The following is a 57,671-nucleotide window of genomic DNA, read 5'->3' as shown; positions in this document are numbered from 1 at the left end:
TGCTGCCGAAGGTGGTTTAGATAAGGCAAAAGCAAAAGCAGACTCAATCGCTAACCTTATCCGTAAAGGAGCCAGTTTCTCCGAGCTTGCAGCTAAATTCGGAACAGATGCGTCTAAAGATAAAGGCGGTGATTTAGGAACTTTTGGAAGAGGTGCTATGATTCCGGCATTTGAAAATGCAGTATTTAACGGAAATACAGGCGATTTAAAAGTTATTACTACACAATATGGAGTACACGTAATTCATATTGACGCTCAGAAAGGATCTTCAAAAGTTGCACGTGTTGCCGTAGTCGATAAAGCGTTAACAAGCAGTAATAAAACGCAGCAGGAAGCTTATTCAAAAGCCACAGCTTTCCTTGGCTCTATAGGATCGGCTTCAGAATTTGATGCAAAAGCACAAAAAGCCGGTGTTCAAAAACAAACTGCTGAAAATGTAACAGCTTCTCAGGCTTTTGTAAACGGATTGGAAAATCCACGTGAAATTATCAGATGGGCGTTTAAGGCGGACGAAGGCGATGTTGCAGAGCAGGTATTTGAATTGGAAAATAAATATGTGGTTGCTAAGCTAACAGATATAAGAGAAAAAGGAATTCTTCCGCTTGAAAAGGTGAAGAAAGAGATAATGCCACTTGTTTTAAATAAGGTTAAAGGACAAAAGCTGGCAGAGAAGTTTGATAAAGCGTTATCTGGTTCATCTTCTATCAACCAGGTTGCCCAGAAATTAAATAAAGCAGCAACTCCTGTTCAGAATGTTGTATTTGCAAATCCGGTAATTCCGGGAGTAGGCCAGGAAAATAAAGTAGTAGGTACTGTATTTGGCCTGCAACCCAATAAGATTTCAAAACCAATTGTAGGCGAACAGGGAGTATATGTAGTTTCAGTAAGTAAATTCAGTAATCCAGCTCCTTTAACAAATGTTTATCAGCAAAAAGAGCAGATGATGCAAACACTCGACCAGAGAAGTCAGGGTGATGCACTGAAGGTTTTACGTGATAATGCCGATATAAAAGATTACCGTATCAGGTTCTTTTAAAGAATTTGACCTAATTTTGTATCCGGAAAGATCATCTTTCCGGATTTTTTTGTTTTAAAGACTTGTTATTCTGCCTGGCTTTAATCTTTTAAGAGTAAAGCGCGTCCAAGGTTCAGAAATAATTTTACTTTAACCTTATAATGAAAAGGGAGAAGCCTGGTTTTTAATTTTTTAATTTTGAATTTGATATGGACATCCAGGAAAATATAGTCAATAGGGTTTCTCAAAGCAGTTTGATAAGCGTTGATCTTGCTGATCTTTATCCTGCGGGAGAACGGATAGTATACGACATAAAAGATAATTTATTTCACGGTTTAATCCTTAAGGAAAAAGATTTCAGAGAATTTGTAAAGGAACATAACTGGAGTACCTACCAGGATAAACATGTAGCCGTCATCTGTTCTGCCGATGCAATTGTTCCTACCTGGGCTTATATGCTGCTCGCCAATAAAATGGCTCCATTTGCAAAAACAATTGTATTTGGCGATCTGGCAGTTCTTGAAACTGTTCTTTTTGACAGGGCAATATGCGAGGTAGATATAGAAAAGTACCGCGATCAGCGGATAGTAATAAAAGGATGCGGAGATATTCCGGTTCCGGTATCGGCTTTTGTTGACTTCACCAACAGACTAAGTAAAGTGGCAAAAAGCATAATGTACGGTGAACCTTGTTCAACAGTTCCTATCTTTAAAAGAAAGGATTAAGAATGTATTGGTTTGCTTTTTGCGATGACTGAGATATGAAGAGATTATTTTTTTTAGTATTCTTCCTTTTTGTTCAATCCGGCTTTACACAAGAGCTTGAAACCAAAAAAGAACCGGTATTTCAACCGGGCGAAGAGCTTAAGTATCGCTTGCGTTATGGTTTTATTACTGCGGCCGAAGGGACTTTGAAGGTGGAAGATTCAGATATAAAGTTCAATGAAAGGCCCGTATATCATTTAATTGCTCATGGGCGTACTTCAGGCTCGTTTGATTTTTTTTATAAAGTAAGAAACCGCTACGATTCGTATATTGATAAGGAAGAATTGATACCTTATTTCTATACTGAGAATATAAAAGAGTCTAATTACAGGCGGAATGATAAAGTCCGGTTTTATCCAAACCAGCAAAAGGTAGTATCAAAAAAGGGGACTTTTAAAAGTAAAGAACAAACGTTTGATCTGGTTTCTGCCTATTACTTTGCACGCAGTCTTGATCTTTCTGATACGCACCCGGGCAAAATATTTACACTCACCTATTACCTGAACGGAGATGTTTCTGACCTGCGGTTTAAGTACCTTGGAAAAGAAAAAGTTAAAACCCCAATGGGATATATTAACTGTTTGAAATTTAGTCCGGAAGTACAGGAAGGAAGGATTTTCAGGAAAGACAGTAAGTTTTATTTGTGGGTAACCGATGATGGAAACCGGATCCCTGTTAAAGCCCAATCTGAAATTTTGGTAGGTTCAGTAATAATGGAGCTGACAGATTACAAGGGATTGAAATATCCGTTAAATATATCTAAAAAATAAAGAATGATTGAGGTAAAGCATACGCTGGTGCACGAAGAGCTTGTGGAAGAACATTTTGTATGTAATCTTACCCATTGTAAAGGAGCTTGTTGTGTTGAGGGAGATTCCGGTGCTCCTCTTGAAAAAACAGAACTGGCTGTACTGGAGGAAATTTATCCTTCTGTAAAGCCGTATATGACAGAAAAAGGAATTCAGACTGTTGAAGAATACGGTACATGGGTAAAAGATTTTGAAGGAGACTATACTACACCCTGTGTTGACGGGAATAAAGAATGTGCTTACGTAATGTGGGAAAACGGAGTAAGTAAATGCGCTATTGAGAAAGCCTGGAGTGAAGGAAAGATCTCCTGGAAAAAGCCAATCTCCTGCCATCTTTATCCTATTCGCGTTACATCTTATCCTGAATTTGATATTCTCAACTACGACCGATGGAATATTTGCAGTTCTGCATGCTCTTTTGGAAGAGAGTTGAAAGTACCTGTCTATAAGTTCCTGAAAGACCCCTTAATTAGAAAGTATGGTGAAGAATGGTATTCCGAACTTGAAGAAACGCTGCAAAGCTTAAATCAGGGATAGAGAATATTTAAAAACTCTCAGTAACTCCTTAATCCTTTCTCCTTTAACCCTAAAAAACTATCTTTGAAATTTACTCTCTAGAAATTTGAAAGGAATTATACTTGCCGGCGGTTCAGGCACCAGGTTGCATCCGCTTACGCTTGCTACAAGTAAACAGTTAATGCCTGTTTATGACAAGCCAATGATCTATTATCCCTTGTCGATTCTGATGCTTTCGGGAATAAGGGAAGTTCTTATTATCTCTACACCTCACGATCTTCCGAGTTTCGAAAAATTACTGGGGGACGGGTCCAGGCTGGGATGCAAGTTTTCTTATGCTGTTCAGAAAGAGCCTAACGGACTTGCCCAGGCATTTTTAATAGGAGAGGAATTTATTGGAAAGGACAGCGTAGCGCTAATTTTAGGAGATAATATTTTTTATGGAGATGGGCTGTCTAACTTATTACAGGATATGAAAGAACCTGATGGAGGCGTTGTATTTGCTTACCAGGTTGCAGACCCGGAACGGTACGGAGTAGTTGAGTTCGATTCTGAAAATAAAGTTCTTTCAATTGTAGAGAAACCTGCAAACCCTAAATCAAATTTTGCAGTGCCCGGATTGTACTTTTACGATAACTCGGTAGTGGGAATTGCTAAAAGTATTCAGCCTTCTCCCCGCGGTGAATATGAGATAACGGATGTAAATCAGGAATATTTGAGGCGTGGAAAACTGAAAGTTGGCGTATTAAGCCGTGGCACCGCCTGGTTAGATACGGGAACGTTTGCTTCGCTGATGCAGGCGGGCCAGTTTGTACAGGTTATAGAAGAACGCCAGGGTTTAAAAATAGGATGTATAGAAGAAGTAGCCTACAGGATGGGGTATATTTCTGACGAACAATTACGGGAAGTTGCAGAACCTTTAGTTAAAAGCGGCTACGGACAGTATTTGTTAAGGCTACTGACACACAGATAAAAATAGGTGTTTTTCCATTTTTTCTAAGAATCAGATTCAGTAATTTTTTTATCTTTGGCGTTTATTCAAAAGGGGATTTTTAGCTAATAACTTGAACAGAGTATAGTTTTTATAATTAATGAAAGTTGCTTTAATTACAGGGATTACCGGGCAGGATGGTGCATATCTGGCAGAATTATTAATAAAAAAAGGGTATAAAGTTCATGGAATAAAAAGACGCAGTTCTCTTTTTAATACCGATCGAATCGATCATTTATACCAAGATCCACACGAAAAGGATTTAAAGCTCCAACTTCATTATGGCGATTTAACAGATTCGACGAACCTTATAAGGATCATCCAGGAAATTCAACCTGATGAAATATACAACCTGGCTGCTCAAAGTCATGTAAAAGTTAGTTTTGACACACCTGAATATACTGCAAATGCAGATGGAATTGGTACGCTAAGAATTCTGGAGGCCGTACGGTTGTTGGGACTTACTCAGAAAACACGTGTTTACCAGGCTTCAACTTCCGAGCTATACGGCTTGGTGCAGGCAGTTCCTCAAACTGAAACCACTCCGTTTTACCCACGGTCTCCCTATGCTGTGGCTAAACTTTACGGATATTGGATTACGGTAAATTATCGCGAAGCATATGGTATGTATGCCTGTAACGGGATCTTATTTAATCATGAGAGCCCTGTGCGAGGGGAAACCTTTGTAACTCGTAAAATAACCCGAGCAGTAGCTAAGATTGCTTTAGGTTTGCAAAGTTGTGTATATCTGGGAAATCTTTCGGCCCAACGCGATTGGGGGCATGCAAAGGATTACGTAGAAGCTATGTGGCTGATGCTTCAGCAGGAAAAGCCAGAAGATTTTGTTATAGCGACAGGAGTAACCACCTCCGTACGTGATTTTGTGAAGATGAGTTTTCTTGAGTTAGGTATCGACGTTGAATTCAGTGGTAAAGATGAGCAGGAAAAAGGAGTAATAGTTGATGTAGATGATGCCCGCTTACAAGAGTTGGGATTATGTAAGGAAGCACTTAAGCCTGGGCAGACAGTAATTAAAGTAGATCCTAAGTATTTTCGTCCTACAGAGGTGGATTTGCTTTTGGGCGACCCGTCTAAAGCAAAAACAAAATTAGGGTGGCAGCCTAAATATGATTTGCATGCCCTTGTTAAGGATATGGCAATAGCCGATCTGGAACTAATGAAGAAAGACGAGCATCTTAAAGCAGGCGGCTTTAAGATATTGAACTATTTTGAATAAAAGTTAAGAGTAACTTATTCAAGGGTAGAGGCTGCCAAAGCGTAAAAATTCTAGTAATGACAGAACTTTTAAACAAGAAAAACCGGACAGGTAAAGAAATTTTATGATTTCAAATTTAAGGATCTTCAGACTAAGAACTTTATTCAGCGTATTTGCACTGGTAATGTTGGCCAGTATCGCTTTCCCTGCTTTTTCACAAAGCATCAATCAGCAAAACTTCAGTAATATACGTGTCGATGAATTAACTGATGATCAGATCCGGCAATTCTTAGCCCAGGTAGAAGCAAGCGGATTAAGCCAGGCTCAATTGGAACAAGTTGCACTGGCCCGTGGTATGAGCGCCACTGAGATACAGAAGCTAAAAATTCGGGTAGACCAGCTTAAGAAATCGAATCAGACCAAGCCCGGAAAACAAAATGCTAATGGTATTAATGGGAATTCAAATGCTAAAAACCGTGTCGGAAGGACCTATACGGGCGAACCCAACAACCCAGATTCACTTCGACTAAGGCAAGATACCTTGTCTTTAGCAGAACAAACACTACGTCTGTTAAAATCTAAAATATTTGGGGCAGAGTTATTTAAAAACAGTAGCACAACGTTTGAGCCCAATCTTCGATTGGCTACGCCGAAAAATTATCAGATTGGTCCTGACGATGAGTTATTAGTCGATATTTACGGCTATTCAGAAGCGAGTTATCAACTTACCGTGTCGCCGGAAGGATCTATCAATATTCCCTATGTAGGAATTGTTCAGGTAGGCGGTATGACTATTGAACAGGCTACCGCCAGAATTAAATCCCGGTTATCTCAGATTTATTCAGGTTTAAAAACGGGAAATACTTCAGTAAACATAGCTATCGGTAATATCCGAAGTATTAAAGTAATATTAACCGGCGAAATTGTGAAACCGGGAACATATACGCTTCCTTCTGTGGCCACGGTTTTTAATGCCTTGTATGCATCAGGCGGCCCTACTGAAAACGGATCTTTCCGCCAGATTGAAATTATCCGGGCAGGAAGAAAGATAGCAACGCTTGATGTTTATGATTTTCTTCTTCATGGAGATTTAAAAAACAATGTGCGGTTGCAGGATCAGGACGTTATCAGGGTGCCTACTTATAGGACCAGGGTCGAAGTTGTTGGAGAGGTTAAAAGGCCTGGTATTTATGAGATGCTGTCTGATGAAAAATTAGCTGATCTGATTCGCTTTACAGGAGGTTTTACAGAAAGAGCATACCGTGCAAGAATTAAGGTTTTGAAAAATACAGAAACTGAACGACGCATCGCAGATATCTCTTCTTCTGAATTCAATACATATATACCAACTCCCGGAGACAAATTTTTTGTTAATGAAATTTTGGATCGTTTTGAAAATCGGGTTACTATTGAGGGGGCTGTTTTTCGACCGGGAGAATTTGAACTGGAGCCAGGACTGACGGTATCTCAACTAATTCGGAAAGCAGAAGGCTTACGTGAAGATGCATTTCAAAACCGAGCATATATTACGCGTTTAGGCGAAGATTTGCAGACTAAACTGATTTCTTTTGATGTCGCAAAAGTGTTATCAGGAAAAGCACCAGATATTACCCTTCAAAGGGAAGATGTAATTACCATTTCTTCCATTTTTGATCTAAAAGAAGAGTATACAGTTCGTGTTGAAGGGGAAGTATTGCAGCCGGGAATTTTGGATTTTGCAGCAGGTATGAATCTGGAAGATGCTATTATCCAGGTCGGTGGATTAAAAGAAAGTGCTACCCCCAAACGTGTTGAAGTGTCAAGGAGAGTTAAAAATAGTGATGCCTTATCACTATCTGCTCAAACTGCACAGGTTTTCCAAATAGATATTACCAACAATTTGAAAGATGCTTCCGGCTTTATCTTGCAACCATTTGATATTGTAATTGTACGGCCATCATCAGGATATGAAGTACAAAGGCAGGTTCGTGTAGAAGGAGAAGTTTTATTTCCTGGCCTTTATACTATTTCAAAAAAGGATGAGCGGATTTCTGATTTGGTTAAACGTGCTGGCGGTTTTACCGCCCTTGCGTATCCGGAAGGTGCATCTTTAAAACGAGGTGCTGATTTTGATAGTTCGTCGAAAGATACTAATGGGATAAATTATTTAAAGATTAAGCAGCTGCAGGTCGAGAATGAGCGATTGAGATTATCTCAACTAAATGGATCTGGGACACAACAAATTAAAGGCAAGATCATTTCTGGCATTGACTCCCTTGATCTGAATCGTTTTAATGCAATACAAAATGATTTTGTAGGAATTAATTTACCGAAGATATTAAAAAGTCCGAGTGGAAAAGATGACATCTTCTTGGAAGAAGGAGATGTTTTAAATATCCCAAAACAACTGCAAACAGTTAAAGTTAGCGGAGAAGTTTTATCCCCAAGCACTGTTGTGTTTTTGAAGAATAAAGGATTTAAGGAATATATCTCCAATGCCGGAGGATTTTCACAAAAATCTCTAAAACGCAGATCTTATATTATTTATGCAAATGGGTCTGTAAGGAGTACACGAAAGTTTTTATTTTTTAATAACTATCCATTGGTAAAGCCGGGATCAGAAATACTTGTTCCTAGGAAAGATGAAAAATCTAATCTTACAGTACAACAATTAGTGGGTATTACCACCGGACTTGCGTCGTTGACCGCCATTATAGTTAGTTTATTGAGATAATATAATAAGTAATTCGAATGACTGAATTTAAAATAGCTGTCCTAGGTTTAGGTTATGTAGGGTTACCATTAAGTATAGAGTTCTCGAAAAAATATAAAGTTCTTGGTTTCGATATTGATGAATCAAGGGTGAATGAACTTATAAGAGGCGAAGATAGAACTAAAGAAGCTAATTTGGAAGATCTTGTTTGTGTTACCGGGCAAGGTTTAAGCTTTTCTAATAAGATTTCTGATCTCAAAAATTATAATATTTATATTGTTACAGTTCCTACTCCTATCGATCAGTTTAAAACACCTGATCTTAAACCTCTCTTAAAAGCATCAGAAATGCTAGGAACTGTTTTAAAAGAGGGGGATATTGTTATCTATGAGTCTACAGTTTATCCTGGATGCACGGAAGAGGATTGTGTGCCCGTATTGGAAAAAGCTTCAGGCTTGCAATTTAATAAAGATTTTTTCTGCGGATATTCACCAGAAAGAATTAATCCCGGAGATAAGATTAATACTTTAACGAAGATTAAAAAGGTAACTTCTGGTTCTACACCTGAAATTGCTAATTTAGTTGATGCTTTATACAGTAGTATCATAACTGCGGGCACCCATAAAGCTCCAAATATAAAAGTAGCGGAGGCTTCAAAAGCCATAGAAAATGCACAACGTGATGTTAATATTTCCTTTGTGAATGAGCTTGCCCTAATTTTTGATCGGATTGGGATCGATACTTCAGATGTAATAGATGCTGCAGGTACTAAGTGGAATTTCTTAAAGTATAAGCCGGGCTTGGTCGGAGGACATTGTATTGGTGTTGACCCTTATTATCTCGCCCATAAAGCAGAAGCATTAGGATATCATCCTCAGGTTATTCTTTCAGGAAGGAGAGTAAACGATAACATGGGAATGTTTGTAGCTAGCAAGGTTATTAAACTGATGATTAAAAAGGGCCATAAAATCAATGGTTCCAAAGCGTTAATTTTAGGAATAACTTTCAAAGAAGACTGTCCGGATGTTAGGAATTCAAGAGTGATCGATATTTACAGAGAACTTATCCAATTCGGGTTAATGGTAGACGTGTATGATCCATATGCTAACAGGGAAGAGGTTCTGAAAAAGTATGATATATCATTAATTAATTCTGTATATTCCCAATATGACGCTATAGTCCTGGCCGTGGCACATAAAGAGTTCTTGAAAATAGATTATAATGCTTTAAAAAATGGTAATGATGCGGTTATTTTTGATACTAAATCTTGTTTGGACCGAGAAATAATAAACGCTCGTTTATAATATTAATTCAAAATGGTAACAGGAAAGATCAGTATTTAGAAATCAAGGAAGAAGCAGATCAGGAGATTCGAAAGGGAAGGGTCGCTTCTCCTATATTAAGTATTTTATATTTTAGAATATAATTAAGATTTTCGAAATTGAGTTTAACTAATAATCATATTAAAGAACAAAATTATAAGGATGATGAAATTTCACTGAAGGAAGTAATTCTTAAATTGAGAGAGTGGAATCGGTATCTGTTAAGTAAGTGGAACCTCATTCTATTTGCGGGAATCTTAGGTGGGTTGATCGGTTTTATCTATGCTTATTCTAAAAAACCTGTTTATACGGCAGAATGTACTTTTGTTTTACAGGAAGGAGGAGCAGGAGGAGGTTTAGGGCAATATGCAGGCATCGCTTCGATGGTAGGGATAGATATTGGAGGTGGAGGTACTAATGGAATATTTGAAGGAGATAATATTATTGAATTGTATAAATCAAGATCAATGATCCAAAAAACCCTTCTTAGTCCTGCTGATTTTGATGGACAAAAAGAACTTTTAGTAGATCGTTTTATACAGGCAAATAAATTATATGAAAAATGGAAAGATGATTTAAAGCTAAGGGAACTCAGCTTTACTATTCCTGAAGAGAATTTCACCCGCCAACACGATAGTATCCTGGGAAGTATTGTAAAAGAGATCAATAAAAATTATTTAACAGTTGAAAAACCTGATAAAAAGTTAAGTATTATCAGTGTAAGAGTTCGTGCCAAAGATGAACTATTTGCAAAAGCCTTTACGGATAAAATAGTTGAAAATGTAAACGACTTTTATATACAAACCAAAACTAAAAAATCAACTCAAAATTTGTCTATCCTTCAAAAGCAGGCCGACAGTGTCAAAGCCGTTTTAAATGCTTCAATTACTGGAGCAGCATCCACCATTGATGCCAATCCCAATGCTAATGCAGCTCTTCAGATATTACGGGTTCCTTCTCAGCGTAAGCAAATAGATGTGCAAGCTAATTCGGCCATGTATGCAGAGATTGTGAAGAACTTAGAAATTGCCAAAATTTCTTTGAGGAAAGAAATGCCGTTAATACAGGTGGTAGATAAGCCGGTTTTACCGTTGGACAAAGAAAGATTCGGAAAACTAAAGGGATTGATACTAGGGGGATTTATTGCCGCTTTTTTTACCGTTTGTTTATTACTATCTCAAAAGGTTTTGAAAGATATTTTAAAATCATAAGTATTCGCGGTTTTGATTCGAGTAAAATTTCACCTATAACCTATAATTAATATGTTAGATTTAAATAATAAGCAAATTCTAATAACTGGAGGTACAGGTTCCTTAGGTAAGGCACTTACGAAAACTATTTTAAAGCGATGGCCAAATGTTAGACGTCTGATTATTTTTTCAAGAGATGAACAGAAACAGTTCGAAATGGCTCAGGAATACCCATCGATTAAATACCCTGCTATTCGTTTTTTTATTGGAGATGTAAGAGATGCAGACCGATTAAAACGGGCTTTTCATGGAGTAGATTTTGTAATTCATGCAGCAGCAATGAAGCATGTTCCGATTGCCGAATACAATCCAATGGAATGTGTTAAAACGAATATAAATGGTGCCGAAAATATAATCAATGCAGCATTAGATTCTAACGTGAAACATGTAGTAGCCCTTTCTACAGATAAGGCAGCAGCACCCATTAATTTATATGGTGCAACTAAGCTAGCTTCTGATAAATTATTTATTGCAGCTAATAACATTCGCGGAAATAATCCAATAAAATTTTCTGTTGTTCGTTATGGAAACGTAATGGGATCAAACGGATCGGTAATTCCATTCTTCATAAAAAAGCGAAAAGAAGGAGTATTGCCTATTACCGTTGAAAACATGACTCGTTTCAATATTTCACTTCAAGGAGGAGTTGATATGGTTCTGCATGCTTTGGAAACAGCTTGGGGCGGTGAAATTTTTGTGCCGAAAATACCTTCCTATAAAATTACTGATATTGCAAAAGCTATTGGACCCGAGTGTGAACATAAAGTAGTGGGAATACGACCTGGAGAAAAGATACATGAAGAAATGATTACTACTTCAGACTCGTTTTTTACATACGATTTGGGAAAATATTATGTTATAGTTCCTCAATCTCCTAAGTGGGAACTAAATGAATTTATCAATCATTTTGGGGCTGTAAGAGTAGCTGAAGGATTTCAGTACAGTTCAGGTGATAACTCGGAGTGGGTTACAGTAAACGAACTTCGAGAATTAATTAAATTACACGTTGATCCTGATTTTTCTTGAATGGAATATGAATATACCTTATGGAAAACAATATATAACAGATGAAGACCTTCAAGCTGTTATCTCTACATTAAAATCTGATTATTTAACTCAGGGCCCTAAAATTGCTGAATTTGAAAATGCCTTTGCCAATTATGTTAACTGCAATTATGCTGTTGCTGTTGCTAATGGTACTGCCGCCCTTCATCTATGCACACTTACTTTAAATGTTAAACCGGGCGATAAGGTAATTACCACACCTATAACTTTTGCTGCATCAGCAAATTGTATTCGTTATTGTGGCGGAGAAGTGGAATTTGCTGATATTAATCCAGAATCTTATTTATTGGATATTAATAAAGTCAGAGTTTTACTTGAGGCTTCACCAATAGGCACATATAAAGGTATTATTCCTGTAGATTTTGCAGGGCGAGCTATTAATCTCGAGGAGTATCGTAAACTGGCAGATGAGTTCGGACTATGGATAATCGAAGATGCATGCCATGCCCCGGGCGGATTTTTTGAAGATAGTAAAGGCAATAGGCAGTTGTGTGGAAGTGGTAAATTTGCAGACTTAGCTATTTTTTCTTTCCATCCTGTTAAACATATTGCCGCGGGCGAGGGAGGAATGGTCACTACTAATGATGAAGAGTTATATAAAAAATTACTTCAATTAAGAACTCATGGAATCGTTAAAGACGAAGCACTATATACAAATAGTTTAGAGTTTGCATCGAGCGAAAATAATCCTAGTTCTTATCCTAATTGGTACATGGAGATGCAGGAATTGGGGTATAATTACCGGCTAACTGATTTTCAGGCAGCGCTGGGGTTAAGCCAACTAGCGCGTGCAAATGAAGGTTTAGAAACAAGGAGACTTATTGCGGATAGATATAACAAAGCTTTTAGGGGAAAGTCTTTTATAAAAGGACAATCGGGGGTTGTATTAGGGCATGCTTATCATCTTTATGTTGTTGAAGTTGAAAACAGACTTGGTCTTTATAATTTCTTAAGGGAGCAGCAAATATTTCCTCAGATTCATTACATCCCATGTCATTTAATGCCATATTACAGACAATTTGGATGGAAAGAAGGTGATTTGCCAAATGCAGAGAACTATTATAAACATTGTATTAGTTTGCCAATGTTCCCTACTCTTTCTGTGGAAGAACAGCAATTTGTAATAAATAAAGTTTACGAGTTTTATAATGGGTAATTTAGCTATTATACCTGCTCGTGGTGGAAGTAAACGTATACCGAGGAAGAATATCAAAGATTTTTTGGGTAAACCTATAATTGCTTATTCAATCGAGACTGCTTTAAAGACTAAGCTTTTTGATGAAGTGATGGTTTCTACAGATGATGAAGAAATAGCAACAATTGCAGTTAAATACGGTGCAATAGTCCCCTTTACAAGAAGCAGAGCCAATTCTGATGATTATGCTACTACAATGGATGTTTTAAATGAGGTTATTAATGATTACAGAAGCAAGCAGAACAAAGTTTTTGAATATGTTTGCTGCATTTATCCAACAGCTCCTTTAATTAATCCTGATGATATAAAAGATGGGCTAGTTAAATTAAAGGAAGGTAATTTTGATTCAGTATTTCCCATAGTTCCTTTTAGCTATCCTATTTGGCGTGCTCTCCAAGTTGAAAATGATAAAGTAGATATGATTTGGCCTGAAAATTTAAATAGCAGGTCGCAGGACCTTAAAAGTGCATATCACGATGCGGGGCAATGGTACTGGCTAAAATATGAAGATGATAGTACGATTTTAACAAACAACTCTTCTTATATTATATTAAATGAGGAGCATGTTCAGGATATTGATAGTTCTTCTGATTGGAGTATTGCCGAATTAAAGTATAAGCTTTTGAAGAAGTTATAGGTCGTTTAAAATAATAAGCTACAAGGTGTATACGTATTGCTAGGTGTGGTGATGGAAGGGCATTTTTTCTTTGAGTTCAAAAATTATATTTATTTAACAAGTGAACAGCATGAAGAGATACTTGAAGCAAGAAATCATTTGGAAGTAAGATGTTGGATGGATAATACATGTTTAATTGAGCATAAGGAGCATTATGAATTTGTTAACAGTTTAAAAACATCTTCACAAACTGTTTATTTTGCTGCTTATAAGGATAACACTTATTGTGGATCAATTTCTTTGGTTGGATTAGGTACTTCTAAAGTTTATTACGGCTATTTTAGCTCTCCAAATTTTTTTGGCACAAGGAATGGAATAAGATTATACTATTATGGATTGAGCTTTCTAGTTTCTAATTTTAATTTTCCTTATATTTTTGGCAAAATATATAAGACAAATAAAAGATCTATAAAACTTGGATTGAAATTTGGATTTACTTCGATTATTGAAACCGAAGATTTTATAGAAATTTCTAGGCCTACTTCTTCGTGGCCACTAAATTTGACGGAAAAACAAATGTATAAGCTTTTGTTAGAGAATAAAATGATTGAGGGCTCTTGGTAGTTTCATCTATGAAAAGGAAAATTTGGATTAGAGCTGATGGAAATGCCCAAATAGGCCTTGGACATATAATTCGTTGTATAGCGCTTGCTCAGATGCTTAAAGATGAATTTGATATTTATTTTGCATCTAAAGAAGCTCCCCAAGCTTTACATCGAGAAATAGAGGATGCGAGATTTTCATTTAGAAAATTTGATCACGAAAAAGAGTTTTTTGCAGAGCTAAGTGGAAAAGAAATTGTTGTACTGGATCATTACGGACTAGGCACTGCATATCAAAAAAGGGTAAAAGACACTGGCTGTAAGCTTGTTTGTATTGATGATCTACACGATAAAGAATTTTATGCTGATTTGATTATTAATCATGCACCAGGAGTTAAAAAAATTAATTATCAAACTCAACTTTATACACAATTTGCGTTAGGGGTGGAATATGCTTTATTGCGTCCGGCTTTTTTGAAAGCAGCAAAAAAAAAACGGGTAATTGCTAATATTGGAACTGTTTTGATTTGTTTTGGCGGATCTGACCATAAAAACCTGACTACACTTACACTTCAAATCGCACTCTGCTATGCTTCTATAAAGAAAATCATTGTAGTAACAGGAGCAGCATACCCATATGAAAAGGAATTAAAAATAATTTCAGAAAAAAGTGCTAAGGTCAAATGTTATCACTCAATTGATGATAATAAAATGGCTGCTTTAATGTTGAGATCTGATTTAGCAGTGGTGCCTGCGAGCGGAATATTATTAGAAGCTTTGGCTGTAGGTTGTAAAGTAATTTCAGGAATGAATGTGGATAATCAAAAGGTCTTTTTTGAGGAATATAAAACTTTGGGCCTTTTTATTAGTGCGGAAAATTTTTCAGCTGGAAATTTGAAAGTAGCATTCAATAAATGTTTTGAAACGCAAAAAAGCACACTTTCAATAATTGATGGGGAATCAGATGTAAGGGTATTGAAAATTTTCCGTCAACTAAATATAGAACTAGAGGTAAGTTTACGCAAAGTAGAAAAAGCAGATGTGGGTATTACATATAATTGGGCTTCAAGTAATGCTATCAGGGCTTTTTCATTTAATCAGCACAAAATTAATTATGAAGAACATTGTAATTGGTTTTTAAAAACTCTCGAGGATGGAAAATGCTTCTATTATATAGCAGAATTTGGTCAAAAGCTTGTTGGGTCTATCAGATTTAACATTAAAGAGCAGGATGCACTAATAAGTTATTTAGTTGATAGTGACTTTCAAAATATAGGGTTGGGTATAATACTGCTTAAAAAAGGAGTTGCAGCGTTATCTAATGAAGAAAAAAGTTCTTTTAAACGAATTGTAGGAATTGTACAACCTCAGAATATCGCATCCTGTAAAGCTTTCGAAAAATTAGGCTTTAAGAGAGAGATAAAAGAGAATAATTATCAATATTCAATTTTAATAAATAAGGATGCAAATAGGAAATTATAAAATAAGTAGCAATAGCTCAGTATTTATTATCGCCGAGCTTTCTGCCAATCATAATGGAAGTTTAGAAAATGCTTTAGCAACAATTAAAGCAGCTAAGCGTGCGGGAGCTGATGCAATAAAGCTACAAACATATACCGCTGATACTATAACTATCGATGCTAAAACTGACGATTTTAAATTAAAACAAGGGACTATTTGGGATGGAAAGTATTTGCATGATTTATACAAGGAGGCCTATACCCCCTGGGAATGGCATGAAAAATTGTTTAAAACAGCAACAGATGAAGGATTAATCTGTTTTTCCTCCCCCTTTGATCCTACTGCTGTAGAGCTATTAGAAAACCTTAATGCGCCGGCCTATAAAATAGCCTCTTTTGAAATTACGGATATCCCTTTAATTGAACTAGTTGCTTCTAAAGGAAAACCGATTATTATTTCTACTGGGATTGCTACGGAAGAAGATATTGCTCTCGCATTAGATTCCTGCCATAGAATGCAAAATTATGACATTGCTTTATTGAAATGTACCTCAAGTTACCCTGCGCCGATAGATGAAGCAAATATGATGATGGTTAAAGATATGGCAGACCGTTATGGTGTAATCACTGGTTTGTCTGATCATACTATAGGGAGTACTGTTCCCGTTGTCGCTACATGTTTTGGCGCAAAGATCATTGAAAAGCATTTTATCTTAGATCGCTCCATTGGCGGGCCTGATGCTTCTTTTTCTATGAATGAACAGGAATTTACAGAGATGGTCAAGGCGGTAAGGGAGGCAGAAAGAGCAATTGGTGTAGTAGATTATACCTTAACCGAAAAGCAAAGAAAAGGCCGGGAGTTTTGCCGCTCTCTATATGTTGTGGAAAATATTAAGGCCGGTGAGATGATTACTGAAAGAAATGTACGTTCAATAAGGCCGGGATACGGGCTTCACCCTAGATATTATAAAGAATTATTGGGAAAAACAGTGAAAGTAGCCCTAGAGAGAGGTACAGCCTTAACATCTAATGTTATTGAAGACCTGTAGATTGAATATAAAGGCAGTATTAAATGAATAATAAGCAAAAAAATAATTACTACTATAATTCTATAACCTCTAATTATGATTCGGACCTTTACGACTCCTTATTATATTTAAGCAATGACACTTTATATAATTATGGTGATCATCAAAATGCGAACGTTAATACTTTAAAGAAATTTGTTAAAAAAAAAATCAAAAGCTTTTTTGAAGTCTTTTTTATTATTAAACTGTTATTAATATCCAAAAGACACAAAAAAAAAATAATATTGAGTAACGCCTACGTGAATTTACAGATAAAGGATTGTATAACACTTTTACCTCCTTGGTCTGTTTCTTTAAGTCAATCTAATCTTTCTTCCTTTCAGCTAAGTGTGCTTATTAAAAGAATTAATACAGTCCTTCGTAAAAGGGAACTAAAAGATTTTTTTTCTTCTAAGTTTCAGAAACTTATTTTTGATTATCAAGTGGAACTCGCAAGGCTTTTTAAAAGTCATAAAGTGCGTTGCTTAATTGTTCCTAACGATTTATCTTTCTACGAAAATATATCAATTAAAATTGCTAGAGAAAATAGGATTCCTACTTTTGTTTATTTGCATGGATTGCCTGCTAGATGTAATGGGATTGACGATAACAGAGCAGATTATCTTATAGTATGGGGTAATGGAATTAAAGACTTATATAAAAAAAGCGGAGTACCGGCAGAAAAGATCCTATGTTTAAAACATCCAATTTATTCTGATTTTATAGAATCAACATTAAGGTCTGACTTTTCAAATGTCTTAGTACTCTCTAAAGCCCTTCCCGGAACCCCTAGTTCTAGTAATGAACTTATTCTCAGTGATAGGACAACTTCTCTTTATTATTTGGAGCTTGTAAAGGAGAATCTAAAAAAATTTGGTGTTAAAAGTGCTAAACTACGTTTACATCCGGCAGAAAGTACTTTATTTTATCAGAAAAACCTTATTGATAATTTTTATTCAATTGAACTCATAAATAAGTCCCAGGCTTTATCCAAAGCATCTTTGGTTGTTGGACCTTCTTCTACTATGATTCTAGATTCTTTGATTGCTGGAGTTAACTATATCTTGTATGATCCAATTATTAAAGATGAAATCATAGCAGGGGCAGAACTTGTATCACCATTTGATGGTTCATCATTTATTAAATTAACTAAGACCTTCGAGGATTTCCAAAGACACGTAACACTTCCTAAAACAAATATCGATTTCCACTTATTGAAGGATTATTTTGAGGTTAATAATGATGATTTTCAAAAGTTCTTGAAGCTTATAGCTTAAAATGAAACAATTTCTAAAAATCTATCTCTGGCAAGTTATTTCATTGTTAAGCGGTTTTGCAACCATGTTCGTGGTGACTCCTTTTCTAGCTTCAAATCAGAATTATTTTGGTATTTATTCTTTTGTGGTTTCATTAAATTTGTTTCTTTCATATGCTGATTTCGGCTTTTTAACTGCAGGAGTAAAGTTTGCAAGTGAAGCCTACGCGAGGAATGATCGCGAGGAGGAGGAAAAGGTTCTCGGATTTGTATTCTTTATCATGTTTTTAGTTTTTTGTCTTTTTGGATTGTTAATACTTTTCCTCGCGTTTAACCCTCAACATATTCTTAAAGGATTATCTACTACAACAGATTTAAATTTAGCAAAAAATCTATTTTTAGTATTTGTGTTTTCTTTGCCAGTTTTAATTGCTCACAGAAGTTTGCAGCTTATCTTTAATATAAGACTTCATGACTATCTATATCAGAGGGTATTTTCCTTGTTGAACCTATTAAAAATATTGATGGCATTTTACTTCTTTCGCAATGGAGGGTACCATATTGTTGAATATTATCTTTTTACTCAAGTTATAACTCTTGTCTCCGTCCTTATTGGCGGTATCTTAGCTATAAAATATTTTGGCTACAATTTTATAGCTTTAATAAAAGCTGTAAAGTTTAGCCCAGAAATTTACAGTAAATCAAAAAAACTTGCTTTTAATAGTTTGTTTGTTACAATATCCTGGATTCTATATTATGAAATGGATTCTCTTGTGATTGGGAAGTTTGTGGGATTGAAAGAAGTTGCCATTTTTAATATTTGTATTTCAGTAATGATGTTGTCGAGGTCATTATACAGTATAATTTACAACCCATTTACGGCTAAATTTAATCATTTTATTGGAAGAGATGAAATGAATAAGTTTACTCTCGCCTATAATAAAATATTAATGATAGGTTTGCCTTTCTCAGTTATTCCGACTACAGTTCTGATACTTACGATGAAAAGCTTTATTTATACTTGGGTTGGGGTAAGTTACAGAAGTTCTATTCCTATTATTACTATAATGTTTGCCAGTTACTACTATACTTTTTTGTCAAATCCTACTTCAATAGCAATGGTTGCTATGCAAAGGATAAGAGGACTTTACTTAAGTAGTGCTTTGTTGCCATTAATATACTGGATAGGAATAGCATCAACTTTTAATTATTTAAATTTAATGGCTTTTGGGCTTTTTAAGTTTTTGGCGATTACAGTTTCCGCAACTTTATATTTCTATTACAGTCAAAAGATGTTTTTTATTAATTGGAAAAGGTTTTTTAGTAGAAGCATTCTGCCGTCTTTAGCTACTATTGTCATTTTAATTTTTTTTAATTTCATATTTAAAGAGAATTTACCAACAACAAAAGGAAGATTAGAATTACTTCAATATTTAGGATTTGTATTGTTATATTTTATTATTGGGATTATGTCCTATTACTTATTATCTAAGGATTTTAGAAAATTAGTAAAAGAAATATATATAGAATTGTTTTATTCTTTGATGCCAAGTAGGAATCATAAGAAAGAAAAATTTATTGATTAAAGTAATATTAGTTATTTAATGAATTCGAGTAAGTGTTGATATATCTAGTTTTAGAACATTTGGAGGACATGTGAAATAATAAAGAATCCTATCGTATTTGGAAGATAAATCGAGATTTATATCTAGTCATTTTAAATGGTTGTATTCTGCGGTTCTTTTAGAGTTTTACAATTTTATTCTAAAATAGGAAGGATAGACTTTTCCATGTGTGGAAAGATACAAGGTAGATTTTTTTAAGAAATTATTATTAATTATCAGAGTAATCTAACCATGTATGAAAATCATTTTCATATTTATTTTCGCTCAACTCATTAAAGATTCACCTTGAATTATACAACAGAAACTGTGAATAGAAAAAAGATACTTGTTTTTTCAGACTGCTATATTTATGGGGGAAGTGAAAGGCTTATTTCATTTTTGATAAAAAATGAAATAATTAAGGCACACTTTGAAGTATACTTTTCATATCGTGCTCATTCGAGTTATAATATCGGCATGAAGGACGATTATAGAAATGTTTCAAAACAACTCATTTTTCCATTAATGTTACTTTCAAACGAGACCTTATTTTTTAAAATAAACTGTTTACAGTTACCTTTTTTGGTTAAGGCAGTAATGAAACTTCCATTTTATATTTTGCAGAAATTTCAGATTTATACCCTCTGGAATGCAGTAATACTTTTTCTTCTATTAAAGAAGGTAAAACCTGATATAGTTCATGTTAATAATGGAGGGTATCCTGCTGCAAAAAATTGTAATCTATTAGTTTGGATTAATAAGATATTTCATGAAGCTACTGTAATTTACCAGGTAAACAATCAGGCACAGAAGCGAAAGGCCGTTTGGGACGTTTTTTTTGATAGAAAAATCGTTTCTTATGTGGATAAATTTATTACCGCTTCTTTTCTTGCTAAGAATAGCTTAATAACAAATAGAAAATTCGATAGTGAAAAAATTGTGGTATTCAATAACTGTGTTGAACCTTCAACAGTAAAGAGAAGTCGTGCAGAAGTATTAAAGGATTTGCAATTATCTAAAAGTAAATTTTTAATAGTTCAGGTGGCATTCTTGACAAAACGAAAGGGACAAGCTTATTTAATAGAGGCAATTGATCAGTTGGTTAAGGAACGAAAGGATATTGAAGATACTATTCAAGTTTTGTTAATAGGAGACGGTGAAGACGAAAAAAAGCTTAAAGATATTGTGACAACCAAAGGACTTGAGAAAATTTTCTCCTTCTTGGGCTATAGGACCGATAGTCCAGATTATATATCTGCTTGCAATATATTTGTACTACCTTCTATTAGTCATGAAGATATGCCATTAGTAATTCTAACGGCTCTTCAACTAGGAAAACCTATTATTGCAAGCGATTTCGCTGGGATAGCTCAGGCGATTCAATCAGGAGAAAATGGGATATTAGTCAATTGTGAGACGAAAAATTTATCTCGGAATTTAGCAGAAAGTATTAAAAGATTATATGACGACCCTGATTTTTGCACAAAGTTATCCAATGCCGCCAAGGACTCATTTCAAAATTATACACCAGAAAAATATGGTAGGAGCCTTGTTAAATTGTATCAGGAGGTTGAGAATGATTAAATTATGATGAAAGAGCGAATATTAGTTATAGGTGGGAGTGGTTTCATAGGATTAAATTTAATTAATTATGTTAATTCGTTGACTGACTCCTGTGAAATTACAGTGCTTTCCCGCTCTGATAGCAGAATTGTTATACAGAACTCTTCTATTAAATATGTCAAAGGTAGTTATGGCGACCTTGATCTTTTGTCATGTCTTTTTAAAAGGGAAAGATTTACAAAAGTTTTTCATTTTGCATGTACTACAATTCCTTTATCTTCAAATCTTGATATTAAATCTGATATTAATGATAACTTAATTTGTACAATTAACTTATTAGAAATCATGCGCTCATACAGTTGTCATTCCATTGTATATCTTTCATCTGGTGGAGCCGTATATGGCGAGTATGATAATGATAAGCTCAAAGAAGAATATCCTTGTCAACCAATAAGTTCTTATGGAATACTGAAATGGACAGTAGAACAGTATATCAAATTATATCATAAGCAGTATGGCTTTGATTATCTAATTTTACGATTATCTAATCCTTATGGACCGTTTCACCATTCAAATCGCCAAGGGGTAATTAATATTGCCGTTAGAAAAGCATTGAAAAGAGAGCCTTTTGTAGTATGGGGAAATGGAAATCAATCCAAAGACTATATATTTGTTGAAAATATTATCGAAGTTCTATTTGAATTGGTTACTCGTAGAATTCAAAATGAAACTATCAATATTGGCTCGGGGGAGAGCTTCTCTCTCAATTTTATATTAGGTAAAATTAAAGAGTTAATACCAACTTTCATAGTTGAGTATCAAAGTGCTCGACCTTCTGATATTATGAGCCTTAGCCTTAATGTTAATAAATTACGTGAGATGATTTCTTTTAAACTTACACCTTTTGATCAGGGATTACAGCGTACAATAGAATGGGAAAGGAAAAATTATGGCCAATAAGTTTAAATTTTCTGTAATAATACCAACATATAATAGGGCGATCGTATTGGATAGGAGTTTGGATTCTTTAGTAAAACAAACCTTTAAGGATTTTGAGGTAATAGTTTGTGACGATGGATCTACTGATCATACTCGTGAAGTGGTAACGAAATATTATGGTATTCTTGATATAAAATATTTAGTTTCTGATAATTGGGGCGGTCCTGCTAAGCCAAGGAATATAGGTATAAAAATGGCTAGGGGTGAATGGATATGTTTTTTAGATTCTGATGATTGGTGGGAGAGAAATAAGTTGGAAGTTTGTCTGAAGTACATAAATGATTATGATTTTCTATGTCACTCTGTTAAAATAGAAGGAACCAAGAGATCGAAAATTATTCGAGCAAGCTTTCAAGTTGGAAAAGTTTTTGAAGATCTTTTAGTAAAGGGGAACTCTATTGTTACATCTAGTGTCTGCATTAAGAAAGCAATTCTATTTGAAATTGGAGGCTTTGTGGAAGATAAGGCATTTATAGCAGTAGAAGACTTTGACTTATGGCTTAAAGTAGCAGAAAAGGGATACAGATTTAAAATAATTGAGGATGTTTTAGGGTTTTACTCTGTTGGAAACGGAAATATTTCCATGACAGAAAAGCAAATAGAAAAAATAAACACAATTTATGATTACCATATAAACAATTATAAATTAAATAGTTTACTCCTTAAAAAGGTAATAGGCATAAAAAAGTATCATACTGGAAGGCTTCACCATGAAGCATTTCAGTATTCAAAGGCGGTATTAGACTATAAAAAAGCTGTTCAATTGGGTAGTGCGTCAATCAAATTGAAGTCATTATTACATATGGTATTTGCTGTCTTTGGGATAAAAGTTAAGGTTTATTAAGATAATTCATACAAGTTATAATATTTGTAAATGCTTGAAGCAGTTATTCTTTTTCTTGTCAGCATTTTAATCTTTGGATTTCAACCTTTTACCTGGTCCATGCTAGTTCCGCTTGAGGTTCGGGTCTTTGTTCTGTTCCTACTTATTGCGTTATTTATATCTTTCTCTTTTAAGAAAAGAAAAGTTTTTTATTTTTTACTTACATTCCTTCCTTTGTCAATTTTATTAACAATAATTTGGGTACTTAATAGTCCAAGGTCTATACCTTTTATTTTGTATTTTTTTGCTTTTACTATTTTTACTATCACTCTTTTATCTGCTGCTCAAAAAGTTCGGAGGCTTAAATTTGTACTCACGAAGTTTTTGTTGTTTTTAGTGCTTATCCAGTCTATATTAGCAATCTTTTCGTTTTTAACCTTCAATTTTAATTTGCTTCCTTTTTCTTCTATAAAGCTGGGTGATTTTGATTATTATAACTTCTATTATAATCCTTTTTTAGGGTACATTGATCCTAAACCGATGAGCTTTGGAACATTAGGTCGTGTAGCGGGATTTATGTTTGAACCTAGTTACCTCGCCTGGTTTCTTACAACAAATTTTTTTTTCGTACATAAATGCACATCAGTTAAAGGAGTCCAAGTTGTACTGATAAGAGTAATTGTATTCTTGGGTGCCATGGCTACCTGCTCTACTATGTGTTGGCTTGTGTTTCTTATCATATTTTTTGTAAAGCTTGCTTTTGGGTTTTTAAATATGATAGGTGTTCGAAAAGCCATGGCTAATATTGCTGTAGGTCTCTTGGTTTTCTCTGCTCCTATAGTTTTCTTTGCAGAAGGTGGTCAAGAACGGGTAGGAAGCTTATTAGGAAAATCCTCCCTTGATGATCGACAAGCTAGGATTCAAGAAAGTATATTTGTACTACTAACCTCTAGTTCTCAAAAGTTAGTATTAGGCCATGCTCCTGGATTTGTAGAGGTTACTATGGATAAAGGAGAATCTAACCAGTATATTAAATTATTTGTGGAAGAAGGAATATTAGTTACGGTATTGATTATTGGGTTTGTAGTTCACTGTACAAATGGCAGTAAATATTTTATGATCGCCAACTTGTTGTTTTTAAATAGTGCAGTAGTATTATTAACGCCCCTTTTTATAATAAATATTGTAGTTTGTAAGTGGCAAAACGATAAATTGCATAAGAGTACTTAGCTTTTTAAAATGAAAATCGCCTATCTTGTACCTTCATTGATAAATAAGGCACCAATTATAGTTGTAAAAGAACTTGTTGAAGGTCTTGTTAATAAATTAGATAAAGTTGTTGTTTTTTATTTTGATGATATAGTTGAGTTAGATTTTCCCTGTGCAACAATAAAGATTAATCAATACTCTCCATATATTGAATTGTTCACTGAGTTTGATGTTATTCACGCTCATATGTTACGTCCTAATTTATATGTTGCCTATTTTAAAAATAAAATTCATGGAGCCGTAGTTGCAACTCTACATAATTATATTTATGAAGATATAAGTAGCTCTCATGGAAAGCTTATTGGAATATTCACAAGATATATCTGGATTAGGGCTTTAAAACGCTTTGATATAGTGGTTTGTCTTTCAAATACTATGTTGGAATATTATTCCAAGCATATATCAAAATCAAAGTTAATATATATTTATAACGGGAGATCACTGACTTTAAATTCTTGTGAAAATAAAGACGCGGACATTGTAAAAATTGAAAAGCTACGATTATCATATAAAGTTATAGGAGGGGTGGGGAATATGCGTAAGATAAAGGGATTTCACCAGTTGATTAATTTACTAGTGTTAAATGGCGAGTTAGCGTTGGTTTTAATTGGTAATGGTAAAGCAATGGAGGAATTAGTCAAGATGGCCAAAAGTATGGGAGTAACTGAAAGATGTATATTTTTAGGATATAAAAGGTTTTCATTACCATATTTTAAATATTTTGATATATATGGTATGGTCTCCTATTCGGAAGGCTTTCCTTTGGTTGCTTTAGAGGCCGCAGGCGCAGGGATACCTTTAGTTTGTTCAGATTTGCCAATTTTTCGAGAATTATTTAATGAAGAGGAGGCATGCTTTTTTCAACTAAATGATATTTCATCTCTAAACGAAGCAGTTTCTAAGGCATTAGGTAATCCAGTTTTTTATTCGGCCAATGTTAAATCAAAATTTCTAAATTGCTATCGAGTGAAATTAATGTGTAATAACTATCTAGAGTTATATAATTCAGTGAAAAAAAGGTGAACGATATTATAATGAATGAGAAAATTACTGGAAGTATAGTTTTATATAAGAATAATACAGAAAAGCTAACCAACTCAATAAATAGCTATTTAAACTATTCAGTAGGGGGACAACTATACTTAGTAGATAATTCACCGACTGACTATTTAAAAAATATTTGTACTGATTCAAGGATAACCTATCATCATAATCCTTCGAATCCGGGATTTGGAGCAAGCCATAATATGGCAATGGAGCTAGCAAAAATTGAAGGTTCGAAATTTCATTTTATTATAAACCCCGACGTTTATTTCAATCAGGATGTTATTACTCCAATGGTAACTTTTATGGCAAAAAATCCTGATGTTGGGATGATGATGCCAGAGATTTTGTATCCAGATGGGCGAGTGCAGTATTTACCCAAGTTATTGCCACACCCTTCATGGCTTGTAAAGCGAAAATTTACTCATTTCCTACGACAGGATAATAAATTAGTACAAAAATATGAACTGAGGAGTTTTCCCCAAGGGGAACAGTACAATTCCCCTATTCTTTCTGGCTGTTTTACTTTACTCAGTTTAAAAGCAATTGAAGAAGTTGGAGGGTATGATGACAGCTTTTTTATGTATTTTGAGGATTTTGATCTTTCAAGGCGTATGCACATGAAGTATAAGACCCTTTATTTCCCTCAAGTATCTGTTTATCATGAGTATGAAAGTGGAGCTAATAAAAGCCCAAGATTATTTAAGGTATTTTTAAAATCTGCAGTTATATATTTTAACAAATGGGGATGGCTGGTCGACAGAGAAAGAGATATTATAAACAAAAAGACTTTATCACAATTTAAATGCAAATTGTAATAACAGGTTCCTCAGGTTTTGTCGGTACGAATTTAACCGCATACCTTTCTAGCAAATTCCAGATAACGACTTTAAAACTTAGGGTTGAGAACAGTAATAATATTCCTGTTGACTCCTCGGCAGTTATTCACCTTGCGGGCAAAGCCCATGATCTAAAAAATGTGTCTGATTCCGAAGAATATTACCAGGTAAACTTCGAACTAAGCCAGAAACTTTATGATGCCTTCTTGCAATCCAATGCTCAAAAATTCATCATCGTGAGCTCTGTAAAAGCTGCCGCGGATCATGTAAACGAACCTTTAACTGAGAGCTATATCCCCAATCCTCAAACGCATTACGGTAAATCCAAATTAATGGCAGAGGAATATATTCAAAGTCAGCCTTTACCTGAGGGAAAATCTTATTATATCCTTCGCCCGTGCATGATACACGGGCCGGGAAACAAGGGAAACTTAAACCTCCTTTACAAGTTCGTTTCTAAAGGGTTTCCTTATCCTTTGGCGGCGTTTGAAAATAGACGATCTTTTTTAAGTGTAGAAAACTTTTGTTTCATTATTAAAGAACTCTTAGAAAGGGCTGATATTCCTTCAGGAGTATATAATGTAGCTGATGACGAAGCTCTATCTACAACTGAATTAGTATCTATTCTTTCAAAATCTCTCAATAAACCAGCTAAGTTCTGGCATATATATGAAAGTTGGATACGAAGTCTTGCTAAGTTAGGAGACAGATTACATCTACCATTAAATACAGATCGTTTAGGGAAGCTGACCGAAAATTACATCGTGAGTAACAAAAAAATTAAAGAAGTTTTAAAAAAGGAGTTACCTTTGTCGGCCAAAGAAGGAATTTTGAAAACTGCCTTCTCTTTCAAGAATGCCTGAAGTAATAAAGTATATATCTTTTCTATTCCTTTTTTTTATTCTTGAAATTTTATATTTCCGCATTGCAGGAAAATATAAAATTATTGATATTCCTAACGACCGGAGTTCTCACAAGAAATTTACGATTCGGGGGGGAGGAATCATTTTTTCTATTGCAGCTATTTGCTGGTTTTTACTTTCCGGCTTTCAGGCTCCGTTTTTTATTGCAGGTTTAACTATTATTTCGGTGGTTAGTTTTATTGATGACCTGGAACATATCCATACTAAAATCAGGTTTGTATTTCAACTGCTTGCCGTAGCATTAATGCTTTTTCAACTCCCCATGGAATTTGAATGGTTTTGGTTCCCGGTTATATTTCTGTTATTGGTTGGAACTATTAATGCCTATAACTTTATGGACGGGATCAATGGAATAACGGGGTTGTATAGTATAGCGACATTGCTTTCTTTGCTTTGGATTAATACGAGTGTTGGGTTTACAGATTCTTTTTTAATCATATTAACGCTGCTATCTGTCTGCGTGTTTGGCTTTTTTAATTTCCGAAGAAAAGCGATTTGTTTTGCCGGAGATATTGGAAGTGTTTCCATTGCTTTTATTCTGTGTTTCCTGATCATTAATCTGGTGATAAAAACAGGAAATATAGCCTATATCCTGATCTTACTGGTATATGGCCTGGATGCGGGGACAACCATACTGTTTCGGTTAGTTAGAGGAGAGAATATATTTGAAGCGCACCGGTCTCATTTTTATCAATATCTGGCAAATGAACGAAAATGGTCCCATCTGTCTGTGTCCTTGTTATTCGCAGGAGTGCAAGTCCTGTTCAATATTTTATTAATAACAGGGGTGTCTAAAAGTAGCAGCGTTTTAAACATAGTATCTGTAGTAGGTATTATCCTTGTTTTTACCGGAGTATTTATTTACCTCCGAATAAAAATTCAGGGAAAAGAGCAGTTATTTCATAGCACGTATTAACCTGTGCAAATTGAAATTAACTGTATATTCGTTTCTTTATTGTTTTTAGAATGTTCACTAAAATAAATATTGTTCCCCGCTGGATTATTTTCTGCCTTGATTTAATAATCTGTCTCCTCTCTTTAGCTTTCGCTTATTTTGTTCGTTATAATTTTGATATCAATAAGATCGATCTGATTGAGTTGAATAGGAATTTTTTGATATTTACATTTATTAATTTTGCTGTTTTTTATAATATCAAAACATATGCAGGAATTATCCGCTATACAAGTGCCCAAGATTCTTTCAGGATTCTTTTTTCTATCCTGTTAAGTAATTCTCTGTTTTTTATTACTAATCTTTTTTTAATATCTTTTAAACAGCATCCTGTAATATCAAATGCTGTGCTGGTAATTAATGGTTTAACCAGCTTTCTGTTACTCATTACATACCGTGTTCTTGTTAAATATTTCTTCATATACATCAAAAACCTGAAAATTGATAAGCGCCGTGTAATTATATACGGAGCAGGGGAAACAGGAATTGCCCTGAAGCGAACGCTCGACCATGATCCGAAAGTAAATATGAGTGTAGTCGCTTTTTTGGATGATGATGACCGTAAGTCGAAAAAGGGAATAGACGGTGTACGTATCTTTCATGCCAGCGACTTTAAGACACACCTTACGCAATACGAAATAAATGATCTCCTTATTGCTGCTAATATATCTCCGCAGAAAAAGAATGAGATCGTTGATTTTTGCCTAGAGAACAATATAAAAGTGCTGACACTGCCTTCTGTTCCTAACTGGATTAATGGACATATTAATACAAGCCAGATACAGAACATTAAAATTGAGGACCTTCTGGAGCGTGACACTATCGAAATTCATAACGAAATTATTAGCGATCAGCTAAAAGGTAAAAGAGTATTGGTTACCGGTGCTGCAGGGTCAATAGGAAGTGAGATTGTACGGCAGGTCGCCAAGTTTTCGCCACAATTAATTATTTTGAATGATCAGTCCGAAACCCCTTTACACGAATTACAATTAGAACTGCAGGATAAAAAACTGGATGATGTTTTTCATTCCTTCATCGGCGATGTAAGAGATCAGTGCAGAATGGAGGCTCTTTTCCGGATTTATAAACCGCATTATGTTTATCACGCCGCTGCATATAAGCACGTTCCCATGATGGAACATAACCCCTCTGAAGCAGTGCGCACCAACGTTATGGGAACCCGTATACTTGCGGACCTGGCGGTAAAGTACCAGGTTCGGAAATTTGTCATGATCTCTACAGACAAAGCTGTAAATCCGACAAATGTAATGGGGGCCTCGAAAAGGATCGCGGAAATTTATGTTCAAAGCCTATTTAATTCCAGACAAAAGTCCGAACCGACTTCTGAAGAAACAAATCCTCATTTAAATGGCCATTCGTCAGTAGGTACAAAATTTATTACCACCCGTTTCGGAAACGTGTTAGGGTCTAACGGCTCAGTGATTCCGAGGTTTAAAGAGCAAATTCAAAAGGGAGGGCCAATTACGGTTACTCATCCTGAAATAACACGTTATTTTATGACTATACCCGAAGCTTGCAGATTGGTGCTGGAAGCGGGATCAATGGGTAACGGCGGGGAGATATTTATTTTTGATATGGGTAAATCGGTTAAGATAGTTGAGCTGGCTAAAAAGATGATACGCCTGTCGGGTTTAATTCCTAACCAGGATATTGCAATTGAATTTAGCGGTTTAAGGCCCGGTGAAAAACTGTATGAGGAACTGTTAAATGATCTGGAGAATACCGTTCCTACCCATCATGAAAAAATAATGATTGCCAAAACACGGGAATATTCTTTTGAGGAGATAAGAAAAAACATAGAAGGGCTTATCCGTTTAAGCTGCGAATATAAAGACCGTAATGTAGTTGTAAAGATGAAGGAAATCGTTCCGGAATTTAAGAGCAACAATTCTATTTATGAGGAGCTGGATATGCAATCAATAGATAATTAAGTACTTTTAGCAGAGTTATGCGATTATTATACTTTTTGATAATTATATCTGCTTTTTTATCATTGCTTAATCCTGTAAATGCTCAGCCATTACCAGCAGGAATGCCAGTGCTTGAGGACGTTTATCGCAGAGCACAACTTAATGGAGATATTGATTCTACACTGTCCTTTACTATTCGCCCCATTTTTCCAGTATCTTCTTTAAAATCAAATAATACTTTTGATCCGGATAGTACGTTACAACGAGAAAGATGGATAGAGTTTTCAGGTCTCTTGCAATCTTCTAAAAATACCTTTCGTTTCCAAATATTACCCCTGATATGGCAGCAAGAATATAATTCAAGTCATCCGTATGGTTGGAACGATGGAATGATGGTACCTTCAAAAGGCTACCAAACTATGATCAGCGGCGGAGTATTTGTAAAAGCAGGGCCATTAAGCATTCAGTTAAGGCCTGAATTTGTTTATGCGCAAAATTTGGCTTTTAAAGGCTTTTCTGCTACAGGAAGCTATCCGTATAATACTAATATTGATCTTCCCGAACGTTTTGGAAATAAACCGTATTCTGAAGGTTCTCTGGGACAAAGCAGTATTCGTTTAACCTTTGATCCTGTATCGGTTGGAATATCTAACGAGAATTTATGGTGGGGACCCGGGTTACGAAATTCACTGCTTATGAGCAATAACGCTCAGGGATTTAAACATTTCACTTTAAATACAATACGTCCTGTAAAAACACCGCTCGGATTTATAGAAGGACAAATAGTAGGGGGACGTTTAGAAGGATCTGGATATACTCGGAAAAAAGAAGACTGGAGATATCTGTCCGGATTTGCTTTTAGTTATCATCCCAAATGGATACCAGGCTTATTTTTAGGCTTAACACGGACTTTTCAAATGTATCACGAAGATATGGACGGACGATTGGACGACTATTTTCCTTTCTTTCAACCATTTGAAAAAGTTAAAACTAATGAAGGAGAAAAAATACGAGATCAGTTAACTTCTGTATTTGTGCGGTGGTTATGGCAGAAGGCAAAAGCGGAGTTGTATCTTGAGTATGGCAGAAATGATCACTCTTATAACCTGAGAGATTTTACAATGACACCGGAGCATTCCCGGGCGTATATTTTTGGCATGAGAAAACTTATTCCATTAAATCATAAACAGGAGCAAATACTTGTAGCACTGGAGCTAACCCAGCTTCAGCAAACAATTAATTATATTGTAAGGAATGCTGGAGCGTGGTATTTGCATGGGCAGGTTTTGCATGGTTATACCCACAAAGGAGAAGTTTTAGGAGCAGGAATTGGGCCAGGCAGTAATTTACAATCATTTGAAGTAAGCTGGGTAAAGAATTTAAAAAAAATAGGGTTGCAATTTGAACGTTATACCCATAACAATGATTATTACAATGCAAATTATTCTGGTAGCGCTTTAGAGGGTAATTGGGCAGACTTTGCAATTTCCGGAAAGTTGGAGTGGAATTATAGAAACTTAATTTTAAACGCAGATTTAACCTATATTAAATCTTTGGATTACCAATGGCGTGTATTTAGAACCAATGCCTTTGAAGAAAGTCTGAACAGAAACCCATCCAATTTACACGCCCTTCTTGGTATTACATACCGGTTTTAATAAAAGGAATTTATATTGATGTCGATAATAAATTTTAGATACAAGTTAAAGTACTTCTCAACTATCGTATTTGTGTTACTGGCTTTGTCTATTCAAAGCTGTAAAAAAACGACAGCTAAGAGAACGGTAATATACCAGAATAATTTCGAATCAGGTGATAGTGTAAACCTAACTAATGCGAAAATTACAACATATCTGAATTCAAAAGTTTTAGGCAGGTTCAATACTGGCTTTTTTACGCTACAATTAGACAACATTCCAGAACATGATCTGATAGAAGTTTCTTTTGACCTTTATATTCATGATAGTTGGGATGGAAATTCAATAGGAAATGAGATTGCTTTTGGGGGGCCGGATATTTGGGAAATGACTGTAGATGGGAAGAAATATATAAGTACTACCTTCTCTAATTCTGTTTGTAATGGGAGTTACTGTATACAACAATCTTATCCTTATAATTATCCCTATTTAACAAATCCGGGTACAGGTGCTGCAGATACTAATCTGCCTCCTTTTTGTACTACTAACCCAGGCACCAAAACATCTTTATATAAGATTAAGAAAGTAATAAAGCATAAAAAAGGTAATCTTGTCCTTACTTGTATGGATAAACTTGTACAAACTAATACTGAAGATCCATTATGTGATGAGAGCTGGTCTTTAGATAATATAATTATAACAGCACTCTGATAATAAATGAAAAAATCTGATTTATGAATGACAAGCGCTTCTATACTTATATAATAATACTTTTTTGTTATTTTTTAGGGAGTAATGCTTATTCTCAATCTTTACCAGTCGGTATTACTACTTTAGAGGATTATTATCGTAAAGAGCAACTGGAGGGTAACATAGATTCTACTGTTTCCTTTACTATAAGACCACTAAGTAGCAAGATTTTTTCTGATCCTGAAAATGTCTTTTTCCCTGATACTTTTAGAAATGGTTTCAAATTTCTGGATATTTCTCCTGCTGACAAATCAAAAACTGGCGAAGTAATAAAAATACTGCCTTTAACCTGGTATCAGCAATATAATTCATCTTATCCATACGGAAGAAATGATGGATTAATTATTCCGGCTAAGGGATACCAGACTTTACTTACCGGTGGATTTTATCTTCAGACTGGAAAACTGAGCATTCAGTTTATGCCGGAGATCGTCATGGCACAAAATGCCAGCTTTAATAGCTTCCCTTCAAGACATTATCCTGTAATATGGCAACGATATTATAACTATTATAACTTTATTGATTTACCAGAGCGCTTTGGAAATAAAACATATGCTAATTTAGATTTAGGCCAAAGTTACATCCAATACAATTTTAGAAATTTTTCCGCAGGGCTATCAAATGAAAATTTATGGTGGGGACCTGGTCAAAAAAACTCTTTATTACTAAGTAACAATGCACCTGGGTTTAAACATCTTAGTTTAAATACAAATAATCCGTATAAAACAGTAATTGGAAGCTTTGAAGCTCAATATGTTTTTGGTAAGCTTGATGAGTCCGGGTTTACTCCACCTGAATCAGACCGATTATACTTGGGTACCACATTATATCATCCTAAACCCATAGAATCTCGATATATTTCAGGACTGGTTGTCACATACCAGCCAAAATGGGTACCGGGTTTGTTTGTTGGCCTCGCACGTACCAAGCAGCTATATGGAAGTGATATTGATGGAGTAATTGACTTATTTCCAATTTTTAACTCCTTCAGACATGATAATGCGGATACAAAAATTGCTATTGCCGATAAATATGCTTCTTTGTTTATGCGCTGGTTTTTTAAGGAAGAACAGGCAGAGGTATATTTTGAATATGGAAGAAATGATCAATCTCAAAAATTTATGGATTATGTTAAAAATCCAGGTTTTGGCAGAGCATATATAGTTGGTGTAAATAAGCTTTTTGATTTAAATAAAGGAAACGGTACAAAAATACAGGTAGCATTGGAGGTTACTCAACTTCAACAATCTTCTAAAGAAATTATAAAGGATGCAGGGGCATGGTATGTGGATAAATATGTGCGACATGGTTATACAAATCAGGGACAGGTTCTAGGCGCAGGTATAGGTCCTGGTTCAAACCTTCAGTCATTAGATGTTTGCTGGTGGAAAGGAATGAAAAAAATTGGGATTAGGATGGAGCGGCTAGTTCATAACAATGATTTTTACTATTATGCTTTTGAAGATTCAAAAGACTTTAGAAGGCACTGGATAGATTTGAATGTGGGCGTGTTGGGAGAATGGAACTATAAAAATCTATTATTAAGCGCTAAGCTTATCTATACAAACTCTCTGAATTATCAATGGGATTTAAAACAATCCGATCCGAATACTTACTTTGTTAATGGTAAAGATGTAACTAATTTTCATGCATCTTTGGGAGTAACTTATCGGTTTTAGAAAGGATAATTAGACTATTGTTTTTTTATTGATAATAAATACAGAGAATATAAAAAGACTGCTACTACAATTCCAAGTCCAATTGCAGCCCAATACTTCAATTCATTTTTCTTTAATGGATATTCTGGTTCATCTACAACCTGAAAAGTTGGTGTTTCCTGTGCCAGCATTGTTTTACTTACCTCAAGATTTTTGATTACCTCAGAATATATAGTAGACAGTACCAACTTATCTCGTTCCTGAAGTTCCTGGTTTACATTAGCAGTAGGGTATGCGGGATTAATATCTAAAAGTATTTGATTAGCGGCTGAAGCCGAATAGGTTTTTTTATTAAGTATTTTGGAGATACTGTCTGCCCTCCCTTGTAATTTTTCTACATTTATTCGTAGTCGCTTTGTTTTTGTACTTGTATAAAAATCTGCTGCTTTGTCCAAGAGTCTCCTGCAAAATAAAGCAGCCACTTTTTCATCCCGCATGGTGGATGTTAATTCAAAAAAACTCAGTTTTTTATCGGGTTTACTAATCCCGAGTTCTTTCTCATTTATCCTTTTAATAATCACCGAAAGTAAGCTGTCCTGCAGTCTCGTATAAGCGGAATCGTTTGCAGGGAAACGTATATTATTGCTGTACTTGGCCCATTTTTTCTTAAGGTTATACACTTCAGCATAACGGTCGGCAAGGGTTTTTCCGGTACTGTCGGAGTAGTTTGTAAGAAGGGTGTTTTTAATAAGTTTATGGCTGTGAAGTAACTCCTGCACATTATCTCCTGCTAAAACACCGCCTGTTCCCGATAAACTTCCCAGGTCAAAACCAAACTGGCCTGCAAGCGCCGACATGATGGAACCTCCTCCTGGCTTAGATTCTTCAACTACAAAGGTTAAACGGGCGGTATAGGTAACAGGCCATTTCCAGGCTAAAAGTGCTCCCAGAACTGCTCCGATTATTAGCGCTATAAATAGTTTCGGCCTTTTACTCCAGAGATAAAGAAAATCGTCTTTTCTGTTTGTTATCAATTCTTTAAACGAGAAGTTTTCCTCGACAGGGTACTGCGCCGTTGGTTTTTGATCTTGCATAAACGCTATTTATTTAAAATGGCTATCAAACCTATTAAAGCAGTTAATGCCGATGTTATACCGGTAATCTCTCCAAGCCCGAGTTTAAATTTGAATTCAGGAGACTTTTCAGGAACAATTATCTTACTTCCACGCTCAACACTCGGATAGTTCTTAAAGAATAAAAAGCGTTTTACGGGTTTATTGATCCCGTTGGGATACTGAACGTAAGCGCCGCTTAACCTTGCATTTTCCGTGGTTCCTCCGGCAGAATTGATATAATATTTAAAATTACGGCCATTGAATGAAATGAACTGCGGATTATTTACCGCTCCTGTAACTTCTACTAAAGGTACATCCCGCGGAACTACTAAACTGTCTCCCGGCATTAAGATAGATGCTTTTGTATTGTAACGGGTTTTTCTGCCCGTTAAATCCATGTTTACTCTTATCCCGTTTCTGAAAATCTGAATATTGTCCAATGATCCTTCAGGTGTTAATCCGCCGGCTCTTTGCAGTAGTTCTGTTGCCGTCTCGTCTCTTCTTTGTAAAGCATAATCTCCAGGAAATAATACCTGCCCGGCAATTGTTACATTTCCAATGGCATGATAATTTACCAAACGCGGAATATGTACATAATCTAAGGGCTCCAGAAGAATAGTATTGTTTGTTAAACTTGAATCAACATCGACGGTAAAAACCTGTAAAAGCTGATTAGCAACGGTATCTGCATCGTTTTTTACCAAACGGGATATTTCAACCCTGTGCGTTGCAGCATCGTTTGTAAAGCCTCCCGCCATCGCTATTATATCGCTTACTTTCATTCCTTTCCGGTAAGTGAAGATGCCGGGATTTTGAACGAAGCCGTCAATAGAAACGCTCAAAGTTTCTTTTAATGCCTCATTAGCAAAGATCCTTACCGAATCTTCACGCAGCAGCGAAATATCTGCATCGGAACCGGATAGAATGTTCTTTACATTGAACGAGATCATCTCTTTTTCAGAGCTGCCTTTTACCCGTTTAATAATTCCGTTGGTAAGAAAAGCATCTTCACGTAAACCGTCTGCTTTTTGAATAAGCTGTTTCAGGGTAAGTCCTGGAGTTAATTCAAATGTTCCAGGACGATAAACAGCTCCTTCAATCACAACCCGGTTGGCGAACCTGTTTAATATAGGTTCAAAATAAACAGAATCGGCATTTTTTGGAACAAACTGATCAAACAGGTTATTCGGAACATCTTTTACCCGTCGTTCGGTTTCTCCCATCTGAACTACTTTGGCCATTGCTTTGTATGCTACATCGCTAAACCCACCTGCATATTCTATTAGATTTTCAAGCGTTTCTGTATCTTTCAGTTCATACATTCCCGGCCGTTTAACCTCCCCGTCAATAATTATCCTTTTCTTGTACACCGGTATTCGTATTACATCCTGGTCTTCCAGCCGGACATTACCCGCAAGGAAACCTTTCTGCAGAAAATTATAAAAATCTACGGTTTGCAGAACTTTATTATTTCTTATAACCTGTATATTTCTTAAAGAACCTTTATCAGAAGGGCCGCCGGAAAGGTAAAGTGCATTAAATAAACTCGAAAGCGATGATATGGTGTATGTTCCCGGCTGAACAACTTCTCCGATTATTGTTACCCGGATACTGCGAACACTGCCTAAGTTCACGGCTAACTGTGTTTTTCCGGATGCCAATGCTGGGTATACTTTCTGCATTCGCGATTTGATAACCGATGTGGCCTGTTCAATTGTAAAGCCGTTTAGATATACCAGGCCCACATAGGGAATTTGTAGTTTCCCTTCCGGGCTGATTTTACTTGTTACTGTAGTTTCATTAAGTCCCGTCAGAACGATTATTACTTCATCATCGGGTCCTAAGACATAATTTTTAGGAGTGGCAATGCGAATATTGGGCTCAAATTTCAGGTTTGGGTTGCTGAAGATGTCGTATCCGTATATCGGGGATTTCTTTTTTACGGGTTGTTGAGCCGAAATTTTGGAAGTATCACGGGCAAAACTTATGCTGTCTTTTTTGGTCTTAACATTGTTTTGATTACCTGCACTGGATTTTGCGCCAGATTGTATCAGGGCCAGACGTTTTCTAAATGCTTCTATTTCGGTTTGAGGTAAGCCTTTTTGTGCAAGCAACTGCATAGCAGCGGATTCAGACATGCCTGTAGTCTGAAATTGCTTCCATATTTGCAGGATCTGCTGATCCGATAGTTGACTGACTTTTACCTGCTGAATATTTACTGTTGAAAGGGATTGCCCCCAAAGGTTAATGGTAAACAATAAAAATCCAAGAAGTAATATTGAGAATATAGATTTAAAACCCATGTATTATTGCTGGCTTATAGAATAAATAGCTGCAAATATAAATTATAATCTTCGAGTTATAGAATGATAAATAAGGACTTATCCGATTAATAAACCCTTTTATATGAAGTGATGTTATTTAATACGCGTTTTGGTCACCGCGGAAAATATTGATGATAGTTTGTAATATAATCTGGCAATCCAGCCAGAAAGTCCAGCTGTGGATGTAGTAAAGATCAAAGTTTACTCTGCGTTGCATCGCTTCAGGAGTTTTTGTTTCACCACGATAACCATTTACCTGTGCCCAGCCGGTTATGCCCGGTTTCACTAAATGCCGCAGCATATATCTGTCAACCAATTGGATAGAAGCCAGATTTAATGGGGTAGGATGTGGACGGGGGCCAACGACAGACATATTACCTAAGAGAACGTTCCAGAACTGGGGCAGTTCATCCATGTTGGTTTTTCGTAAATACCGGCCTAGTGGTGTTACGCGTGAATCATTAGGCGAGGCCTGCAAATAGTTTCCCTGCGCATCCGTTTCGGCACTTCCATCCACCATTGATCTGAACTTGTAGCAGATTATTTTCTGGTTATTAAGGCCCCATCTTTCTTGTTTGAAAAAAACCGGACCTTTTGAAGTAAGCTTTATCGCCAAAGCGATAAGAGGTAACAACCACCAGCCAATTATCAGGAAAAAGAGTATTGAAAATCCGATGTCGAAGATTCTTTTTAATACTTTGTTCGCCCATAAATCCTGCGGTAATGAGCGGAGATTGATTATCGGCAGAAGGCCAATATTATTTACCTGGATATTGCTGGAGGCATATAGATACAGATCGGGAATTATACGGACCCTTTTAGCATGAAAATCGCAAACTTCAATGCAGTTTTGGATCTGCTCGTGTTTTGAGTTTGGCAAAGCAATAATTATTTCATCAACTGCTTTTTCTGCTAAGATATTTTTCAGGTTATCGATTCTTCCTAAATAAGGACAGCCGTTTAGTTTAGTTTCTTCATCATCCAGAAATCCAATGCATTTGTAGCCGTAATAGTAATAACGGTTTACGGTGTCATAAAAATCTTTAGCAGCAGGTGTTGACCCGATCAGCAGGATCTGTTCATACAACTTCCCCCGGTATATTACACTATGGAGGTATTTTCTTAAAATGTATTTTGTAAAAGTTATCAGGAAGAACAGCGTTGCAAAGTATATTACGAAAAAGTAATTGCTGAACTGAAAATTGTTACGAAGAAAAAACAGGAATGATGTAAGCAGGATGGCGAACAATAAAATTGTAAAGGTAATGTAAATGATCTCTTCCGAATACTTTTTCGTTCTCCGGTCAGTATATAATCGCGAAACCTGTGCAGCGCTGTACCAGGCAATTATTGAAAAAAGAATAAAAACGAAGCCATACGATTCATCAGAGTATATTTCAGTATTGGGAAAAAAATATTTGGCAATCCAGAATGAGATAAAAAGGATTGGAGCATCTATCAGGTATCGTATAGTATTGTAAATATAATAAGATCTCGTCATAGAGAATTCTCTTCAAATTTAGGATCGGTCAGTTTTTTTATGGCTGTAAGATATGCATCCGTTATATTTTCCCAATTATATTTTTCGGTTAATCCATAAACAACGTTCGACCTTAAGTCGGCTAATTTATTTTCATTTTCCTCTAAATCTTCGAGTGTTCTGGCAACTGAGTTTTCATTTTCCTGAAAGAACATTCCAAACTCGCCGTCATTTAACATTTCTCGGTTAAAGCAGGTGTCTAAGGCAAGAATAGCGCAATTATTTGCCATTGCTTTAAGCATGGTTGGATTTGTTCCGCCAAATTTATGGCCGTGAAGGTAAGCAAAACTATGCTGATATAAAGCCATTAATTCGTTACTGTCGGTTACATAGCCGGTAAAAATTAGTTTTTCAGATTTAAGTCTTTTTAACTCATCAGCATAGGCATCCTTGTATGGAACATCGCCAACTACAACCAGTTTTTTATTGGTTTTCGCCTGCAGAAAGCCCTTTATAATCAGGTCTGCATTATTATCCGGGATTAACCTTCCTACAATAAGGTAGTACTCACGAGGATTTAAATTAAACCGCTGCAGGTAATCAGCTGTAGTCTGAACATTTTTTGGTGCGCCATAAGCTATTACCAGCGAATCCCGGTTAAATTCCTCGAGGTAAACGTTACGCATAGCTTCAGCATCGGTAATAATCAAGTCGTAAAGCCTGGTAGCTGTTTTCGCGGCAAAGTAAAAATATTTAGCTCCCAATCCTTTCCATTTTGGGCGAAGCCATTCCAGTCCGTCAACATTTATCAATGTTTTTTTTCCTCTAAGCTTTGGTATCCAGCCAAAAGGACCATTGGCAGCATTAACTACGAGAATAGCATCTGCTGAACTGAAAGTGGCATGGAACATGGAAAGGAATGAGTGAATAAGCTGGCTCAAAGATTTCTTTTCGATAGTCGGGATATAATGCAGGTGTACCCCGTTTACCTCTTTCGGATAAGAACTGAAGAGATTTTTATGGCAATAAACATGTACCTCGACCCCTTTCTGTACCAACCTTTCGGAAAGTTCTTTTACAAAAGTTTCATAACCGCTATATACATAGGGGTAGCCACGGGAGCCTATGATGGATATTTTCATCTGAACACCTCAACAATGGCGTTATTAAACGCCGTAATTGAAAATTCAGTAATAACTCTTTTATAAGCATTCTCGCCCATTCTCAACCTTTTCTCACTGTCTTTAATAATTTCAATCATTTTTTTTGCCGATAGTGCAGCATCATTTAATGGAATCAGAACTCCCGAAACACCATCTTCTATCATTTCCACTGCTCCTCCTTGTTTAGTTGCTACAACAGGCTTAGCAGCTGCCATGGCCTCTAAAACTACGGTGGGAAAAGGATCAGGTAAAACCGACGGCAATACAAAAATATCTAAAGAATTTAAAATATTAACAATGTCAGTCCTGTATCCTAAATTAAACACCCTGTCAGCTATTTTTTCTTCTTCTACTATCTTTTCTAATTTCGAATACAGATACTCATATCCTGGGAAAGCATCTCCAACCATTACAAAATAAATATCCGGGTTAGTTCTTGAAAGTTCTCCTGCTATTCTTAAGAAGTAATCTTGTCCTTTCCAATAATGTACTCTTCCAATCATTCCAATAAGGATACAGCTTTCGTGGAGATGGAGCTCTGCCTTTATAGCTCCTGATTTTTCTTCAAAGGGTCTCAGATTAATGCCGTTATAAATCCGAATTATTTTATCTCGTGAAGTAAACTGGTTCCAATGTTCTTTAACAGCATTTGAAGCTGCAATTATTGTAGCGCTCAGATTATTTAACAGGAAACCAGTTACTTTTACAAAAAACCAGGGGCGCGTTGTAATTTCTAATACATGCCAAATGTGTTTAATGCCTGCTTGTTTTGCTACTAAAGCCCCAACAAGAACCGCGGTTGTGTGTGAATAAACAATTTCTATTTTTCTTTCACTAATTAGCTGTTTAAGTTCTCTTTGCGCCTGGCGAATTACATTTATTCTATTAAGGAGACCCCGAGGGGATAAATATTTTCTTCTTAAAATTCCCAACCGAATAATCTTGACCTCTGCGCCCAAATCTGTTAATTTTTCTGTTAGGGGACCATTCTCGGATAGGATAACAATTGGATTGTCTCCTTTTTCAATCAGGCTTTTTATAACATTTAAAAGTACCTGGCTGGCTCCATATAAATCAGAAGAACTATGCAGAACTAAAATATTCATCAATCATTTTCTATTTTTGACGACAACTGCCGGCACTCCAGCCACTACTGAATAAGGTGGAACATCTCGAGTTACCACACTGCCCGCAGCTATTACCGAACCCTTGCCAATTGTAACACCAGCAACAATCACCGAATTTGCAGCAATCCAACAGTCATCCTCAATTCTAACGAATTTCTTAACTACTCCCTGACTTTTTATAGTACTTTCTGTATTTTCAAAGATATGGTTCTCAGCATAAATGCTAACCCGGGGTGCCATCATTACATTATCTCCTATCTCTATATAGCCTGAACATCCAATATATGAATAAGGTCCTATATTAGAATTGTTTCCAATTTTAAGACCTTCTCCAATAACGCCCCCATATATATTGCCAGGACGAATAACAGCAAATTTTCCTATAGTTACCCTGTTTCCAATTAGAATCTTCTTTGAAGCCAGGCAATTAACTTCTGCATAATCTTCAATAATAAAATCTCTTCCTGCAGATAAATGACTTGCATACCGGATTGATACACCCTTTCCAATCATGACAAGGCCTTTAGATGAAGCAAAAAAAAACCGTTGAATAGTTCCCCGTAAAATATAAGGGAGCAGTCTGAGTAAAGTTATAATAATATTAGCTTTGGACCATTCGGAAGAAAATCTGGAACTAATAAATTGTTTATAACCTTTTTCTTTACCCTTAAAATCCATATACCTTTTTACTATTCCGAAGGAAAGTGCAATTATACTACAATATTATTAATTGAAAATAAGTGGATTTTATAAAAAATAACTAACAGGTCGGTTATTTTCTAAGGTGTGCGTTGGCGAAAATTGTCAATAATTGTTTGCAGGTTTTTCTCCAGCTGAATTCTTTCAGCCTTTCGTTCCCTTTTGCTATTAAATCAGCCTTCGTAATTGGGTCAGAAATCACCTTTTTCATTTTATCCATAATGTCTTGGGGATTATAAGGATCAAATGAAATAACAGCATTCCCGCCGACTTCAGGTAAACATGTGTTGTCTGCAATAATAACAGGCGTTTGCTGCTGAAATGCTTCCAATATTGGTAGACCGAAACCTTCATTAAGAGAAGGAAAGACATATAGAGAGGCATTTTTGTAAAAAAGGGCTAATTCATTATCGAGAATATACCCTGGTAACAGCACATAATCTTCAAGATTATATTTTTTTACAATACTTATAACATTTGCACTGTCGTCCATGTCACTTTTAGGACTATATTGCCCTCCTAAAATAAGAGAGTAATCCGAATATCCTTCTTTTCTTAATAGATAAAAGGCTTCAATTAGGCGAGCCAGATTTTTGCGTTTTTCAAAAGTTCCTATATGAAGAATATAGTTACCTGTTCGAAGCTTTTCCTGAATTGGGAGAACGCCCTGTGCTGTGCAATTTAGAGTTTTAGGAGCTTCAGGAATTACTTTTATTTTCTCGGGATTTACATTAATAAATGATAAAAGTCTTTGCTTAGCGTAATAGGTGGGGGTTATAATAAAAGGAGATTTTTGGGCCGCCTTTACCCCTAAAAACCGGAATGTTAAAAGCCAGTATTTGTTATAATGTTCAGGATATTCCCAAAAAAAGGCATCATGAAAAACGGGAATTGTTTTGTAACCTAATCTTAAATATGGAACAAAATAATCTGTACAAAATAAAACATCGCACTTTTTACTCCATGCCTTAACAGGTAATGTTATCTGTTTCCAAAGAAGAAAACGTATTTGTTCAATAAGTTTAAGAAAGATGTTTCTACCAGTGTAAACTGGTAAAGAGGTTTGAAAGAAGAAAAATTTATATTCTGCCGATGATGAGTTTTTTAGTTCAAGATATATTTCCTCAAGAAAGGTTTTGGCACCAGTCTTCGCAATTTTTAAATCTCTTATATCTATTCCTATTCTTAGTTGTTTCAACATCAACCCCTGAAATGGTCGCAAATATAAAGTAAATGTTGGTAATAAGCCATACAGCTGTTAAATGAACATTGCGGTTTATAGTTTCAATTGGAGGCTTTTTTTGAAATTACATTTACAAATAGGCCTGAAAGAAACCAACTCATATAACTTATATAAATGTAAGATTCTAAATTGGTAGTTAATAGAGAGATGATAGAGCCTATTTTAAATAAAAATAGTGCAATTGCTACTTTTCTTTCTTTTCCTTCAAGAAAACTTATCCATTTTTTGGATTTAGAAATTAATATCAGATGTATCAGAAGATAGAATAAAAGTGCAATGATACCCGCTTGTACTCCAATAATTATGAATTGGTTTTCCCCTCCAATATTTAGACCAAGTGATCCTGAAACCTTTCCTGAACTTCCCATTCCTAGTCCCAAGGGATTGCTTATCATCGCTTCAATTCCAGCTATCCATTCTAAAACATGCCCAATACTGGACGCATTCTGGAAAGTAATGCTGTCAATAACAAAATCGTATATATCCCTATTCTTTAACAAAAAAAGAAAGTAAATAAGAACCATTAAAAATAAAAGATGAAATGTGTGAAGTATGTACTTCTTTTTTGTAATAATACCATACACATAGATAATAATAAAATAGCTAACTAATGCTGCTCGCGATAGCGCAAGAAAAATAGATAATATAGTAGCAAGAAATGCGATTGTGCCAAATGAATCAAATGTGAGTTTATTATCATCTCTGGTATATAAGGCTGCAAGTACAGAAAATGCAAAGAGAGTAGATGCTGAATGTTCCAACGGGTCTGAAAAAAAACTCGCAAAACGTTTTAGTCCAGTCTGGGTCTCAAATGTCCATGTTAAATTATAATTCCCGGATGGTTCCTGGTTAAAGAAATAGTAATTGTAATCGGAATAGCCTGTAAGAGTTTGGAAATGCTGCTGAGTTGTCCATTCATAAACCACTAAAACAGCGGCAGCAATTGCTAAAAGCAGAATGTAATGAAAATACTTACTGATATTAATCTCGTTAATATCAAAAAAGCGGCCCGAGAAATAAACTAAAACAAAAAAAGAAGTGCTTTTAAATGCGATCAGTCGTTCTGTTAAAACATATTCTCCAATTGGTAAAATGGCATAAAGCAGAGTGTAAAAAAAATAGGCCAGAAAAATATAATCTATTAAAATAAAAGAAGGCTTGGTTCTCAGCTTCCAAAGGGATAGCCCTAACAGTGCAAGTATTATTAGTTCTTTAAAAGACTGAAAGAATTTAACTGTGTCTCCTAATCCTAAAGCGAACGAAACAGAAAGCGTTGTTGTATAAATCGGTAAACCGAAGATGAGGAATAAAAGAACGCCCTGCTTATTGTTCTTGATTAATTCTTTAAGTGCATAAATAAAGGAGGAACAATAAACTAAAGGAAAAATAAACATATACTATTTATTACTGATTCCGGTAAGCTCCCAATTATCGGTTTTCCATATTTGCTCACGAGGGGTCAGGACTCCATCTTTGATTCCTTTCATTAAATAGTGCGCTTTTTTCAATCTTCTTCTTACTAAGAAATAAAAGAGAACAGAACAATAATATACTATCTGATAAGGTAATGCAAATATAAAGTATATCGGGTTGATATAGCGCCTTAATATCCAAATGTGATTGCGAGTATTAAAGTAATGGATAATGGGGGCTACCGGACCTTCTTTCTTCTTGCTGTTTTTCTTGCCCGATGCTCCTGCTTTATGGTATAATTTTACCCAGGGGATAAAATGGAGCTGGAAGCCTTCTAAACGTAGTCTGAATGATAAGTCTACATCCTCATGATACAGAAAGAAACGTTCGTTAAATAATCCACTTTTAATTAACGCTTCATTTCTTACTAAAAAACAGCATCCTGTTACCCAGTCGACATTAGTCGCTTCAATCTTTTTAATCGATCTGGAGAGGTTAGTAGTTGCTAGGCCTAAAAATTTATTGAAATAGGACCCTCCGTTCCATATCTTGTTTCGATCGTTTAAAAAATAAATCAGGGGTTGCACCGCGGCGATAGCATGCTTGCCTTCCAAATAAGACAGCAGGGGAGAAATAATATCCTCTTCAATAATGGTGTCGTTATTTAAAAGAAGAGAATATGAGTAACCATGTGTAATGCTATATTTTAGAGCTTTATTATTTCCGGCGGCAAATCCAATATTAGTTTTATTATCTATAAAGATAAATTCAGGAAATTGTTCTTTTAAAATGTAAAGCGAATGGTCAGTAGAGCCGTTATCGGCAACTATTATATCATAAATATTAGTTCTGCAATGAGTTTTAATCGAATAAATGCAATTCAAGGTATCCTCTAGCCCATTCCAGTTAAGAAGTATAATACAAACAGGCTTGTTCATTTAAATGCTGATTTTTTAATGAAGTACTGATACATCATTAATGCGCCAAATTCAACGATAACAGAATAAGCACCTATTAAATTTACTGGCCCCTTTACTAATGCAACTGCTGAAACTACCGCAAGAGTTAATAATGCAAGTGCAATATTTGAAATAGTTTTATTATTATTCTTCAATAGGAGATCAAGGACATTTAAGGAGTTTAAAGCCGCAACTGTGGGTGCAAAGGCCATAACTCTGAGGAAACTAACTGCGGTATTATTTGATTCTCCTACAATAAGCCAAACGCAAAAAGAAGCTGAAAAAGACAAGATTACTGATCCTAAAAAAAAAATCAATCCTAAGTATTTCTTCATTTTCTCTCTGTACAGTTCCCATTCTTCTACACTGTGGTTATAAATCTGTATAGCTTTGGGATAAATAGCATTAGATATTGAAATTATGAAAATTCGGGAAGACCATATAATCTTGTCACAAAGCGTATAAGCGCCAAGCCATGTTGGCTGCCCCCATTTTGCCATTACAAAAACCATTACCGATTGCTGCAGGTGAACGGAAACATTATTAATCAGTAAAAAAGAATTATTTTTTAACAGAGCAACAAATTCGGATTTTCGAGGGAGAGTTATAAAAAGGGTGGATCGGGTAATATTTAATATTATCAGACTGAGATAGGCACAGATACTTATCGTACCTATATAAAAATTAATCCATGGAGCTTCTGGGGGACCTTTTACAAAAAGGATTATTGTAATCAGCGAAATTATTTTTGATAAAAGATTATATAAATTATAAGTGAATAATTTTTCTATGCCTACAAAAAAAAATAATGGATTTATTACTTCTGCAATAATAAGCGGAATAGAAAGTATATAAAATGAATAATTGGAAATTTCAAGAAAACCAGCTGCTATAAAAATAATTAAGAAAGCCGCAAACAAGGCAAGACGAACGGCTAAAACATTAAAAAAAGCTTTTGATAATTCCGGCTTATTAGTTTTATTAGAAGTAATATCTATAATTCCAGATTGATTCGTTCCATAGTTTACTATAATTCCCACTAACCCTGCAAAAGTATTTGCCACCATTGTTAACCCGAAAACTTCAAGCCCAACAATGCGGGTTAAAACAGGATAAATTATAATCAGTAATAATGCATTTGAAAGCTGGATTGTACTTAAATTAAGAAAATTTGAAAAGAAGGTTTCTCGCTTTAATTTTGTGTAAAATCTCTTAACTAAGTCTCTCAAAGTATTTTTAATATCCGGCAAAGTTAAATTTTATCTGAGTTTTTAACATCAATCGATTTTAAATATTTTAATCTCTTTCTCAATTTTACAAGGCTTTTTATAATCTTTGTTCACATTATTCAGATTATGAATTTCCGTACTCTCAGGTTTCTGCCTGTTTTTTTGATTTTTGCAATAACCGCTCACGCCCAAACCCCCAGCCAGGTTTTTCCTTATTCCTATCAGTTTTATCAGAAGCTGGATGCGGATGTTTATAATAAAAATACCCGTTTTCATAGTGCTTTAAGGCCGTATTTTCTCGATGACAGTGTTATTGCCCGTAAAGCAGATTCTATTTTAAATTACGGCGTTGATACTTCCAGAAAAGGATGGGTGATGAGAACGCTCTTCAACAAGCACCTTATTGATGTTAAAAAAGAGGATTATACCGCTTATGTTGACTTTCTTCCGGATTTTCAGATCGGCACAGACTCTTATAATAATAAAAATACCTGGATAAATACCAGGGGCTTTCAGGCGGGAGGAACTGTAGGGAAGAAGTTTTCTTTTTATACAAGCGCCTTCGAGAATCAGGCAGAGTTTGCACGTTACTATCAGGAATATGTGGATTCAACGCATGTAGTTTTTGGGCAGGCAACAGACAGGAAACCTAAAGGCAAAGTAAAAGACTGGTCGTATGTTACTGCGGTTGTTTCTTACACGCCAAACAAATACCTGAATGTCAGCATCGGGCAGGAAAAAACGTTTATCGGCGATGGTTATCGCTCCATGCTGCTTTCCGATTTTGCCTCCAATTATCCTTTCCTGAGGCTAACGGCTAATCTTGGAAATGTACAGTACATGGCTATGTGGGCTGCTATGCAGGACCCCGGTTCTCCGCAATTTTCTTACGATTCAGGATACAGGAAAAAGGGAGGCGTTTTTCATTACTTAGACTGGAACGTGAACAATCGATTATCCCTCGGTTTCTTCGATGCAATTATCTGGGCTCAAAAGGATAGCCTTGGCAACCGGAGAGGGTTTGACCTGAGTTATGCTAACCCTATAATTTTTCTTCGCCCCTTAGAATTTACAAGTGGCTCACCTGATAATGCAGCAATCGGTCTGACTGCTAAATACGAGTTATTTAATAAAACTGCTATTTACGGACAGTTTTTTTTAGATGAATTTGAAGCAAAAAGCTTGTTTGGAGGAACAGGCAGCTACAGAAATAAATGGGGTCTTCAATTGGGTTTGAGAGGAGCGGATTTGTTTAAAGTAGAGAGGCTAAATTATTTGTTTGAGTTTAATACGGCTACTCCTTATACCTATACCTCACGCGCACGGATCATTAATTATGCTAACTACAATGAACCTCTGGCGCATTCTATGGGAGCTAATTTTCGCGAAGTGCTTGGTATTCTTAATTATTCTTATCGAAGGTTTGGTTTTCAGGGACAGTTTAATTTTGCCCTTTACGGTATGGATACAGAACCAACAGATCATTATGGGAAAAATATCTTTAAACCCTATACTGATGCAACAATAAGAACCGGAAATTTTATCGGAGAGGGATTGAAAACAGATTTTTCTTACGCTCAGGGAACAGTATCCTATCTTCTCAATCCGAAGTATAATCTTAGAATAGAATTAGGAGGCATATTACGTGCGGAAACAAACTCTTTAAGGGAGAATAAAACTTCCTGGATCACTTTTGGATTGAGAAGTTCTTTCAGAAGTATTTACCAGGATTTTTAAATGAGTCTTTTATTAGCTGGCTAATGTATGGGTAGTTCTGCCTACTACCATTTCATGAACAGATTTTATTATTCCTGCCACATCAACTCCACATTCAGCCCAGAGTTCGGGTTGTTCTCCATGTTCTACAAACCGATCGGGAATACCCAACCGTTTTATAGCAGCGGTATAATTATGATCTGACATAAATTCTATAACAGCACTTCCCGTACCGCCCTGCAGGCATCCGTCTTCTACTGTAAGTACCTTTTTAAACTTTGTAAACACTTCATGAAGTAATTCTTCGTCCAAAGGTTTTACAAAACGAAGGTCATAATGTGCCGGAAATATGCCTTCTGAATTAAGTTCAATACAGGCTTTAATAACTTCATTGCCAATATGTCCGATGCTTAGTATGGCAATTTCTTCTCCATCGCAAATTTTTCGCCCTTTCCCCACCGGAATTGCCTTCATCGGTCTTCTCCAGTCGGCCATAACTCCTTGTCCTCTTGGGTAGCGGATAGAAAAAGGGCCCATATCATCCTGCTGCGCTGTGTACATCAGGTTTCTTAATTCCTCTTCGTTCATAGGTGCAGAAACCGTCATGTTTGGAATGCAGCGCATATAAGCTAAGTCGTAAGCACCGTGATGAGTGGCGCCATCCGCTCCTGCAATTCCTGCCCGATCCAGACAAAAAACTACATTCAGCTTTTGTATGGCAACATCATGAATTACCTGGTCATATGCTCGTTGCATAAAACTCGAATAAATATTGCAAAAAGGAATTAATCCCTGGGTAGCTAATCCGGCAGAAAAAGTAACCGCATGCTGTTCAGCAATTCCCACATCAAAAGCCCGGTTCGGCAAAGCTTTCATCATGATATTCAGCGAACTACCACTGGGCATTGCCGGTGTAATACCCATAATTTTCGGATTTTTTTCAGCAAGCTCAACAATAGTATTACCAAAAACATCCTGGTATTTAGGAGGTTGCGGTTTATCAGAAACCGTCTTTTTTATCTCTCCGGTAATCTTGTCAAATAGTCCCGGGGCATGCCATTTTGTTTGATCCTTCTCTGCTAACGCAAACCCTTTTCCTTTTACAGTTACGCAATGAAGTAATTTCGGCCCCGGAATCTCTTTCAGATCCTTTAAAACCTTTACCAGATGTTTTACGTCATGCCCGTCAATAGGGCCGAAGTACCTGAATTTAAGAGCTTCAAAAAAATTGCTTCTTTTTAAAAGAGTTCCTTTAATGCTTTTTTCTATCTTTTTTACAATGTCTAACGCATTCGGGCCTAATTCAGATATTTTAGCCAGAACATGTGCAATGTCGTCACGAAAGCGATTGTATTGTTTAGAAGTAGTAATAGCTGTGAGATAATCCTTAAGGGCACCTACATTCGGATCAATCGACATGCAATTGTCATTCAGAATCACTAACAGATTAGAATTTTCAATGCCGGCGTGGTTTAATGCTTCAAAAGCCATTCCTGCAGTCATCGCTCCGTCACCAATTACGGCTACATGCTGCCGGTCGGTTTCACCTTTATACTGCGAAGCTACCGCCATACCCAGGGCAGCAGAAATGGAAGTGGAAGAATGGCCTACGCCAAAAGTATCGTATTCGCTTTCGTTACGCTTAGGAAAGCCACTTATTCCTTCATATAATCGGTTTGTGTGAAATACCGATCTTCTTCCTGTTATTATTTTATGGCCATAAGCCTGATGTCCTACATCCCATACCAATTGGTCATAAGGTGTATTTAAAACATAATGAAGAGCTACCGTAAGTTCAACAACACCGAGGCTGGCAGCAAAATGTCCGCCATTAACTGAAACAACATCAATGATATATTGACGAAGTTCCTGGCAGATTTTCTCAAGATCCTTTTCCTTAAATTTCTTTAAGTCAGATGGATAGTTGATCTGCTCCAGTAGTTCGCCCGCCTTAACTTCCATATTTTACAGGTATGCTAAATTCTTTACAAAGTAACAGATTTCAATTAACAGATACCACCGAAAATTAACAGTTAATTACTTTTTCTTTAATAAAGGATGAAATGAATAATTGTTTATTTTTGATGAAGTGTGATGAAACAGGAAACTTTTGAGATAAAACTTCCACAGTTTGAAGGGCCTTTTGATTTGCTTTTATTTTTCATTGAACGGGATGAACTGGAAATTCATGAAATTTCAATAGCTAAAATTACCGACGATTTTCTCGACTATATCCAGCAGTTAAATTCATTAAATATTGAACTGGCAAGCGAATTTATTTTTGTTGCTGCTACCTTAATGCGTATCAAGGCAAAAACATTGCTTCCAAGGCCCGACCTGGATGAGAATGGAAACGAGATTGATCTTAAAAAGGATCTGATTCAAAAGCTTTTTGAGTATAAGAAGTTTAAAGAAGTGTCGGAGCAGCTGCGTTTGCTGGAAGGAGAACGGTTTAAACAGGAAAGAAGAGGCAATATTCTGTACGACCTGCAATGTATAGCAGAAACTGTAGAACCTGGCGAAGAATTATCATCTTTCGGACTGTATAAGCTGATGCTTGTTTATGAGAGAGCAATGGCTAAACATGGCCAGCGAAGTAATCAGGTTACTCATACCGTAGTACAATATCCATATACCATCGAACAACAAAAAAAACTGATCGGCGGCCTTCTCGAAATAAACAAGAAACTCGACTTTTCGCAGCTTCTTAAAAATTCTGAAAATAAAGTTCATTTCGTTTATAATTTCCTTGCTCTTTTAGAAATGCTGCAACAGCAGTTAATCTCTATCCAGGTAGGTTTGGGCTACAATAACTTTTGGATAGCAGGTAAATGATAATCAAAAGTATAGTAACTATTTAGCCTTAGAAAAAGCAAAATAATAGTATTTTTGCCGCCAATAATCTTTTAGCACAAATGAAGAAAGACAAACTTATTTTTAGCCTGATTGAAGAAGAACTGGAAAGACAGGAAACAGGGCTTGAGCTCATTGCATCGGAAAATTTTGTAAGTAAACAGGTAATGGAAGCATCAGGATCTGTACTTACTAATAAGTATGCAGAAGGCTTGCCCGGAAAACGGTATTACGGAGGATGCGAAGTAGTGGATGAGATTGAAAATATCGCTATTCAGAGAGCTAAAGAATTATTTAATGCAGCCTGGGTAAACGTTCAGCCACATTCAGGAGCGCAGGCAAATGCTGCTGTTTTTTTAGCGCTTTTACAGCCTGGCGATAAAATTTTAGGTTTTGATCTTTCTCACGGTGGGCACCTTACTCACGGTTCTCCGGTAAATTTTTCGGGTAAGCTGTACACACCTTTATTTTATGGTGTAGATCGTGAAACTGGCCTTATTGATTATAAACAACTGGAAGCAACTGCTTTGGCAGAAAAACCAAAGGTGATTATTTGCGGAGCATCAGCCTATTCGAGAGAGTGGGATTATAAGTTCATCCGGTCTGTTGCCGATCAAATCGGGGCTTTGGTTGTCGCTGATATTTCTCACCCTGCCGGTTTAATAGCCCGTGGCTTGTTGGACGATCCGCTTCCTCATTGCCATGTTGTTACTACTACTACTCATAAAACGTTACGTGGGCCACGAGGTGGAATGATCATGCTGGGCAAGGATTTTGAAAATCCATTCGGGTTAAAAACTCCTAAAGGTGAAATCAGGATGATGTCATCTTTGTTAGATATGGCCGTATTCCCAGGAACGCAGGGTGGTCCATTGGAGCATATTATTGCAGCTAAAGCAGTAGCATTTGGAGAAGCTCTGAGTGAAGATTACATGAAATATATTCTTCAGGTTAAGAAAAATGCTGCGGTGATGGCGCAGGCTTTTGTTGAACGGAACTATAAAATTATTTCGGGTGGAACAGATAACCATTTAATGCTGATAGATCTTCGGAATAAAAACATAAGTGGTAAAGTTGCCGAAGAAGCCTTAGGCAAAGCCGATATTACCGTTAACAAAAATATGGTTCCTTTCGATGACCGTTCTCCGTTTGTAACTTCAGGTATTCGTGTTGGTACTGCTGCAGTTACTACTCGTGGCTTTAAAGAGAAACACATGGAAAAGATTGTAGATTTGATTGATGCTGTAATTAACGATCCGGAAAATGAAGCGGGATTAAAAAAGGTTCGTAAAAAAGTAGAGGAGTTAACGGAGAACCATCCGCTTTATAAGTCGTAATCCAATACCTTCGATAACAACAGGTATTAAAAAAGAAAGAGCTGTTAGCTTGGGGCTAACGCTCTTTCAAATTAACGCTCTCAATTACTTACAATTATAAACATCAAAAATTATATATTGTTGTATGTAATTGTTAAAAAAAGTTAAAAAATGCTTAACTAATTAAAGATCAGGAGATTAATTTTTAATTAATTCGCGTAAGCTATAGTAGCAATACTAAGTTTTACCCCCGAAGCCTTTAATAACTCCAAAGCACAGGCCTCAATAGTAGCTCCGGTGGTTAATACATCGTCTACCAAAATAATGTGCTTGTGTTCAATTTGCAGCGGTTCTTTTACTGAAAAAACATGCTTCATGTTTTCATATCTTGCAAATCTTGATTTTTGGGTTTGAGTAGCTGTATTCAGATTTCTTTGGAGCAGATTTGTACTGTAAGGGATACCCAGGGCGGTAGAAAGGCCTTTTGCGAAACAATCGCTCTGGTTGTAGCCTCTTTTTTTGAATTTTGCCGGATGCAGCGGAACGGGAATTATCAAATCTGCATTTTTAAAAGCGTTTACCTCTTTCAGACTGTTTCCGTATAACTCTCCCAGTTTAATTCCTATTTCCGGTTTGCTGTTGTATTTGAATTCGTGCATCAGATTCTGCACCTTAGATCCTTTTCTGAAATCAAGGCAGGCACTAACGGCAAGGAAAGGAATCCGGCCATAAAGCTGTCGGGCAGCAACATTTTCGGGGTCGAGATGGAAATTTGTATATGGCAGGTCATAAAGGCAGCCGGTACAAATTAGCTGTTCGTTTTTAAACAGGTTTGTATGGCATGCACAACAGATCTCAGGAAAGATGAGCGAAAAAAAATCCTCCAGATAACTGTAAATCAAATTCATTCTTCAATTTACAGGAAATATTTATTAAAGAATAATTATGCCTGTTTTTCTTTAACTGCAAGTTGTCCACAGGCCGCGTCAATATCTTTTCCACGGCTGCGCCGGACATTTGTTGTAATACCCTGCTTTCTCAGATAGTTTGCAAAGGCCTCCGTTTTGTCCTCTTCTGCATTTTCAAAAGAAGCAAACGAGATAGGATTATACTCAATGATATTCACTTTGCATGGAACATGCCTGCAAAACCGGGCTAGTTCCATAGCATCCTGTATAGAATCATTGAAATTATTAAAGATAATATATTCGTAGGTAACCGGATTTTTGGTTTTGGAAAAATAGTATTTCAATGCCTCGGCCAATGATTTCAATGAATTTTGTTCGTTAATAGGCATAATTTCATTTCGCTTTTTATCATTGGCGGCATGAAGTGAAAGTGCCAGGTTGAATTTTACCTGGTCATTGCCCAGTTTTTTAATCATTTTGGCAATACCGGCGGTAGAAACAGTAATCCGCTTGGACGCCATGTTTAGTCCGTCTTCAGCCGTAATCCTGTCAATAGATTTTAAAACATTGGCATAATTCAACAACGGTTCGCCCATTCCCATATAAACAATATTGGTCAGTGGTATCCCATAGTTTTCTTGTGCCTGTTTATTGATCAAAACAACCTGGTCGTAGATCTCTCCGGGTTCAAGGTTCCTCTTCCTGTCCATGTAGCCGGTAGCGCAAAATTTGCAGGTTAAGCTGCAGCCTACCTGCGAACTTACACAAGCGGTCATACGCTCGGGAGTAGGAATTAAAACGCCTTCAATAATATTCCCATCGTATAACCTGAACGTGTTTTTTATTGTGCGGTCTGCACTGAACTGCGAGTTATGAATAGAAACAGGGTTAATAGTAAAATAAGTAGCGAGCTTATCGCGTAACGCCTTTGATAAATTACTCATTTCATCAAAGTTTGTCGCGGATTTACTCCAAAGCCATTCGAAGATTTGTTTCGCCCTGAACGGTTGTTCTCCTAAGTTTAAAAGAAGAGCCTTAATCTCTTCTAATGTTAAGTTTCTGATATTTTTTCTGTCAACTGCCTGATTCACACTGCAAATTTACCTATAAAAAACACCCTTCCTGTCATAGAAATCAAAAAAATAAATTACTTTTATTTTTTTGTGTTATTAGCCTGATTTTTGCCCTCAGCTTGTCAAGTCAGGTAGGCAGGAATATTAAATGAAATTTTATACTGCAGATTACATACTACCAGTAGCCGGAGATCCTGTTAAAGATGGAATAATAGCCACAGGGGATGATGGAAAAATAATCGGACTGTATCAGAAAGATGCAATTAATATTGAGCCTGAGCAGGTAGAACAGTTTGAAGGTATTCTGGTTCCCGGCTTTGTAAATTCTCATTGCCATCTGGAACTATCTCACCTTCATGGTAAGATACCCGGTGGCGAAGGTCTTATCTCCTTTGTCGGGAATGTTTTGAAATCCAGAAGTGCTGCGCCGGAAAATATGGAGGCAGCTATGGAAGAAGCGGATAGAGAAATGTGGGCGAATGGAATTGTAGCCGTAGGCGATATTTCAAATACTGCAGTATCGAGGAATATTAAGGAACAAAGCAAAATTTATTATCATACTTTTATTGAACTTATCGGATTCTCGCCACAGAATTATGAGGCGGTTTTTCAAAAGGGTTTGCAGCTTAAAGATGAGTTTTCACCTCTTAAATCTTCCCTAACTCCCCATGCTACCTATTCTGTGTGTAAAGATCTGCTTCGTGCTATAAATTCGTACTGCTTGCAGGAAGGGGATTTTATCAGTATTCATAACCAGGAAACAGAAGAAGAAAATAAGTTTTACCGGTACAAAACAGGCCGGTTCTTAGATTTCTACCGTGATCTTCAGATAAATATTGACTTCTTTAAGCCCCAGGCCAGAAATTCGATACAAAGTATTCTTCCGCTGTTTTCAGAAAAGGTGCCTGCAATGATGGTACATAATATTTACACCAGTTTAAAGGATATTTACTTTGTGAGGCGGTCTGCGAAAAATATAAACTGGTGTTTTTGTCCCAATGCTAATCTTTACATAGAAAAACGTCTGCCCAAAATTGATCTGTTTCTTTTTAAAGATTTTAATATAATGCTCGGAACTGATAGCCTGGCTTCTAATTCCGGACTTTGTATTTTATCTGAACTGAAAACACTTCATGATAATTTTCCTTCTTTAAAACTAACAGATACTATTGCATGGGCTACATTAAACGGCGCAAAATTTTTGAATATTGAAAAGCATTTTGGCAGTTTTGAGGCAGGAAAAACACCGGGAATAAACCTTATTACGGCTGTAGACGGTTTGAAACTTACAAAGCAATCAGCAGTAAAACGTATTATTTAAGCCGTTTTTTTAATCTGATTAGATTTGTAGCATAAATTTAAAATGAAACATCTTAATATAACCGTATACGGAAAAGTGCAGGGAGTTTTTTTCAGAGCTTCAACAAAAGCAGTGGCCGACCAGCTTGGCGTAAAGGGGTTTGTAAAAAATCAATCGGATGGATCTGTTTATATTGAAGCAGAAGGCGATGATTTTTCAATGGATTCTTTCCTGGAATGGTGCAACGAAGGGCCCGAAAAAGCGAAAGTTGAAAAAGTAGACACCAGCGCCGGCGAACTGAAAAACTATCGTAATTTTGAGGTGATTAAGAAAAATATTTTGTGGTAATCAAAAACCTGCTCGCTAAAATTGTCAACCCTTAAAAAGTTTGCGGGTCAAACCGCGGTATACGGATTAAGTACCATTTTTTCCAGGCTGCTTAATTTTATTCTAACCCCATTTTATACTTCTGTTTTTCCTGCCGGAGTGTATGGAATATTTACGAAGATGTATAGCTGGGCATCTATTCTTAATGCTGTCCTGGCTTTTGGTATGGAAACTACCTTTTTTAGATTTCTTAATAAACACGAGGAAGATAAGGAGAAAGTTTATTCCAATACGTTTATTACAGTTGCAGCTGCTGCCGCCGTTTTCTTTTTGTTTACTTTCTTTTTTGTAGATGATATTGCCGCATGGATGCAGGGGGAGAGTGCTAATGTATCTGACTATGTCAGCTATGTAAAGTATTTTATTTATATTTTAATTGCAGATGCGCTTGCCGTAATTCCGTTTGCCAAAGTTCGTGCTGACGGCCGCCCCTTCCGGTACGGCTTATTAAAACTCATTAATATTCTAAGCTTCATAGGCCTGAATCTTTTTTTCCTTTTTGTTATACCCGCAGTGATTAAAACTAATGGATTTGGTGCGGCATTTTTTGAAGGATGGTATAAGCAGGGCTGGATTGGCTATGTTTTTATTTCAAACCTGATTGCCAGCATTATCACTTTAATCTTCTTATTGCCCGAATTACTTGAATTAAGATTAAGCCTGGATATTAAGTTAGTACAGGAAATGTTTTTGTACAGCTTTCCTGTTCTTATTGCCAATATTTCATTTATAATCAATGAAAATATCGATAAAATATTTATGGGGCATCTTCTTCCTCCTGAAGTTAGTGAGCAGGAAGTAGGTATTTATGGGGCATGTGCCAAGCTTGCCATATTTCTGAATATTTTTGTTCAGGCATTTCGTTTAGGTGCCGAACCTTACTTTTTCAGTCAGGCGAAAAATAAAAATGCAGGAGAAATATACGCCCGTATCATGAATTATTTTGTGATAATAGTTTCTGTGATTTTTGTTGGACTGGTAGCAAACATAGAAATCCTTAAATATTTTATCGGCTCCCGCAGTAATCCTGTGCAACAGGAGGTATATTGGTTAGGGTTAAATGTAGTTCCTGTACTTCTTTTCGGCTATGTTAGTTTAGGTATTTACATGAATCTTTCTATCTGGTACAAATTATCAGATCAAACCCGCTTTGGTTTATACATTTCCGGAATTGGCGCACTTGTTACCATTGTTTTAAACCTTATTTTTATCCCAAAGTACAGCTATATGGCAGCAGCATGGATCTCACTGATTGCTTACGCAATCATGATGGTTTTGTCGTATATACTCGGGCAGAAAAATTATCCTATTCCTTATAACTTAAGTAAAAATCTTGCGTATTTACTAAGCGCTATCCTGCTGGTAGTATTAATTTTTAATATTTTTAACAGAAATCTGATTGCGGGAAACCTGGTGCTTCTGTTGTATATAGCAGGGATATTATTTGCTGAACGGAAAGAATTAAAATTAATATTGGGAAAAAAATGAATGTAAGAATTATAAACCGGTCTGATAATCAATTGCCTTTGTATGAGACAG

General features: G+C 36.0%; 49 protein-coding genes (2 of these 49 running past the window's edge). 36 read left to right on the top strand and 13 right to left on the bottom strand.

What is annotated here, in order from left to right:
• The 29 genes from ACLCDL_RS06540 to ACLCDL_RS06400 all read left to right on the top strand — a co-directional run.
• Window positions 1–1,036, top strand: the 3' portion of a protein-coding gene (locus ACLCDL_RS06540; RefSeq protein ID WP_423147476.1) for a SurA N-terminal domain-containing protein. It extends 1,064 nt beyond the left edge of the window; 1,036 of the gene's 2,100 nt are visible here — the last part of the coding sequence; its start codon lies beyond the left edge, outside the window; it ends in the stop codon at window positions 1,034–1,036.
• Window positions 1,037–1,224: 188 nt separating this feature from the next.
• Window positions 1,225–1,740, top strand: coding sequence for a DUF2480 family protein (locus ACLCDL_RS06535; RefSeq protein ID WP_423147475.1), 516 nt, complete (start codon window positions 1,225–1,227; stop codon window positions 1,738–1,740).
• A 35-nt stretch (window positions 1,741–1,775) separates the two neighbouring features.
• Window positions 1,776–2,549 carry a DUF3108 domain-containing protein gene (locus ACLCDL_RS06530; protein ID WP_423147474.1) on the top strand — a complete coding sequence of 258 codons (774 nt, stop codon included), beginning with the start codon at window positions 1,776–1,778 and terminating at the stop codon, window positions 2,547–2,549.
• 3 nt (window positions 2,550–2,552) lie between these two features.
• Window positions 2,553–3,125, top strand: coding sequence for a DUF3109 family protein (locus tag ACLCDL_RS06525; protein WP_423147473.1), 573 nt, complete (start codon window positions 2,553–2,555; stop codon window positions 3,123–3,125).
• 85 nt (window positions 3,126–3,210) lie between these two features.
• Entirely contained in the window at window positions 3,211–4,077 is an 867-nt protein-coding gene (gene rfbA, locus ACLCDL_RS06520; protein WP_423147472.1) for a glucose-1-phosphate thymidylyltransferase RfbA, read from the top strand.
• A 118-nt stretch (window positions 4,078–4,195) separates the two neighbouring features.
• Window positions 4,196–5,332 (top strand): GDP-mannose 4,6-dehydratase, encoded by a 1,137-nt coding sequence (gmd, locus tag ACLCDL_RS06515; RefSeq protein ID WP_423147471.1) that lies wholly within the window; start codon window positions 4,196–4,198, stop codon window positions 5,330–5,332.
• Window positions 5,333–5,435: 103 nt separating this feature from the next.
• Window positions 5,436–8,024, top strand: coding sequence for an SLBB domain-containing protein (locus ACLCDL_RS06510; protein WP_423147470.1), 2,589 nt, complete (start codon window positions 5,436–5,438; stop codon window positions 8,022–8,024).
• Window positions 8,025–8,041: 17 nt separating this feature from the next.
• Window positions 8,042–9,307, top strand: coding sequence for a nucleotide sugar dehydrogenase (locus ACLCDL_RS06505; protein WP_423147469.1), 1,266 nt, complete (start codon window positions 8,042–8,044; stop codon window positions 9,305–9,307).
• A 137-nt stretch (window positions 9,308–9,444) separates the two neighbouring features.
• Complete coding sequence (locus ACLCDL_RS06500; RefSeq protein ID WP_423147468.1) at window positions 9,445–10,536, top strand: GumC domain-containing protein; 1,092 nt, start codon at window positions 9,445–9,447, stop codon at window positions 10,534–10,536.
• A gap of 51 nt (window positions 10,537–10,587) precedes the next feature.
• The gene (gene pseB, locus ACLCDL_RS06495) at window positions 10,588–11,601 is read left to right on the top strand and encodes a UDP-N-acetylglucosamine 4,6-dehydratase (inverting) (RefSeq protein ID WP_423147467.1); all 1,014 of its coding nucleotides are present in this window, start codon (window positions 10,588–10,590) and stop codon (window positions 11,599–11,601) included.
• A 7-nt stretch (window positions 11,602–11,608) separates the two neighbouring features.
• Window positions 11,609–12,796, top strand: a complete 1,188-nt coding sequence (pseC, locus tag ACLCDL_RS06490) for a UDP-4-amino-4,6-dideoxy-N-acetyl-beta-L-altrosamine transaminase (RefSeq protein WP_423147466.1) — start codon at window positions 11,609–11,611, stop codon at window positions 12,794–12,796.
• Window positions 12,789–13,472, top strand: coding sequence for a pseudaminic acid cytidylyltransferase (gene pseF / locus ACLCDL_RS06485; protein ID WP_423147465.1), 684 nt, complete (start codon window positions 12,789–12,791; stop codon window positions 13,470–13,472). Before pseC ends, pseF begins: the two co-directional genes overlap by 8 nt.
• A gap of 51 nt (window positions 13,473–13,523) precedes the next feature.
• A complete protein-coding gene (locus ACLCDL_RS06480; RefSeq protein WP_423147464.1) occupies window positions 13,524–14,075 on the top strand; it encodes a hypothetical protein in 552 nt (183 codons plus the stop codon).
• Window positions 14,076–14,083: 8 nt separating this feature from the next.
• Window positions 14,084–15,535, top strand: coding sequence for a UDP-2,4-diacetamido-2,4,6-trideoxy-beta-L-altropyranose hydrolase (pseG, locus tag ACLCDL_RS06475; protein WP_423147463.1), 1,452 nt, complete (start codon window positions 14,084–14,086; stop codon window positions 15,533–15,535).
• On the top strand, window positions 15,516–16,562 hold the full coding sequence (gene pseI, locus ACLCDL_RS06470; RefSeq protein WP_423147462.1) for a pseudaminic acid synthase: 1,047 nt from the start codon (window positions 15,516–15,518) through the stop codon (window positions 16,560–16,562). The genes pseG and pseI overlap by 20 nt, the downstream gene beginning before the upstream one ends.
• A 23-nt stretch (window positions 16,563–16,585) precedes the next feature.
• Window positions 16,586–17,857, top strand: a complete 1,272-nt coding sequence (locus tag ACLCDL_RS06465) for a hypothetical protein (RefSeq protein WP_423147461.1) — start codon at window positions 16,586–16,588, stop codon at window positions 17,855–17,857.
• Window position 17,858: 1 nt separating this feature from the next.
• A complete protein-coding gene (locus ACLCDL_RS06460) occupies window positions 17,859–19,421 on the top strand; it encodes a lipopolysaccharide biosynthesis protein (RefSeq protein WP_423147460.1) in 1,563 nt (520 codons plus the stop codon).
• A gap of 345 nt (window positions 19,422–19,766) precedes the next feature.
• Window positions 19,767–21,023, top strand: a complete 1,257-nt coding sequence (locus ACLCDL_RS06455) for a glycosyltransferase family 4 protein (RefSeq protein ID WP_423147459.1) — start codon at window positions 19,767–19,769, stop codon at window positions 21,021–21,023.
• Window positions 21,024–21,026: 3 nt separating this feature from the next.
• Window positions 21,027–21,962 carry an NAD-dependent epimerase/dehydratase family protein gene (locus ACLCDL_RS06450; RefSeq protein ID WP_423147458.1) on the top strand — a complete coding sequence of 312 codons (936 nt, stop codon included), beginning with the start codon at window positions 21,027–21,029 and terminating at the stop codon, window positions 21,960–21,962.
• Window positions 21,952–22,845 (top strand): glycosyltransferase family 2 protein, encoded by an 894-nt coding sequence (locus tag ACLCDL_RS06445; protein WP_423147457.1) that lies wholly within the window; start codon window positions 21,952–21,954, stop codon window positions 22,843–22,845. The genes ACLCDL_RS06450 and ACLCDL_RS06445 overlap by 11 nt, the downstream gene beginning before the upstream one ends.
• A gap of 30 nt (window positions 22,846–22,875) precedes the next feature.
• Window positions 22,876–24,054 carry a hypothetical protein gene (locus ACLCDL_RS06440; protein WP_423147456.1) on the top strand — a complete coding sequence of 393 codons (1,179 nt, stop codon included), beginning with the start codon at window positions 22,876–22,878 and terminating at the stop codon, window positions 24,052–24,054.
• Between the two features lie 9 nt (window positions 24,055–24,063).
• Window positions 24,064–25,116 carry a glycosyltransferase family 4 protein gene (locus ACLCDL_RS06435; protein WP_423147455.1) on the top strand — a complete coding sequence of 351 codons (1,053 nt, stop codon included), beginning with the start codon at window positions 24,064–24,066 and terminating at the stop codon, window positions 25,114–25,116.
• 11 nt (window positions 25,117–25,127) lie between these two features.
• Window positions 25,128–25,955, top strand: coding sequence for a glycosyltransferase (locus ACLCDL_RS06430; protein ID WP_423147454.1), 828 nt, complete (start codon window positions 25,128–25,130; stop codon window positions 25,953–25,955).
• Entirely contained in the window at window positions 25,943–26,839 is an 897-nt protein-coding gene (locus ACLCDL_RS06425; RefSeq protein ID WP_423147453.1) for an NAD-dependent epimerase/dehydratase family protein, read from the top strand. Before ACLCDL_RS06430 ends, ACLCDL_RS06425 begins: the two co-directional genes overlap by 13 nt.
• Complete coding sequence (locus ACLCDL_RS06420) at window positions 26,832–27,815, top strand: MraY family glycosyltransferase (RefSeq protein WP_423147452.1); 984 nt, start codon at window positions 26,832–26,834, stop codon at window positions 27,813–27,815. Before ACLCDL_RS06425 ends, ACLCDL_RS06420 begins: the two co-directional genes overlap by 8 nt.
• 50 nt (window positions 27,816–27,865) lie before the next feature.
• Window positions 27,866–29,803: a polysaccharide biosynthesis protein gene (locus tag ACLCDL_RS06415; RefSeq protein WP_423147451.1), complete on the top strand. Its 1,938-nt coding sequence runs from the start codon at window positions 27,866–27,868 to the stop codon at window positions 29,801–29,803.
• Between the two features lie 17 nt (window positions 29,804–29,820).
• Window positions 29,821–31,440 carry a capsule assembly Wzi family protein gene (locus ACLCDL_RS06410; RefSeq protein WP_423147450.1) on the top strand — a complete coding sequence of 540 codons (1,620 nt, stop codon included), beginning with the start codon at window positions 29,821–29,823 and terminating at the stop codon, window positions 31,438–31,440.
• Between the two features lie 18 nt (window positions 31,441–31,458).
• Window positions 31,459–32,130, top strand: coding sequence for a hypothetical protein (locus tag ACLCDL_RS06405; protein ID WP_423147449.1), 672 nt, complete (start codon window positions 31,459–31,461; stop codon window positions 32,128–32,130).
• 23 nt (window positions 32,131–32,153) lie between these two features.
• On the top strand, window positions 32,154–33,848 hold the full coding sequence (locus ACLCDL_RS06400; protein ID WP_423147448.1) for a capsule assembly Wzi family protein: 1,695 nt from the start codon (window positions 32,154–32,156) through the stop codon (window positions 33,846–33,848).
• Between the two features lie 14 nt (window positions 33,849–33,862).
• On the opposite strand, the gene ACLCDL_RS06395 is transcribed toward ACLCDL_RS06400, so the two are convergent.
• The 10 genes from ACLCDL_RS06395 to ACLCDL_RS06350 form a co-directional block, all read right to left on the bottom strand.
• Window positions 33,863–34,921, bottom strand: coding sequence for a hypothetical protein (locus ACLCDL_RS06395; protein WP_423147447.1), 1,059 nt, complete (start codon window positions 34,919–34,921; stop codon window positions 33,863–33,865).
• A gap of 5 nt (window positions 34,922–34,926) precedes the next feature.
• The gene (locus ACLCDL_RS06390) at window positions 34,927–37,245 is read right to left on the bottom strand and encodes an SLBB domain-containing protein (RefSeq protein WP_423147446.1); all 2,319 of its coding nucleotides are present in this window, start codon (window positions 37,243–37,245) and stop codon (window positions 34,927–34,929) included.
• A gap of 118 nt (window positions 37,246–37,363) precedes the next feature.
• The gene (locus ACLCDL_RS06385) at window positions 37,364–38,767 is read right to left on the bottom strand and encodes an undecaprenyl-phosphate glucose phosphotransferase (RefSeq protein ID WP_423147445.1); all 1,404 of its coding nucleotides are present in this window, start codon (window positions 38,765–38,767) and stop codon (window positions 37,364–37,366) included.
• Window positions 38,764–39,888, bottom strand: a complete 1,125-nt coding sequence (locus ACLCDL_RS06380) for a DUF1972 domain-containing protein (protein WP_423147444.1) — start codon at window positions 39,886–39,888, stop codon at window positions 38,764–38,766. Before ACLCDL_RS06380 ends, ACLCDL_RS06385 begins: the two co-directional genes overlap by 4 nt.
• Window positions 39,885–41,015: a glycosyltransferase family 4 protein gene (locus tag ACLCDL_RS06375; RefSeq protein ID WP_423147443.1), complete on the bottom strand. Its 1,131-nt coding sequence runs from the start codon at window positions 41,013–41,015 to the stop codon at window positions 39,885–39,887. Before ACLCDL_RS06375 ends, ACLCDL_RS06380 begins: the two co-directional genes overlap by 4 nt.
• A 3-nt stretch (window positions 41,016–41,018) precedes the next feature.
• Entirely contained in the window at window positions 41,019–41,714 is a 696-nt protein-coding gene (locus tag ACLCDL_RS06370) for a DapH/DapD/GlmU-related protein (RefSeq protein WP_423147442.1), read from the bottom strand.
• 94 nt (window positions 41,715–41,808) lie between these two features.
• Window positions 41,809–42,936, bottom strand: a complete 1,128-nt coding sequence (locus ACLCDL_RS06365; protein WP_423147441.1) for a glycosyltransferase family 4 protein — start codon at window positions 42,934–42,936, stop codon at window positions 41,809–41,811.
• 83 nt (window positions 42,937–43,019) lie between these two features.
• Window positions 43,020–44,372, bottom strand: a complete 1,353-nt coding sequence (locus tag ACLCDL_RS06360; protein ID WP_423147440.1) for an O-antigen ligase family protein — start codon at window positions 44,370–44,372, stop codon at window positions 43,020–43,022.
• A gap of 3 nt (window positions 44,373–44,375) precedes the next feature.
• Window positions 44,376–45,329 carry a glycosyltransferase family 2 protein gene (locus ACLCDL_RS06355; protein WP_423147439.1) on the bottom strand — a complete coding sequence of 318 codons (954 nt, stop codon included), beginning with the start codon at window positions 45,327–45,329 and terminating at the stop codon, window positions 44,376–44,378.
• Entirely contained in the window at window positions 45,326–46,579 is a 1,254-nt protein-coding gene (locus ACLCDL_RS06350) for an oligosaccharide flippase family protein (RefSeq protein ID WP_423147438.1), read from the bottom strand. The genes ACLCDL_RS06355 and ACLCDL_RS06350 overlap by 4 nt, the downstream gene beginning before the upstream one ends.
• A gap of 126 nt (window positions 46,580–46,705) precedes the next feature.
• On the opposite strand from ACLCDL_RS06350, the gene ACLCDL_RS06345 reads away from it, so the two are divergent.
• Window positions 46,706–48,316 (top strand): gliding motility protein RemB, encoded by a 1,611-nt coding sequence (locus ACLCDL_RS06345; protein ID WP_423147437.1) that lies wholly within the window; start codon window positions 46,706–46,708, stop codon window positions 48,314–48,316.
• Window positions 48,317–48,328: 12 nt separating this feature from the next.
• On the opposite strand, the gene dxs is transcribed toward ACLCDL_RS06345, so the two are convergent.
• Window positions 48,329–50,257: a 1-deoxy-D-xylulose-5-phosphate synthase gene (gene dxs, locus ACLCDL_RS06340; protein ID WP_423147436.1), complete on the bottom strand. Its 1,929-nt coding sequence runs from the start codon at window positions 50,255–50,257 to the stop codon at window positions 48,329–48,331.
• 132 nt (window positions 50,258–50,389) lie between these two features.
• Here dxs and ACLCDL_RS06335 point away from each other — a divergent pair, with 132 nt between their 5' ends.
• The gene (locus ACLCDL_RS06335; RefSeq protein WP_423147435.1) at window positions 50,390–51,130 is read left to right on the top strand and encodes a segregation and condensation protein A; all 741 of its coding nucleotides are present in this window, start codon (window positions 50,390–50,392) and stop codon (window positions 51,128–51,130) included.
• Between the two features lie 80 nt (window positions 51,131–51,210).
• Entirely contained in the window at window positions 51,211–52,485 is a 1,275-nt protein-coding gene (glyA, locus tag ACLCDL_RS06330; protein ID WP_423147434.1) for a serine hydroxymethyltransferase, read from the top strand.
• Between the two features lie 188 nt (window positions 52,486–52,673).
• Here glyA and ACLCDL_RS06325 read toward each other — a convergent pair whose 3' ends face one another.
• Window positions 52,674–53,372 carry a ComF family protein gene (locus tag ACLCDL_RS06325; RefSeq protein ID WP_423147433.1) on the bottom strand — a complete coding sequence of 233 codons (699 nt, stop codon included), beginning with the start codon at window positions 53,370–53,372 and terminating at the stop codon, window positions 52,674–52,676.
• 35 nt (window positions 53,373–53,407) lie between these two features.
• Window positions 53,408–54,436 carry a dual-specificity RNA methyltransferase RlmN gene (rlmN, locus tag ACLCDL_RS06320; RefSeq protein ID WP_423147630.1) on the bottom strand — a complete coding sequence of 343 codons (1,029 nt, stop codon included), beginning with the start codon at window positions 54,434–54,436 and terminating at the stop codon, window positions 53,408–53,410.
• A 157-nt stretch (window positions 54,437–54,593) separates the two neighbouring features.
• Here rlmN and ACLCDL_RS06315 point away from each other — a divergent pair, with 157 nt between their 5' ends.
• The 4 genes in view from ACLCDL_RS06315 to dut are tightly spaced (at most 42 nt apart) and all read left to right on the top strand, a layout consistent with a single transcriptional unit that may run on beyond the window.
• Window positions 54,594–55,766: an amidohydrolase family protein gene (locus ACLCDL_RS06315; protein ID WP_423147432.1), complete on the top strand. Its 1,173-nt coding sequence runs from the start codon at window positions 54,594–54,596 to the stop codon at window positions 55,764–55,766.
• A 42-nt stretch (window positions 55,767–55,808) separates the two neighbouring features.
• Entirely contained in the window at window positions 55,809–56,093 is a 285-nt protein-coding gene (locus tag ACLCDL_RS06310) for an acylphosphatase (RefSeq protein ID WP_423147431.1), read from the top strand.
• 21 nt (window positions 56,094–56,114) lie between these two features.
• Window positions 56,115–57,620, top strand: a complete 1,506-nt coding sequence (locus tag ACLCDL_RS06305) for an oligosaccharide flippase family protein (RefSeq protein WP_423147430.1) — start codon at window positions 56,115–56,117, stop codon at window positions 57,618–57,620.
• Window positions 57,617–57,671 carry the 5' portion of a dUTP diphosphatase gene (dut, locus tag ACLCDL_RS06300; protein ID WP_423147429.1) on the top strand. The gene runs 380 nt beyond the window's last position, so 55 of the gene's 435 nt are visible here — the first part of the coding sequence; its start codon is at window positions 57,617–57,619; its stop codon lies off the right edge, out of view. Before ACLCDL_RS06305 ends, dut begins: the two co-directional genes overlap by 4 nt.

It is taken from the genome of Rubrilithobacter danxiaensis (assembly GCF_047272945.1).
Classification (GTDB): domain Bacteria; phylum Bacteroidota; class Bacteroidia; order Sphingobacteriales; family Sphingobacteriaceae; genus Rubrolithibacter; species Rubrolithibacter danxiaensis.
Note: the sequence above shows the minus strand (reverse complement) of the source record. Positions and strands in the feature narration are given on the sequence as shown.

Bases quoted from the DNA above. Each gene is read 5' to 3' on its own strand.
- ACLCDL_RS06535 (WP_423147475.1), top strand. From the start codon at position 1,225: ATGGACATCCAGGAAAATATAGTCAATAGGGTTTCTCAAAGCAGTTTG.
- ACLCDL_RS06530 (WP_423147474.1), top strand. From the start codon at position 1,776: ATGAAGAGATTATTTTTTTTAGTATTCTTCCTTTTTGTTCAATCCGGC.
- ACLCDL_RS06525 (WP_423147473.1), top strand. From the start codon at position 2,553: ATGATTGAGGTAAAGCATACGCTGGTGCACGAAGAGCTTGTGGAAGAA.
- gmd (WP_423147471.1), top strand. From the start codon at position 4,196: ATGAAAGTTGCTTTAATTACAGGGATTACCGGGCAGGATGGTGCATAT.
- ACLCDL_RS06510 (WP_423147470.1), top strand. From the start codon at position 5,436: ATGATTTCAAATTTAAGGATCTTCAGACTAAGAACTTTATTCAGCGTA.
- ACLCDL_RS06505 (WP_423147469.1), top strand. From the start codon at position 8,042: ATGACTGAATTTAAAATAGCTGTCCTAGGTTTAGGTTATGTAGGGTTA.
- pseB (WP_423147467.1), top strand. From the start codon at position 10,588: ATGTTAGATTTAAATAATAAGCAAATTCTAATAACTGGAGGTACAGGT.
- pseC (WP_423147466.1), top strand. From the start codon at position 11,609: ATGAATATACCTTATGGAAAACAATATATAACAGATGAAGACCTTCAA.
- pseF (WP_423147465.1), top strand. From the start codon at position 12,789: ATGGGTAATTTAGCTATTATACCTGCTCGTGGTGGAAGTAAACGTATA.
- ACLCDL_RS06480 (WP_423147464.1), top strand. From the start codon at position 13,524: ATGGAAGGGCATTTTTTCTTTGAGTTCAAAAATTATATTTATTTAACA.
- pseG (WP_423147463.1), top strand. From the start codon at position 14,084: ATGAAAAGGAAAATTTGGATTAGAGCTGATGGAAATGCCCAAATAGGC.
- pseI (WP_423147462.1), top strand. From the start codon at position 15,516: ATGCAAATAGGAAATTATAAAATAAGTAGCAATAGCTCAGTATTTATT.
- ACLCDL_RS06465 (WP_423147461.1), top strand. From the start codon at position 16,586: ATGAATAATAAGCAAAAAAATAATTACTACTATAATTCTATAACCTCT.
- ACLCDL_RS06460 (WP_423147460.1), top strand. From the start codon at position 17,859: ATGAAACAATTTCTAAAAATCTATCTCTGGCAAGTTATTTCATTGTTA.
- ACLCDL_RS06450 (WP_423147458.1), top strand. From the start codon at position 21,027: ATGATGAAAGAGCGAATATTAGTTATAGGTGGGAGTGGTTTCATAGGA.
- ACLCDL_RS06445 (WP_423147457.1), top strand. From the start codon at position 21,952: ATGGCCAATAAGTTTAAATTTTCTGTAATAATACCAACATATAATAGG.
- ACLCDL_RS06440 (WP_423147456.1), top strand. From the start codon at position 22,876: ATGCTTGAAGCAGTTATTCTTTTTCTTGTCAGCATTTTAATCTTTGGA.
- ACLCDL_RS06435 (WP_423147455.1), top strand. From the start codon at position 24,064: ATGAAAATCGCCTATCTTGTACCTTCATTGATAAATAAGGCACCAATT.
- ACLCDL_RS06430 (WP_423147454.1), top strand. From the start codon at position 25,128: ATGAATGAGAAAATTACTGGAAGTATAGTTTTATATAAGAATAATACA.
- ACLCDL_RS06425 (WP_423147453.1), top strand. From the start codon at position 25,943: ATGCAAATTGTAATAACAGGTTCCTCAGGTTTTGTCGGTACGAATTTA.
- ACLCDL_RS06420 (WP_423147452.1), top strand. From the start codon at position 26,832: ATGCCTGAAGTAATAAAGTATATATCTTTTCTATTCCTTTTTTTTATT.
- ACLCDL_RS06415 (WP_423147451.1), top strand. From the start codon at position 27,866: ATGTTCACTAAAATAAATATTGTTCCCCGCTGGATTATTTTCTGCCTT.
- ACLCDL_RS06410 (WP_423147450.1), top strand. From the start codon at position 29,821: ATGCGATTATTATACTTTTTGATAATTATATCTGCTTTTTTATCATTG.
- ACLCDL_RS06405 (WP_423147449.1), top strand. From the start codon at position 31,459: ATGTCGATAATAAATTTTAGATACAAGTTAAAGTACTTCTCAACTATC.
- ACLCDL_RS06400 (WP_423147448.1), top strand. From the start codon at position 32,154: ATGAATGACAAGCGCTTCTATACTTATATAATAATACTTTTTTGTTAT.
- ACLCDL_RS06395 (WP_423147447.1), bottom strand. From the start codon at position 34,921: ATGCAAGATCAAAAACCAACGGCGCAGTACCCTGTCGAGGAAAACTTC.
- ACLCDL_RS06390 (WP_423147446.1), bottom strand. From the start codon at position 37,245: ATGGGTTTTAAATCTATATTCTCAATATTACTTCTTGGATTTTTATTG.
- ACLCDL_RS06385 (WP_423147445.1), bottom strand. From the start codon at position 38,767: ATGACGAGATCTTATTATATTTACAATACTATACGATACCTGATAGAT.
- ACLCDL_RS06380 (WP_423147444.1), bottom strand. From the start codon at position 39,888: ATGAAAATATCCATCATAGGCTCCCGTGGCTACCCCTATGTATATAGC.
- ACLCDL_RS06375 (WP_423147443.1), bottom strand. From the start codon at position 41,015: ATGAATATTTTAGTTCTGCATAGTTCTTCTGATTTATATGGAGCCAGC.
- ACLCDL_RS06370 (WP_423147442.1), bottom strand. From the start codon at position 41,714: ATGGATTTTAAGGGTAAAGAAAAAGGTTATAAACAATTTATTAGTTCC.
- ACLCDL_RS06365 (WP_423147441.1), bottom strand. From the start codon at position 42,936: ATGTTGAAACAACTAAGAATAGGAATAGATATAAGAGATTTAAAAATT.
- ACLCDL_RS06360 (WP_423147440.1), bottom strand. From the start codon at position 44,372: ATGTTTATTTTTCCTTTAGTTTATTGTTCCTCCTTTATTTATGCACTT.
- ACLCDL_RS06355 (WP_423147439.1), bottom strand. From the start codon at position 45,329: ATGAACAAGCCTGTTTGTATTATACTTCTTAACTGGAATGGGCTAGAG.
- ACLCDL_RS06345 (WP_423147437.1), top strand. From the start codon at position 46,706: ATGAATTTCCGTACTCTCAGGTTTCTGCCTGTTTTTTTGATTTTTGCA.
- dxs (WP_423147436.1), bottom strand. From the start codon at position 50,257: ATGGAAGTTAAGGCGGGCGAACTACTGGAGCAGATCAACTATCCATCT.
- ACLCDL_RS06335 (WP_423147435.1), top strand. From the start codon at position 50,390: ATGAAACAGGAAACTTTTGAGATAAAACTTCCACAGTTTGAAGGGCCT.
- glyA (WP_423147434.1), top strand. From the start codon at position 51,211: ATGAAGAAAGACAAACTTATTTTTAGCCTGATTGAAGAAGAACTGGAA.
- ACLCDL_RS06325 (WP_423147433.1), bottom strand. From the start codon at position 53,372: ATGAATTTGATTTACAGTTATCTGGAGGATTTTTTTTCGCTCATCTTT.
- ACLCDL_RS06315 (WP_423147432.1), top strand. From the start codon at position 54,594: ATGAAATTTTATACTGCAGATTACATACTACCAGTAGCCGGAGATCCT.
- ACLCDL_RS06310 (WP_423147431.1), top strand. From the start codon at position 55,809: ATGAAACATCTTAATATAACCGTATACGGAAAAGTGCAGGGAGTTTTT.